The 46,886-nt window shown below is 46.0% G+C and carries 62 protein-coding genes, 1 tRNA gene and 2 pseudogenes (1 of these 65 running past the window's edge); 47 read left to right on the forward strand and 18 right to left on the reverse strand.

The window, feature by feature from the left end; translation table 11 throughout:
- The 5 genes from GACE_RS11475 to GACE_RS10775 form a co-directional block, all read right to left on the reverse strand.
- Positions 1-90: the beginning of a hypothetical protein gene (locus tag GACE_RS11475; RefSeq protein WP_084063734.1), read on the reverse strand. 225 nt of this gene lie to the left of the window's left edge; the window shows 90 of its 315 coding nt (coding positions 1-90); its start codon is at positions 88-90; the stop codon falls past the left edge of the window.
- 37 nt (positions 91-127) lie between these two features.
- Complete coding sequence (locus tag GACE_RS11480; protein WP_084063735.1) at positions 128-793, reverse strand: signal peptidase I; 666 nt, start codon at positions 791-793, stop codon at positions 128-130.
- A 26-nt stretch (positions 794-819) separates the two neighbouring features.
- On the reverse strand, positions 820-1,359 hold the full coding sequence (locus tag GACE_RS10765) for a DUF1102 domain-containing protein (protein ID WP_048093924.1): 540 nt from the start codon (positions 1,357-1,359) through the stop codon (positions 820-822).
- 15 nt (positions 1,360-1,374) lie between these two features.
- Positions 1,375-1,968: a DUF1102 domain-containing protein gene (locus tag GACE_RS10770; protein WP_048093349.1), complete on the reverse strand. Its 594-nt coding sequence runs from the start codon at positions 1,966-1,968 to the stop codon at positions 1,375-1,377.
- Positions 1,969-2,032: 64 nt separating this feature from the next.
- Entirely contained in the window at positions 2,033-2,338 is a 306-nt protein-coding gene (locus GACE_RS10775; protein ID WP_148305977.1) for a DUF7344 domain-containing protein, read from the reverse strand.
- A 114-nt stretch (positions 2,339-2,452) separates the two neighbouring features.
- On the opposite strand from GACE_RS10775, the gene GACE_RS10780 reads away from it, so the two are divergent.
- Together GACE_RS10780 and speE are read left to right on the forward strand one after the other, a co-directional pair.
- Positions 2,453-3,307 (forward strand): DMT family transporter, encoded by an 855-nt coding sequence (locus GACE_RS10780; protein ID WP_048093350.1) that lies wholly within the window; start codon positions 2,453-2,455, stop codon positions 3,305-3,307.
- A 58-nt stretch (positions 3,308-3,365) separates the two neighbouring features.
- On the forward strand, positions 3,366-4,184 hold the full coding sequence (speE, locus tag GACE_RS10785; RefSeq protein ID WP_048093351.1) for a polyamine aminopropyltransferase: 819 nt from the start codon (positions 3,366-3,368) through the stop codon (positions 4,182-4,184).
- Positions 4,185-4,187: 3 nt separating this feature from the next.
- On the opposite strand, the gene GACE_RS10790 is transcribed toward speE, so the two are convergent.
- Both GACE_RS10790 and GACE_RS10795 read right to left on the reverse strand, forming a co-directional pair.
- Positions 4,188-4,928, reverse strand: coding sequence for a methyltransferase domain-containing protein (locus GACE_RS10790; RefSeq protein ID WP_048093352.1), 741 nt, complete (start codon positions 4,926-4,928; stop codon positions 4,188-4,190).
- Entirely contained in the window at positions 4,925-5,254 is a 330-nt protein-coding gene (locus GACE_RS10795; protein ID WP_048093354.1) for a nascent polypeptide-associated complex protein, read from the reverse strand. Before GACE_RS10795 ends, GACE_RS10790 begins: the two co-directional genes overlap by 4 nt.
- A 138-nt stretch (positions 5,255-5,392) precedes the next feature.
- Between GACE_RS10795 and GACE_RS10800 the strand changes: the two genes are divergently transcribed.
- The 6 genes and pseudogenes from GACE_RS10800 (at position 5,393) to GACE_RS10825 (ending at position 12,768) form a co-directional block, all read left to right on the forward strand.
- Complete coding sequence (locus tag GACE_RS10800; RefSeq protein WP_148305978.1) at positions 5,393-7,735, forward strand: ABC transporter substrate-binding protein; 2,343 nt, start codon at positions 5,393-5,395, stop codon at positions 7,733-7,735.
- A gap of 99 nt (positions 7,736-7,834) precedes the next feature.
- Positions 7,835-8,878 (forward strand): ABC transporter permease, encoded by a 1,044-nt coding sequence (locus GACE_RS10805; protein ID WP_048093356.1) that lies wholly within the window; start codon positions 7,835-7,837, stop codon positions 8,876-8,878.
- A gap of 7 nt (positions 8,879-8,885) precedes the next feature.
- Positions 8,886-10,313 carry an ABC transporter permease gene (locus GACE_RS10810; RefSeq protein WP_048093929.1) on the forward strand — a complete coding sequence of 476 codons (1,428 nt, stop codon included), beginning with the start codon at positions 8,886-8,888 and terminating at the stop codon, positions 10,311-10,313.
- 1 nt (position 10,314) lies between these two features.
- Positions 10,315-11,279 (forward strand): annotated as a pseudogene (locus GACE_RS10815) (ABC transporter ATP-binding protein).
- A 5-nt stretch (positions 11,280-11,284) separates the two neighbouring features.
- Positions 11,285-12,295, forward strand: coding sequence for an ABC transporter ATP-binding protein (locus tag GACE_RS10820; RefSeq protein WP_048093358.1), 1,011 nt, complete (start codon positions 11,285-11,287; stop codon positions 12,293-12,295).
- Positions 12,292-12,768 carry a hypothetical protein gene (locus GACE_RS10825; RefSeq protein ID WP_048093361.1) on the forward strand — a complete coding sequence of 159 codons (477 nt, stop codon included), beginning with the start codon at positions 12,292-12,294 and terminating at the stop codon, positions 12,766-12,768. The genes GACE_RS10820 and GACE_RS10825 overlap by 4 nt, the downstream gene beginning before the upstream one ends.
- A gap of 18 nt (positions 12,769-12,786) precedes the next feature.
- On the opposite strand, the gene GACE_RS10830 is transcribed toward GACE_RS10825, so the two are convergent.
- A complete protein-coding gene (locus GACE_RS10830) occupies positions 12,787-14,187 on the reverse strand; it encodes an MATE family efflux transporter (protein ID WP_048093362.1) in 1,401 nt (466 codons plus the stop codon).
- A 184-nt stretch (positions 14,188-14,371) separates the two neighbouring features.
- On the opposite strand from GACE_RS10830, the gene GACE_RS10835 reads away from it, so the two are divergent.
- From GACE_RS10835 to GACE_RS10855, 5 genes and pseudogenes are all read left to right on the forward strand, one after another.
- A tRNA-Arg gene (locus GACE_RS10835) sits at positions 14,372-14,443 on the forward strand.
- Between the two features lie 470 nt (positions 14,444-14,913).
- Entirely contained in the window at positions 14,914-17,181 is a 2,268-nt protein-coding gene (locus GACE_RS10845) for a C13 family peptidase (RefSeq protein WP_048093366.1), read from the forward strand.
- A gap of 5 nt (positions 17,182-17,186) precedes the next feature.
- The gene (locus GACE_RS10850) at positions 17,187-18,482 is read left to right on the forward strand and encodes a transglutaminase-like domain-containing protein (RefSeq protein WP_158413843.1); all 1,296 of its coding nucleotides are present in this window, start codon (positions 17,187-17,189) and stop codon (positions 18,480-18,482) included.
- A gap of 156 nt (positions 18,483-18,638) precedes the next feature.
- Positions 18,639-18,722 (forward strand): annotated as a pseudogene (locus GACE_RS11980) (ATP-binding cassette domain-containing protein); the annotation flags it as partial.
- A gap of 12 nt (positions 18,723-18,734) precedes the next feature.
- Positions 18,735-18,962, forward strand: a complete 228-nt coding sequence (locus GACE_RS10855) for a hypothetical protein (RefSeq protein ID WP_052400305.1) — start codon at positions 18,735-18,737, stop codon at positions 18,960-18,962.
- Positions 18,963-19,017: 55 nt separating this feature from the next.
- On the opposite strand, the gene hisB is transcribed toward GACE_RS10855, so the two are convergent.
- The 3 genes from hisB to GACE_RS10870 all read right to left on the reverse strand — a co-directional run bounded on the left by hisB (position 19,018) and on the right by GACE_RS10870 (position 20,862).
- Positions 19,018-19,572: an imidazoleglycerol-phosphate dehydratase HisB gene (gene hisB, locus GACE_RS10860; RefSeq protein ID WP_048093933.1), complete on the reverse strand. Its 555-nt coding sequence runs from the start codon at positions 19,570-19,572 to the stop codon at positions 19,018-19,020.
- Between the two features lies 1 nt (position 19,573).
- The gene (gene hisA / locus GACE_RS10865; RefSeq protein ID WP_048093370.1) at positions 19,574-20,284 is read right to left on the reverse strand and encodes a 1-(5-phosphoribosyl)-5-[(5-phosphoribosylamino)methylideneamino]imidazole-4-carboxamide isomerase; all 711 of its coding nucleotides are present in this window, start codon (positions 20,282-20,284) and stop codon (positions 19,574-19,576) included.
- Between the two features lie 305 nt (positions 20,285-20,589).
- Positions 20,590-20,862, reverse strand: a complete 273-nt coding sequence (locus tag GACE_RS10870) for an amphi-Trp domain-containing protein (protein ID WP_048093372.1) — start codon at positions 20,860-20,862, stop codon at positions 20,590-20,592.
- Positions 20,863-20,926: 64 nt separating this feature from the next.
- Here GACE_RS10870 and GACE_RS10875 point away from each other — a divergent pair, with 64 nt between their 5' ends.
- From GACE_RS10875 to GACE_RS11030, 32 genes are read left to right on the forward strand one after another with little or no spacing between them, the layout of a single operon-like run.
- Positions 20,927-21,220 (forward strand): metalloregulator ArsR/SmtB family transcription factor, encoded by a 294-nt coding sequence (locus tag GACE_RS10875; protein WP_048093374.1) that lies wholly within the window; start codon positions 20,927-20,929, stop codon positions 21,218-21,220.
- Positions 21,221-21,243: 23 nt separating this feature from the next.
- Complete coding sequence (locus GACE_RS10880) at positions 21,244-22,005, forward strand: putative RNA uridine N3 methyltransferase (RefSeq protein WP_048093376.1); 762 nt, start codon at positions 21,244-21,246, stop codon at positions 22,003-22,005.
- Position 22,006: 1 nt separating this feature from the next.
- Positions 22,007-22,996 (forward strand): 50S ribosomal protein L3, encoded by a 990-nt coding sequence (locus GACE_RS10885; RefSeq protein WP_048093378.1) that lies wholly within the window; start codon positions 22,007-22,009, stop codon positions 22,994-22,996.
- A gap of 5 nt (positions 22,997-23,001) precedes the next feature.
- A complete protein-coding gene (gene rpl4p, locus GACE_RS10890; protein WP_048093935.1) occupies positions 23,002-23,757 on the forward strand; it encodes a 50S ribosomal protein L4 in 756 nt (251 codons plus the stop codon).
- The gene (locus GACE_RS10895) at positions 23,754-23,999 is read left to right on the forward strand and encodes a 50S ribosomal protein L23 (protein WP_048093380.1); all 246 of its coding nucleotides are present in this window, start codon (positions 23,754-23,756) and stop codon (positions 23,997-23,999) included. The genes rpl4p and GACE_RS10895 overlap by 4 nt, the downstream gene beginning before the upstream one ends.
- 10 nt (positions 24,000-24,009) lie before the next feature.
- Positions 24,010-24,723: a 50S ribosomal protein L2 gene (locus GACE_RS10900; protein ID WP_048093382.1), complete on the forward strand. Its 714-nt coding sequence runs from the start codon at positions 24,010-24,012 to the stop codon at positions 24,721-24,723.
- Between the two features lie 2 nt (positions 24,724-24,725).
- Positions 24,726-25,127 (forward strand): 30S ribosomal protein S19, encoded by a 402-nt coding sequence (gene rpsS / locus GACE_RS10905; protein ID WP_048093384.1) that lies wholly within the window; start codon positions 24,726-24,728, stop codon positions 25,125-25,127.
- A 6-nt stretch (positions 25,128-25,133) separates the two neighbouring features.
- Complete coding sequence (rplV, locus tag GACE_RS10910; protein ID WP_048093385.1) at positions 25,134-25,595, forward strand: 50S ribosomal protein L22; 462 nt, start codon at positions 25,134-25,136, stop codon at positions 25,593-25,595.
- The gene (locus GACE_RS10915; protein WP_048093386.1) at positions 25,595-26,275 is read left to right on the forward strand and encodes a 30S ribosomal protein S3; all 681 of its coding nucleotides are present in this window, start codon (positions 25,595-25,597) and stop codon (positions 26,273-26,275) included. Before rplV ends, GACE_RS10915 begins: the two co-directional genes overlap by 1 nt.
- A complete protein-coding gene (gene rpmC, locus GACE_RS10920) occupies positions 26,244-26,441 on the forward strand; it encodes a 50S ribosomal protein L29 (protein ID WP_048093387.1) in 198 nt (65 codons plus the stop codon). The genes GACE_RS10915 and rpmC overlap by 32 nt, the downstream gene beginning before the upstream one ends.
- Before the next feature lie 2 nt (positions 26,442-26,443).
- A complete protein-coding gene (locus GACE_RS10925) occupies positions 26,444-26,716 on the forward strand; it encodes a ribonuclease P protein component 1 (protein ID WP_052400306.1) in 273 nt (90 codons plus the stop codon).
- Positions 26,717-26,722: 6 nt separating this feature from the next.
- Positions 26,723-27,046, forward strand: coding sequence for a 30S ribosomal protein S17 (locus GACE_RS10930; RefSeq protein WP_048093388.1), 324 nt, complete (start codon positions 26,723-26,725; stop codon positions 27,044-27,046).
- A complete protein-coding gene (locus tag GACE_RS10935; RefSeq protein ID WP_048093389.1) occupies positions 27,043-27,441 on the forward strand; it encodes a 50S ribosomal protein L14 in 399 nt (132 codons plus the stop codon). Before GACE_RS10930 ends, GACE_RS10935 begins: the two co-directional genes overlap by 4 nt.
- 9 nt (positions 27,442-27,450) lie before the next feature.
- On the forward strand, positions 27,451-27,798 hold the full coding sequence (gene rplX, locus GACE_RS10940) for a 50S ribosomal protein L24 (protein WP_048093391.1): 348 nt from the start codon (positions 27,451-27,453) through the stop codon (positions 27,796-27,798).
- 5 nt (positions 27,799-27,803) lie between these two features.
- Entirely contained in the window at positions 27,804-28,502 is a 699-nt protein-coding gene (locus GACE_RS10945; RefSeq protein ID WP_048093940.1) for a 30S ribosomal protein S4e, read from the forward strand.
- Between the two features lie 4 nt (positions 28,503-28,506).
- Complete coding sequence (locus tag GACE_RS10950; protein WP_048093393.1) at positions 28,507-29,007, forward strand: 50S ribosomal protein L5; 501 nt, start codon at positions 28,507-28,509, stop codon at positions 29,005-29,007.
- A gap of 2 nt (positions 29,008-29,009) precedes the next feature.
- Positions 29,010-29,165: a 30S ribosomal protein S14 gene (locus GACE_RS10955; RefSeq protein WP_048093941.1), complete on the forward strand. Its 156-nt coding sequence runs from the start codon at positions 29,010-29,012 to the stop codon at positions 29,163-29,165.
- Between the two features lie 9 nt (positions 29,166-29,174).
- Positions 29,175-29,564 (forward strand): 30S ribosomal protein S8, encoded by a 390-nt coding sequence (locus GACE_RS10960; RefSeq protein ID WP_048093395.1) that lies wholly within the window; start codon positions 29,175-29,177, stop codon positions 29,562-29,564.
- 10 nt (positions 29,565-29,574) lie between these two features.
- Positions 29,575-30,111 (forward strand): 50S ribosomal protein L6, encoded by a 537-nt coding sequence (locus GACE_RS10965; RefSeq protein WP_048093943.1) that lies wholly within the window; start codon positions 29,575-29,577, stop codon positions 30,109-30,111.
- Between the two features lie 10 nt (positions 30,112-30,121).
- Positions 30,122-30,535, forward strand: coding sequence for a 50S ribosomal protein L32e (locus tag GACE_RS10970; protein ID WP_048093397.1), 414 nt, complete (start codon positions 30,122-30,124; stop codon positions 30,533-30,535).
- Between the two features lies 1 nt (position 30,536).
- Positions 30,537-30,983, forward strand: coding sequence for a 50S ribosomal protein L19e (locus GACE_RS10975; protein WP_048093399.1), 447 nt, complete (start codon positions 30,537-30,539; stop codon positions 30,981-30,983).
- 5 nt (positions 30,984-30,988) lie between these two features.
- Positions 30,989-31,546: a 50S ribosomal protein L18 gene (locus GACE_RS10980; protein WP_048093401.1), complete on the forward strand. Its 558-nt coding sequence runs from the start codon at positions 30,989-30,991 to the stop codon at positions 31,544-31,546.
- Between the two features lie 4 nt (positions 31,547-31,550).
- Positions 31,551-32,141, forward strand: coding sequence for a 30S ribosomal protein S5 (locus GACE_RS10985; RefSeq protein WP_048093402.1), 591 nt, complete (start codon positions 31,551-31,553; stop codon positions 32,139-32,141).
- Between the two features lie 5 nt (positions 32,142-32,146).
- On the forward strand, positions 32,147-32,608 hold the full coding sequence (locus tag GACE_RS10990; RefSeq protein ID WP_048093945.1) for a 50S ribosomal protein L30: 462 nt from the start codon (positions 32,147-32,149) through the stop codon (positions 32,606-32,608).
- A 5-nt stretch (positions 32,609-32,613) separates the two neighbouring features.
- On the forward strand, positions 32,614-33,147 hold the full coding sequence (locus GACE_RS10995) for an uL15 family ribosomal protein (protein ID WP_048093947.1): 534 nt from the start codon (positions 32,614-32,616) through the stop codon (positions 33,145-33,147).
- A gap of 25 nt (positions 33,148-33,172) precedes the next feature.
- Complete coding sequence (secY, locus tag GACE_RS11000; protein ID WP_048093404.1) at positions 33,173-34,654, forward strand: preprotein translocase subunit SecY; 1,482 nt, start codon at positions 33,173-33,175, stop codon at positions 34,652-34,654.
- Positions 34,651-35,232 carry a DUF106 domain-containing protein gene (locus tag GACE_RS11005; protein WP_048093406.1) on the forward strand — a complete coding sequence of 194 codons (582 nt, stop codon included), beginning with the start codon at positions 34,651-34,653 and terminating at the stop codon, positions 35,230-35,232. The genes secY and GACE_RS11005 overlap by 4 nt, the downstream gene beginning before the upstream one ends.
- A gap of 11 nt (positions 35,233-35,243) precedes the next feature.
- Complete coding sequence (cmk, locus tag GACE_RS11010; protein ID WP_048093407.1) at positions 35,244-35,783, forward strand: (d)CMP kinase; 540 nt, start codon at positions 35,244-35,246, stop codon at positions 35,781-35,783.
- Positions 35,761-36,765, forward strand: coding sequence for an RNA-guided pseudouridylation complex pseudouridine synthase subunit Cbf5 (locus GACE_RS11015; RefSeq protein ID WP_048093408.1), 1,005 nt, complete (start codon positions 35,761-35,763; stop codon positions 36,763-36,765). The genes cmk and GACE_RS11015 overlap by 23 nt, the downstream gene beginning before the upstream one ends.
- A 50-nt stretch (positions 36,766-36,815) precedes the next feature.
- On the forward strand, positions 36,816-37,553 hold the full coding sequence (locus GACE_RS11020; RefSeq protein WP_048093949.1) for a DNA polymerase sliding clamp: 738 nt from the start codon (positions 36,816-36,818) through the stop codon (positions 37,551-37,553).
- Entirely contained in the window at positions 37,550-38,713 is a 1,164-nt protein-coding gene (locus tag GACE_RS11315) for a DNA primase large subunit PriL (RefSeq protein ID WP_052400307.1), read from the forward strand. Before GACE_RS11020 ends, GACE_RS11315 begins: the two co-directional genes overlap by 4 nt.
- Complete coding sequence (locus tag GACE_RS11030) at positions 38,655-39,686, forward strand: mRNA surveillance protein pelota (protein WP_048093409.1); 1,032 nt, start codon at positions 38,655-38,657, stop codon at positions 39,684-39,686. Before GACE_RS11315 ends, GACE_RS11030 begins: the two co-directional genes overlap by 59 nt.
- Before the next feature lie 97 nt (positions 39,687-39,783).
- Here GACE_RS11030 and GACE_RS11035 read toward each other — a convergent pair whose 3' ends face one another.
- The 5 genes from GACE_RS11035 to fbp all read right to left on the reverse strand — a co-directional run bounded on the left by GACE_RS11035 (position 39,784) and on the right by fbp (position 43,784).
- Positions 39,784-40,095 carry a nucleotidyltransferase domain-containing protein gene (locus GACE_RS11035; RefSeq protein WP_052400308.1) on the reverse strand — a complete coding sequence of 104 codons (312 nt, stop codon included), beginning with the start codon at positions 40,093-40,095 and terminating at the stop codon, positions 39,784-39,786.
- Positions 40,083-40,454, reverse strand: coding sequence for a HEPN domain-containing protein (locus GACE_RS11040; protein WP_048093410.1), 372 nt, complete (start codon positions 40,452-40,454; stop codon positions 40,083-40,085). Before GACE_RS11040 ends, GACE_RS11035 begins: the two co-directional genes overlap by 13 nt.
- 61 nt (positions 40,455-40,515) lie before the next feature.
- The gene (locus GACE_RS11045; protein ID WP_048093411.1) at positions 40,516-41,043 is read right to left on the reverse strand and encodes a diacylglycerol/polyprenol kinase family protein; all 528 of its coding nucleotides are present in this window, start codon (positions 41,041-41,043) and stop codon (positions 40,516-40,518) included.
- Between the two features lie 380 nt (positions 41,044-41,423).
- A complete protein-coding gene (locus GACE_RS11050) occupies positions 41,424-42,569 on the reverse strand; it encodes a hypothetical protein (protein WP_048093413.1) in 1,146 nt (381 codons plus the stop codon).
- Positions 42,570-42,668: 99 nt separating this feature from the next.
- Positions 42,669-43,784, reverse strand: coding sequence for a fructose-1,6-bisphosphate aldolase/phosphatase (gene fbp / locus GACE_RS11055; protein WP_048093415.1), 1,116 nt, complete (start codon positions 43,782-43,784; stop codon positions 42,669-42,671).
- 109 nt (positions 43,785-43,893) lie between these two features.
- Between fbp and GACE_RS11060 the strand changes: the two genes are divergently transcribed.
- Positions 43,894-44,622 (forward strand): ATPase domain-containing protein, encoded by a 729-nt coding sequence (locus tag GACE_RS11060; RefSeq protein WP_084063773.1) that lies wholly within the window; start codon positions 43,894-43,896, stop codon positions 44,620-44,622.
- 192 nt (positions 44,623-44,814) lie between these two features.
- Here the strand turns inward: GACE_RS11060 and GACE_RS11065 are convergent, their stop codons facing one another.
- Both GACE_RS11065 and GACE_RS11070 read right to left on the reverse strand, forming a co-directional pair.
- Complete coding sequence (locus GACE_RS11065) at positions 44,815-45,126, reverse strand: hypothetical protein (protein ID WP_048093417.1); 312 nt, start codon at positions 45,124-45,126, stop codon at positions 44,815-44,817.
- Positions 45,127-45,867 carry a hypothetical protein gene (locus GACE_RS11070; RefSeq protein WP_048093420.1) on the reverse strand — a complete coding sequence of 247 codons (741 nt, stop codon included), beginning with the start codon at positions 45,865-45,867 and terminating at the stop codon, positions 45,127-45,129. It lies immediately after the preceding gene.
- A 98-nt stretch (positions 45,868-45,965) separates the two neighbouring features.
- On the opposite strand from GACE_RS11070, the gene GACE_RS11075 reads away from it, so the two are divergent.
- On the forward strand, positions 45,966-46,871 hold the full coding sequence (locus tag GACE_RS11075; protein WP_048090325.1) for an IS481 family transposase: 906 nt from the start codon (positions 45,966-45,968) through the stop codon (positions 46,869-46,871).
- The last annotated feature ends 15 nt before the right edge of the window (positions 46,872-46,886 follow it).

Consider the following 46,886-nt stretch of genomic DNA (forward strand, 5'->3'; position numbering starts at 1 on the left):
AGTCAGTGTGATGTCTCTGGCATCTCGTGGATTCAGGTATGCTGGACTGCTGCCAATCAGCTCTCCATCTTTTTCGAAGAAAAAGATCATTGGGTAATATGCTCTGTTCTCGAAATTCAGTGTTTTTTCAAATTCGGAACCGGGCAGATACCACCCCTCGTTCTGCCCTCCTGCTGAAGTAGAGGCATAGCTGAAGGAAAGTGTCCCCCATGAAAGCATCGTGGATGCTATGAGCGAGAGTATAAGGGCTGACGAGGCGATACCATAGAACAGCCCTGCAGAGATTTTGATTCTCTTTCTGTTCCTTTTTTGTTTTTTTATTTTTACCGAGAGACAGAAAACCGAGGCTTATGAGCAGAGCGGCCAGAAACAGGCTGTTTGAATGCAGTGCCTCAACGAGTTTGCCTGCACCGGGAACGAGAATCGGCCTTCCTCCAAAGCTTACGACCTCTCCTACCACCTTATCTGTGCTGATGGGGGGATTTTTTCCGTTTTGCTGGTCTGTGGCTATGTTGTTGTCACCTTTTGTAATGTATGCATCACCTTCTATGGCATACACTCTGTGGACGACATACATATCGCCCATCTGGAAGACTATTATGCTTCCTGCGTCTCCTTTTGACAGGGGATTGATCAGAAAGAGATCACCGACGCCTATTGTGGGTTCCATGCTCTCTGAAATTGCGTAGGAGAACAAAACTGGCTGGTTCAAAACCAGGCCAAAGATTGATGATATGAGGAATATGAATGAAATCGCAATAAAGACATTGCTAAGAACCTGAAAAATTCGCATTTAGACTCAACTCAAAAAATTAAAAATTATGTCTGGCATGTGCCAGCATCTGCGCTCAGGCTCATCTGTGCAGTGTGTGTTCCAAGACCCAGGCCATAGTTGTCGAATATCATTCCGATTTTAACCGGGCTTCCGTGTTCAACTGTGAACTCAAGCTGCGTGCCGTATGCAGCCGATTCGTTATAGTCTCCGGTAAAGAGCATTAGGTTACCGTCGTTGCTCGATATTTTCACACATATTGGATATGCGGTTTCGTTGTTTTCCCAGAGCTCGTTGCTCACTTCAAACACTTCTTCAAACACGTATGTTGTGTTTGGACTCAAACCCGTACCGAAGCCAAGACTTTCATTGTAGTTCTGGTTGTTTGTGCTGATTTCAACCGTTAGCTTACCGTTGTTCAGGTATGCGTAGGGCTGAAGAGGTGTGAGGTCAATGAATTCATTGTCGTCTGCAACTATTGCGACTGACATGCTCCTGTCTGCTTCATAATACTTGAAGTTTGCTCCGGCACTGATTGCCAGGATCAAACCTGCAAGAAGAAGCGCTATTCCGAATAATTTTTTCATTTCCATTCACCTCCATTATGTCTGCCCGCAATTGGCAAGCTCTGCAGGCTCTGTCCCAGCTCTGTATGCTTTAACTGTCATCGTCTCATCCCATACATCTCCCGGACTATCGCCGTTTGCACTCAGATCAATTCCTATCTTAACTGAATCTCCTGGCTGAACCACAAAGCACACGTCTTCTCTTGCGCTATCCGATGCTGTTGCAAGCTGTCCACCATCGACTGCGTAAACTCTACCTGGTATTTCATGTCCGTAAAACTCAATATTTGCATTTGACGAAGTAACTCTAACAACTATCGGGAACTGCTCCCACAAATCGTTACTAACTGCAAAAACCTCATCAAAATTGTATTCGCTTGACGGACTGATTCCATCACCATACCCTGGATAATTCGGGTTATTTGCCGAAAAATCGATTGCAAGCATACCATCCTCACCTATGTATGCGTAAGGCTGAATAGGCTCCAAATCTATAAGCTCTGTATCATCTGTTACTATTGTCCAGTGGGCACTTCTGTCAGCGTTGTAATCGCTGAAGTTTGCACCCACACCGAGAATGATCGCCAGGGTAGCGAAAATTCCCAGCAAGCCAATTCCTGTTTTTCTCATTTTTTCAACTCCTTTTTTATTTCTAAACTGTAGTATGGAGAAAGGTTATTCTGTTAATGGCGAGTTACTTTTCGAAAAAAAGCGGCTTAAAAGCCTGAAGAAGAGAAACAAAGTCGGAAAATAGCTTGGAATTCTCGATAATCACTCTGTCTCTCTCCATCCTCAGAAAACCCTCTCTTTCCAGCATTGGAATGTGTGTCTGCTTCAGACTGACGTAAACGCTTTTCCGGAATTTGTGCCCATCCTTTTTGTTTTTCTCCACAATGTAGTTTGTTATCTCCCTCACCGTCGCGTTTCCATCGTTTTCGAGAAGAAAGATTATCATGAGCATTCTCCGCTCATTTCCGATTATCTCCGATAAATTTGCCATTACCTTTATTCTTAAGGTCATTATATATAGTTAATTGTATTGAATTAATTGTATAGTTATTGTTATGAGATTTGAACAGCAATTTTTTATTCCATCCGTGGAAAACTACGCAGAGTGATTGCAGGAGTTGTTCTTGCTCTGATTTCGGCTGTATGCTGGGGAATCGGGGGGATAGTGTTCAAAATCGGTCTAAGAGGTGAGAGTGAACTTTCGGGGAATTTGATAAGGAGTATCTTTTCAGTACTTTTCCTCTTACCCCTCGTATTTGCATTTGGCATGCAACCTCTGAATGCCGAACTTGCAGCCCTTATTGTGCTCTCAACGATATTCTCTTTCTTTATCGGAGATATTCTTTATTTCAATGCCCTGAAAAACTCTCCGGTGAGCTATGCACTGCCTCTCGCCTCAACATATCCGGTTTTCGTTGCGATTCTTGATCTGGCAGTTTATGGTTATCCCATAACACTCAATGTTCTGCTGGCGTCTCTGCTCACGATATCTGCCATAATCGCCATACCAAAGGAGACAGGAAAATTTACTGCCAAAAGCTTCACAGCCGTTCTGGCGGCGATTTCCTGGTCGGTTTCCATTGTAACTCTCGACTATCTCACCGACTACCTGTCTCCGGTAACTCTGGCATTTCTGCGTCTAAGCCTGAATTCAGTTTTGCTCTTTGGATTTGTCAGAAAAATACCTTTGGGCAGAAATCTTTTGATCTTCATGGGATTTGCAGGCGGTCTCATATCGGTGGCAGGGATTCTGTCTTTTGTAACCTCCGTAAGTCTTATTGGCAGCAACCTTGTCACGCCTCTCTCTGCCACCTCTCCTGTCATCGGGAGCATAGCCGGCAAAATATTTTTGAAGGAGAAAATTGGAATCAGGCACGTAATCGCACTCATGCTTGTGTTTCTCTCAGTCATAACGATCTCTCAGCCCCCTGTGATGATTACTCCCGCCACTGATGGGTGATGAAAAGTCGCCAAACTGAGGGGGCTAAATTTATAAATCTGACAGATTTTTGGGGTTTATGGAATGGTTTGAGGAATATTATGGTGATGTGGCCTTAAAAATTAAGATTAAAAAGATCATTGCAGATTTTCACAGCAAATATCAGCATATTCAGCTTTTCGACACGTTTGAATTTGGCAAGATGCTTGTCCTTGACGGGAAAATACAGCTTACAGAGAAGGATGAAGCATTCTATCACGAGATGCTCGTTCATGTTCCCATGTTCACTCACAGAAATCCGGAAAAGGTTCTCATCATCGGTGGGGGTGATGGAGGTAGCTTGAGAGAGGTTTTGAAACACGATGTGAGTGAGGCTGTGCTGGTTGAGCTTGACGGGGATGTTGTGGAGCTTTCAAAGAAACACCTCGGTATAGACAATGGAGCTTTTGAAGACCCCAGAGCGACGGTTCTGATAGAAGATGGTATAGAATTCGTGAAAAACCTGGGGGAAAGGTTTGATGTGATTATTGTGGATGGCACTGACCCGAATCCTTACAGCGAACACATAATGAGCCGGGAGTTCTATGAAGCGTGTTCAAAAATAGCCGATGTTTTCGCAACACAGAGCCAGTCTCCCTTCGTTCAGCCTGATTATTTCAAAAAGATGTTCCTGAACATCTCCGGTGTGATGGATGTAAGAGTTTATCTCAACTTCGTTCCGACGTATCCTCTTGGGCTGTGGAGTTATCTCATTCACGCTGATGAATATCCCTCTCTGGAAGACATTGAAAAAAGATTTTCAGACAGAGGAATCCGAACCGAACATTATAATCCCGAAGTGCATGCTGCAAGTTTTGCACTGCCCGAATGGGTCAGAAGGATTGTGGTGGATGGTTAGATCTCACACTTTTCTGCCCATCACTATATATCCTGTGTGGAATATGTTTACAAAGGGACGGGTTCCAACTCTTTTAAACTCAAGATTTACTTTAATCGCTTCAAACGCCTCGACATCTTTAAAACCTGCATCAAGCATTTTTTCATATACTGCTCTTGTCTGCTCGATGTATGGATTGTAGATGGCGAGAAATCCTGCCTGTTTGAGCATGCTGTATGCCTTTGGCACCATTTCCACGTCGTTTTTCATGTCCAGGAAGACCAGGTCAAATTCCTTTTTGAAACCGTCTGCAATGCTGACTGCATCGCCAACAATCTGATGTATGTTTTTCAATCCGGCCATTCTGAAATTCTCTCTTGCAACTTTTGCGAATTCAGGTCTTCTCTCTACAGTCACAACTTCTCCGTATTTGTTGAAATATGCGAAATATGCGGCAGTAACACCGCTTCCCGTCCCGGCGTCAAAAATCAGCGAGTCTGGCTGAAGTCCAGCATGAGCGATGACCATGCCTATATCCTTGGGCATTACTGGAGTCGGTGCTTTTTTGAAGAGTCTGAAGAAATCCGAGGCCTTGAACGGAAGAATTCTGAACTCCACTCCGAGGTGTGTTCTGATGGTGTCTCCAAAACTCTTTTCTTTTAGCTCTTCGAGCCTGATTATTCCCTTATGAGTGTGAAGCTCACCGCTGAACTCGCTAACCAGATAGAAGTTCTTTCCGGATTTTAACACTACTGGTGCCTTCATTCTTCTGTCAGTTTCAGTAAAGCTTCGGCAATATCTCCTTTTGCCTCTTCAAGAGCTTTTCTCGCCTCTTCCTCGCTCACACCGGCCTGTTCCATGATGAGTTTTATGTCGTCTTCACTTATAACGATCCTCTCTCTGACCTCGTAATTCCCTGAAATCTGGAACGTTTCGACGCCTTTTGCAGTAATCCTGACAACGGATGGGTTTTTGAATATCCATTCCTCTCCCTTGGTTACTATGATGACTTCTTCAGCCTCAATCTCGTCCATTTCAATTCCCATCTGCTTCATCATCTTTTTCATCTGTTTGGGGTTCATGGGCATCATTGGAGACACTTTTCATGTTGTTGTATAAAAATTGTTCAGTATGCCTTCCAGGTTTTGGGAAGTTTTAAATATATGTTATTTAATAATTCAGAAACTAACCCTATCAAGTGAACCAACTTGAATGGAGAGGTGGAACGCATGAAAAAAGCTGGGTTTATAGTGTTGTTGGCGGCGTTGTTGTTAGCGACAATTCTTCCGGCTGTCGCAGAGGTACTGCCAAACGATGGATACGCAAATGATATTCAGGTATATGCAATGTCCAACGAGGAGACTGCCATAGTATCTGTAGCTAATGGAGAGTACGACATCTTCCTGTTTTCAAGGCCTTCAGGTGCTTACAAAGACCTCGATCCATCGATACTTGACAATCTTGAGCTGATAAGGTCTGCATCGGTTTACGCTGAACTTACACTCAACCCTGTGCACGATGAGGGGGACCTTCCTATAATTACAGTTGGAGACAAGGTGTATCTGAACCCATTTGCTATCAGAGAGGTACGATATGCGGTCAACTGGCTCATAAGCAGGGAACACATCGTCCAGAACATTTATCAGGGATCTGGAGCAGTTCAGTATGGTGCATTCAACACATTCTACCCGTTCAACGAGAAGATGAAGGATCTCTACAACGCACTTGGTCTCACACCTGAAGGCAATGAGGAGCTTGCAATTCAGATGATTGATGATGCAATGAACAAGGCAGCACAGAAGCTTGCTGAGGCAGGATACACACTTGAAAAGAAGGATGGAAAGTGGTACTTCAATGGCGAGCCTGTGGTCATAAAGGGTATCTCGAGAGTTGAGGATGAGAGAAAGGATGTTGGAACCTACTTTGCATCAGTCCTTGAGAAGGCAGGATTCACCGTCCAGAATAACATCTGGGACAGAAAGAAAGCCATTCAGGCCGTGTATCTGACCGATCCAAAGAACTATGAGTGGAACTACTACACGGGTGGTTGGGTTGCTGAGGCCGCAGAAGCATGGCCGGAAACCGAACTGCCGCAGTTCTATTCATCTTGGTACTGGGGCCTTCCGGGTATCGTCGGATGGCAGCACACGCCAACAGTTACAGTCAAAGACCTGATTGATACAATTGGTGGTGCTGATAAGATTCAGCTTAACTACTACAAGGGCGATAAGCTCAACGAAATCCTGGACTTCACAGTGGATGACATAACTATGCTGCTCGTGAATGGTAAACTGGAGAAGGACAACAAGACCTACACTCTCGAGAATGTTGATCAGTACTGGGATCTGCAGAAACTCGGGCTGGGACTCGGTATAATGGATTCCGTCAGGGTTTTCACGATCTCTCAGACAGAGTACTTCCCCGTGAACAAGGACAGAGTTAATGTCAACGCAATGATGGTCGATCCCGTCAGCGGCCTCTATACGAGAAACGCTCTGCTCACCGCACAGACATCCGATAGAATTCTCAAGGTCATCGAGTACTCCTCGACCGGTGCGCTCTTCATGAGCGCATTCAACCCGATTGGAAGCGACGACATCTATGCGATGCTCATCTGGAGGCTTATAACATCTCCTGCACTCTGGCTCGACCAGAACGGTGTCTATCAGCCTGTCAAGCTGGAGTACAAGGTTGAGAAAGGCGAGTTCCAGGTGCCAGCAGATGCTGTTGTTTACAACTCGACAACCGATCAGTGGGAACCTGCCAAGGGTGGCACTGCGAAGGTTAGAGTCACCTACAAGGTCCTCGACTGGGGCAAGTGGCACAATGGTGAGCCTGTAACGCCAGCAGATCTGAAGTACTACATAGCATTCATGAAGGAGTGGAGCACACAGGACGGCGAGAACGATACATATTATGATGAGAGCCTTGAGGCAAATGCAGAAGTCTTCAACAACATAGAGGGTATCGTCTTCACGGATGATGGCTACGTGGTCTACGGCAACTACGCGCATGTTGTTGCCGACGACCTCACGGCAAGCTACTATGCATTCTTCCCAGACCTGCCATGGGAACTCTGGTACGTCATGGGCGAGATGGTAGCAAACGGATATGCTGACCAGAAATGGTCATTCAGTGAAGCATCCGAGGGAGTTAACCAGATAGACATGCTGCTCAAAGACCATGTTGATCAGATAAAGAGCGCACTTGAGGAAATGAAGGGCAAGATTCCATCCGCACTTCAGGGAGTGGTTTCAGCAGACGAGGCGGCAAAGAGATATGATGCTGACATCAAGTTCATTGACACCTACGGACATGCGGTTATAAGCAACGGTCCGTACTTCATTGCAAAGTATGATCCAGAGTCCCTGTACATTGAGCTGAAGAGCATGAATCCAAAGCCTGTGGAGACACCGACTCCTGTTTCAACCCCAACAGAACAGCCAGCAAAGACTGAAACTCCTGCAACAACACCAACCAAGGAAGAAAAGTCAACACCAGGCTTTGAGGCAGTATTCGCACTGGCAGGGCTTCTGGCCGTAGCATACGTCGCCAGAAGAAGGGCCAGGTGATTAAAGAATTTTCAAAATTTTTTATTTTTATTAATAAATTTTTGCGAATGTCCGTACCGTCAAAAATTTTAAAAACAATCTACAAAAAAAGGTGGGGCAATGAGCTTTGCCAGATATCTTGGAATCAGAATTTTTAATGCTTTATTAGTGCTAATATTTGTCACATTTGTTGTATCGATTCTGTTTGTCAAAGTTGCAGAGGATGATGCGAAAACGAGGATTGCTGAAGTAATAAACAATGAGGCAAGGAACCCGGCAATTTTAAGGCTTAAGGCAAGTGATCCAGAGGCATTTGAAAAATGGAAAAGCAATAGAGAAGAACAGCTGAGGAGGGAATTTGAGCTGGATAAACCCTTCTGGGAGAGGGTGATATCCAAAACGAAAAATACTCTGCTGCTTAAGTTTGGAAACGCAAGAAGCCCGGTATTTGGTGAGATAAAGGTTTCAAAAATTATTGAAAAAGCAATTCCAAGAACGGTTCTACTTTTCACAACTGCCCAGATAATTATAACTTTTATTGGTCTGCTTCTTGGAATAAAGGCAGCTCAAAAGGCTGGCAAGTTTGTGGACAAGCTTTTATCGGTTCTTGCCATGCTCACCGCAAGCCTCCCGATGTGGTGGGTGGGTATGGTCTTCATTCTTGCATTTTCATTCCAGCTTGGGATATTCCCTGCTTCCAGCCTTCCAAATCCCAATTTGGAGGGCTTTGCATACTATAAAGATCTGCTATGGAGAATGGTTCTTCCTCTGATAACCGTTGTATTTGTCAGTTTTGGAGGATGGGCATATACAACGAGGAATATAATGATCAGCACCATGCATGAGGATTTTATAACTGTTGCAAGGGCCAAAGGTGTTCCGGAAAACAGAGTTATATACGGACATGCTCTCAAGGCGGCATCACCACCCATCGTTACCAACGTTATTATCGGTCTTCTCGGATCATTGGGTGGAGCCATAATCACCGAGGCAGTGTTCAACTGGCCCGGTATGGGAAGGCTGTACTGGGTGGCTTTGCAGCAGAGCGAGGTCAATCTGCTCATGGGCGTAACTTACGTCACGGTTGCGCTCTTCCTGGCTTCCATGATAATTGCCGATGTGATTTACGGCTATCTGGACCCGAGAGTGAGGGTTGGTAGGTGATCAGGCAATGAGGCTCGAAGACGTCGTTGACAGCGCAAAAGATTTCCTGCATGAATTCAGGTATCAAAAGGGAGGAATTCTGGGGTTTATTTTGCTTCTTCTCCTTATTCTGGCTGCGGTTTTTGCTCCAAACATCACTTCGCCTGATGTACCTGAGAGATGGTCAAAAGAGTTCTGGGTTGAAAACCCTCCGAATGTTCCGCCTACCTGGATAAACTATTTTTCGTCGAAGAAACTGGCCCCCCATGAGATTCTCTCTCTGGATGACATGCAGGTGGAGAAGCTTGATGGTGGGGGAGTGCTGCTCAGGATTGTGTACACAAACACGTATGATGTCCCTCCAAAGGACATAATTCTGCAGGGTTTTAATGTGTCCTCTTCCGATGCGAGAAATAAACCGCTGATGACGATCACTCTGAAAAGGCCGGATGGTAGCGAGGTCGTCCTCCTTGAAGACAGAAGGGTCTCCTCCAATACAGTGATTCAGATAGCGACGAATACCGAGGTGAGAAAAAACGTATTTGAGTGGGCAAAAAAAGTTTCTGGAGCAAAACTGTCTCCTTCGGAAGAAATAAAGCTTCAGGCATTGATGGACACAATGAAAATTCTGTTTGGTAAAGCGGATGAAAATATATTCGAAGGAACGTCTCCCCTGCACGGAGATTACGTATTTGAGGTGAAAATAACGTATCAGGATGGAGACAACTCTCTTGATCTCTCCAACTTAACAGCAATCTTTTCTGGAAGGACCTATGGGTTGATGGGGACTGATAGCAAGGGTAGAGATATCTGGGCCGGACTTGTGTGGGGTACGAGAGTGTCTCTGTCGGTTGGCATTGCGGTCGCTGTGCTGAGCGTCCTTATCGGGATTGTTTACGGTGTTGCAAGTGCATACTTCGGAGGGTGGAAAGACGAGGTCCTGCAGAGATTTAACGAGTTCATGTTCTCCATGCCGGTACTGCCAATACTGATTTTGCTGGGAGCCTATCTGGGCCATGTGGCTCTCTCCCAGATCGTTCTGCTTCTGGTGCTTTTTGGATGGGTCGGTGTTGCAAAGGTTGCGAGGAGTATGGCACTTCAGATAAAGGAACAGACCTTCGTTGAAGCTGCAAGGGCCTTGGGTGCTGGCTCAGGAAGAGTTGTCTTCAAGCACATAATGCCGCAGATAATGCCCTATGCGTTCTCTCAGATGGCTCTTTCTGTTCCGTATGCAGTTATGACTGAAGCTGCCCTGAGCTTCCTTGGCATTGGTGATCCGACGGCAGTAACTTGGGGACAGATGCTTTACGATGCTCAGAACGCTGGAGCCACAATAAATGGATACTGGTGGTGGGTGATTCCTCCGGGCCTGGCGATTGCACTGGTTGGACTGGCTTTCGTGCTGATTGGCGTTGCGCTGGACAGGATACTGAATCCGAGGATGAGGACACTGTGAGGTGTTGAAGATGCTGCTTGAGGTTAACAATCTACGAACTCACTTCTTCACAACGCGAGGTGTTGTCAGAGGAGTGGACGGTGTGAGTTTTACCCTTGAAAAGGGAAATGTTCTGGGTCTTGCCGGTGAAAGTGGGTGTGGAAAATCGACTCTCGGTTATTCGCTCATAAGGCTTGTTCCGCCTCCCGGAAAAATTGTGGGGGGAGAATTGAACTTGATGGTATTGAACTGGCTTCGATGAACGAAAATGAATTCAGGAAGGAGATCAGGTGGAAAAGGATATCCATGGTGTTTCAGGGAGCCATGAACGCTCTGAATCCCGTTTACACTATTGGTTATCAGATGATGGAACCTTTCAGGTATCACACCGATACTCCTGAAAACGAAGCCAAAGAAATCATTGCGAAATATCTCGAGTATGTTGGCCTTGACCCTGAAATCGTGAATAGATATCCCCATGAGCTTAGTGGCGGGATGAAGCAGAGAGTGATGATTGCAATGGCTCTCCTCCTCGAGCCCGATCTGGTCATCGCAGATGAACCCACAACGGCTCTCGACGTCATTGTTCAGGCTCAGATAATCAATCTTCTGAAGAAACTGAAAAAGGACCTTGGGATATCGCTCATTTTCATCACACATGATCTGAGCATTCTGGCAGAGGTTTCTGACAGAATTGCAATAATGTATGCCGGAAAGATTGTGGAGATTGGAGACAGTGACCGAATTTACAAGGATCCAAAACACCCTTACACTCAGAAACTGCTCGCAGCCATTCCGAGAGTCCACGAGAAAGTTGAAAAGCTGGAGTTCATTCCGGGTGCCCCGCCAAATCTGGCAAACCCTCCCTCTGGATGCCGGTTCCATCCCAGATGCCCATATGCGAGCAGGATATGCAGGGAAAAGGAACCGGAGAGGACGATTCTCAGTGATGGGCGGGAGGTTTACTGTCATAATGTTTCAGGGTGATCATTATGGGACAGAATGTGGAGCTGAAGGTCGAGGGACTGAAAAAGTACTTCCCTGTTAAAAGGGGGATAAAAAGTGTACTGAAAAGAGAACCTCCCAGATTTGTCAGGGCTGTGGATGGGATTTCGTTTGAAATAAGAAAGCAGCAAATTTTTGCCCTTGTTGGCGAATCGGGCTGCGGAAAAACAACAACAGGAAAGCTGATAATGAAACTTATCGAACCGACAGAAGGAAGGATTTTTCTCAGAGGGAAGGATGTATCTCATCTCAAATCGAAAGATGAGGTACTGAAATACAGAAAGACGGTTCAGATGATATATCAGGATCCTTTTTCATCCATCAATCCGAGATTCAGGGTATATGATGTTCTGGAAGAGCCCCTTATAATCCACGGAGTGGGCGGTAGCAGGTCAGAAAGGGAGGAACTCATACACAGAGCGCTTGAGCTGGTGAGGCTGACACCTCCAGATGAGTTCGTGAGCAGATTTCCTCACATGCTCAGCGGAGGACAGAGACAGAGAGTTGCGATTGCGAGAGCGATAATTCTGAATCCCGAGTTTGTGGTTGCAGATGAGCCGGTTTCCATGCTTGACGTTTCAATCAGGGCTGAAATTCTTGAGCTTATGAGGAAGCTGAGAAACGATCTCGGTCTGACCTATCTCTACATCACTCACGACCTCTCAACGGCAAGATACTTCTCAGACTGGATTGGGGTGATGTATCTCGGCAGGATAATCGAGATGGGAGAGGTTGACAGGGTGATAGACAATCCGCTACATCCGTATACAAAGGCGCTGCTTGAAGCAGTTCCGGAGCCTGACCCCGGAAGGAAGGATATTATCAAAATGCTCCCCATAAAGGGTGAGGTTCCAAGTGCCATCAATATTCCTCCAGGATGCAGATTCCACCCCAGGTGCATCCATGCAAAAGAAGGTCTGTGTGATGTTAAACACCCAGAAACTATTGAATTTGAGAAGAATCATTACGTTGAGTGCCATCTTGCCGGGAGCGTATGAGCCTCAAAACCGACATCAGGAAATTTTTGAAACTTTTAAGATTTAGAGAGGTAAAAGTCGGATTGCTGATGCTTGTCTTTGCTGCGGTACTGGCACTGATTTCGATGTATCCATCTTACGTGGGTTTTTCTCTTTCCGGGAGCCTGGAAAAGCATGATGTGATGAGTGTAAATGAAATGCTACCTTCTGGAGATCTGAGGAGTGGTAAGGTTGTGCTGAGGTCAAATTACTCAAAGATTGTTATCTCCTCCACCAATGCCACTATTGAAGAAACTTTTACCGGGGAAAAGATACTGGATCTCACCCAGTCCCGGCTCAAAATCTCTGTTGTTGAGGGTGCTGTAGACTATACCCTCACAGGAAGTGTTGTTAGGTATCCATATTCTCTCCTGGGATATCTGGCTTTAGTTCTGATGGTTTCAGGCTCGATAATCGCCAACATCGGGCTGATGAAAATATTTTCAGAGCTTTAATCTGGTATTTGGGCTAAATTACTGACTTTTAGCATGGTTTCCGACCACAGGTCTCGTCCAGTTGCCAAAAAGTATCCACCAGAGTGCTACTGCTCCAGTTATGTAATTGCTTATGGCCATTCCAATCCACAAACCCTTAACGCCCAATCCTGCTGTAATCGCAAACAGATATGCCAGACTGTTCCTCAGAACCCAGAGCCTCAACAGCCCGAACAGCATAACTGGCTTGGTATGTCCCGAGCCCCTCGCGATGGCTCTTGATGTGAGGTAAACTGTGAAGAAGATGACTGACGGACCCATTATCAATATAAAATCTGCAACCTGGTTTATAAGCTCCTCATCTCCCGGCGAAAATAGGGTTGCAACCTGATATCTGAACGGTATCAGCACGAGTATGCCGACAGCCATTATGGCTGAACCGTAAACAGAAGTTCTCTTTGCGATGCTCCTGGCTCTCGTGTACATTCCGGCTCCGAGACTCTGCCCTATCATTGTGGATGTTGCTCCAAGCATTCCCGCTATGAATACATGGAACAGGCTCAGTAACCTGTCCGCAATTCCCCATGCTGCGAGAGGTGCGGATCCGAGGATGCTTATGATGTGAACAAGAATGACAAAACCACTCGCCTCTCCTGCGGTCAGAGCAGAGATGGGATATCCTATTCTGGCAATCTGAACGATGAAGTCCCTGTCCGGTATGAGTGCACTGAGGGTCAGGTAATGGCCCTCAACGCCTTTCAGTGCAATATATGATATCGATACGGCGGCCACAATCAACTCACTGATCACAGTTGCTATTGCAGCACCCACTACCCCGAGAGCCTCAATCCCAAAATATCCGAATATGAATACCGGATCCAGTACGACGTTGATAATAACTCCAAGACTTCTGATCTTCAGTGGAGTCATCGTGTTTCCCGCGGCGGCATAAATTGCAGAAAAGCTCTCATAAATTGCGATGAAAGGTATGCCAAGCGAGATTATTCTGGCATAACCCGCAGCGTATTCGAGTGTGGTTTCCGGTACACCCACAACCGACAGAAATGTCCTAACAGCGAGGAAACTCACGGCAGCTATTGGTATGCCAAACATTATGGAGAGTGTAAGCACCTGACCTCCTGCCTTGGTTGCTCTGCTGTAATCGCCCATGCCCCAGTACTGCGATACAAGTGCAAGCCCCGCAGAGAACACACCTGCTGCAACAGAGACTATCAGCCAGATAACTGGCCAGGATGCACTTACAGATGCCAGAGCGTCTCTACCCACTCTTCCAAGCCAGTATATGTCTGCCATTGAATACATTATGTTCAGCGCTTCACTCACTGCTATTGGCATTCCGAGCTTCACCATCACTTTCAGAATGCTGTCCTCGAGAACCCAGTTGTTTTTGCGTTCGCCGTCCGGTACGAATTCTCCCACGAAAATTGAAAGTTGTCTGGTTAATAAATATAATTGTTCTTCTATAATCAATTGAATTTTTGCAAACTGGCATATATCAAAATCTTCTCTTCTGTGCTGCATGCCGGGGTGTCGTTTCACGCCGGATGGTTGGGATAATCATTCTGACGAAACACTTTTCAAACTCTCGCGTGATTTCACTTCAGCCCCCGTAGGGTAGTGGATATCCTGAGGGTCTCCGGAACCCTCGACCCGGGTTCAATTCCCGGCGGGGGCGTTGCTCAATAAATTATGGGTGCTCCTGACTACTTTGTTGGTTTGTGGAGCATCATCTCCGCCATTGTTCTGAAATTCATCCAGCCTTTTAGCTGATGGTTTGTTTTTTTTTGGTTTGATTCCCGAGCTGGTGTTCAAATTCCTCTTTAGTTACGGCTGTCCAAGCAATGTAATCCGAGGTTTGTTTTTTCGATTTGTTGTACGCATATTTTTCCCGCAGAAAATGAATAATGATTGCTTTGGCCAGGTGTGTGCTGGACATCTGGCAACTGTTTATTTTGAACCAGTTGGGTAGCATGTTTGAATTTTCTGGTTTTTTGTTATGCCATTATAATTATAATTTTATTCCCGTTAATTTTTTAACAAGTATTTATTTTATTAAATTCTCCAACCATATTCTTCACCATATCGAACTAATTAGAAACGTTTAAATATGATGAATTTCACACTTTGAAAAATCGGGTGAAGATGATGCGAAAATCGATACTTTCTGGCATTCTGGTATTTTTTATTTTCAGCCTTACGGGTGTTGTCAGTGCAGAATACGATCCTCCGGGGCCTCCAGCAGTTGAAGTGAGGGTGTTGCTGCTCAGCTTCACCCCGCTCGACAACTTCGACGACGGGTGGAATGGGAAGTCTGACATTCGTTTCGAAGCCTCCGGCAGCGCGAGGGATGGGAAAGGATACAGCACCTACTTTGAGTACGATCACGACTCAGTGAAAGGAAAAGTCGTTCCCAAGAACAAGGAAGGTAAGAATGTGATGTACGTTCTGTATACGGTGAGGGAGTGCTGGCCTGTGGATCTTGAAGTGGAGATTAAGGCCACTGACATAGACAACCCACCAGTTGATCCTGACGATGTTCTTGGCAGTGCCAAGTTCACAGTTGACAAGATGGTTAAAAAGAAGTACTATAACGTCGTAATTCCTGGAAAGTTCGTTGTCAATGTTTATGTTGAGGCAGTTCCGGTTAAGGAGGATTCTGATAAATGTGCTTATTTCTTCGACCAGCCTGAAGCGAAGTCGAGCAGCATAGTCACGAAGAGCGGAGCAAACATTTACGATTTTGAGTTTGCCAACATGCTCAAGATGTGGATAGCTGACAGGGGCTTTGCGAACATGCTCATTTTCTTCCAGCAATGCTTCGGAGGTGGGATGACGGACGACATCCTGAGGAAGATTGATGGCGATATTGCGATTACTTCGGCTGCGAAACACGATGAGGTGGCTTATGGCTACAATGAAACAAGTGTCGGGGTGAAGGTCGATCCGTTTTCGAGGGAGGTAATGGAGGGACTCAAGAGCGGAAAATCTGCCAAAGAGATTGGCAGAGATGTTGAGAGGAATGACGATTATGGTGTGTATGCCAAGGGGAGATACAGCGGAGATGTGCAGAAAAGCAGAGAGCATGTTCAATACGCTTCCGAGGGCGATGGGGACAAAGTTAGGCTTGGAAAGAAGGCTGACGGGAGCGATGTGAGAAGCAAGCATGCGATAGTGTTTGCTGGCGATCCTGACGACACCTACGACTGGACTGAGGTAAAGGGATTTGTGGACATGCTCAAAAGCAAAGGCTTTTCTGACGAAGATATTGTGGTGCTGGCAGGTTCCGGAAGAAGCTCTGTAAATTCTTATGTGGATGGACCGGGAACAAAGCAGGCTTTATGGAATGCGATAAGGGAACTTTCGGGAAAAATGAATAAAGATGAACAGCTCGTAATATTCGTCACAGATCATGGAAATCTTGAAACAACAGATAGGGCTCTGGATAGGCTCATAAATGACCCGGTTAAACAGCCGATCCCTCCAAGGAATGAGGAGCTGGGTGACGGAAGATGGGTTCTTGACGAGGAATTTCTTGAAATCCTTAATGAAACCGACGGCAACATCCCGTACATCAGCCTTATGGTCACTCCCCTTCCGGAAGTTGTTGCAGAGAATCTGACTTCTGAATTTCTTGGACATCTGACTCTATACCTGAACGGATTCGAGCTTGAACCCGAAATAATTGAGCCAGTGTATGCACTTGACGAAATTCCAGATCTTGATGCATTTGAGGTTGTTTTTCCAGTTTACGATGAAGAGCTTTTGGGCAGTGAGAACATCATAGAACTGTCTTTCGATAATTCTGATCTGTTTCAGCCTTTTACGGTGGAAATGCTCATAATATCCACCGGGGGCATTCCAAGGGTCATCGATGTTGAAGAGATACCGGCCGAAAAGACGCCACCAGCCCTGATGCTCGAACTCACCCCGGTTTTTGATGTGGTAAATGAAACTCTGATTCTCTCTGACAGCTCCATCCTGACTGAAGATGAGATTTCCGGGTTGATCTCCCGAGATAGTCTCTTCGCCCTGATGGTGGAGAAGAAAGACTGGTACAACAACAACACGCATCTGGCTCCGGGGTTCATAAAGGACTGGCTCGGCAACACGAGGGTGAATGTGGAGATTCTGATGGATGACGGCAGCGTGATGGACATTTACGTGGTTACAGAAAATGCCTACATAAATGAGTTCGAGAGGGGGAAGCTTGACGACGCGAATGCAAAAGCGAGCCTGAGTGAAGAGACGGTCAGAAGGGTGATAAGTTCAGACGACCCTGTGGCTGAGGTTCAGAAAGCTTACAGAGGTGGTGATATTCAGTATTCGGGAGTGGGTTTTGTCGAAAGCGTGAAGGTTGAGGTGGTGAAGATAATCGTGAAAATTTACTTTGCCATAAGTGACATACTGGGATGATCTGGATGAACATAACAGCTGCCCTCCTTATTTTCGCGCTCCTGCCTCTAAGCTTCTTCATCTCCGGGTGCAGCGAGGATGGAACTGGCCAGGAAAAAATTCAGGATAGTGCTGACAAGATTTCCGGGATGATAAATGCTGCAGATGCAAGTGTTGAGGAAAGCATGGAGGCTATTGTAAATGGCGCCTACGATGAAGCGAGAGTTTCTGCAATTAAAGCAAAAGAGTATGTTGGGGAAGCGAGGAAGATTTACGGAGACGTAAAGCCTTATCTGAGCAAAGAAAATTCGAAGCTCTTCGAAACGCTCATCGAGTACGAGGACAGGTGGGCGACACTCACATATAAAACCGCAAACGTCAGGGAGCTTGGCAGCACACTCTCTAACCAGCTGCTTGAGGAAAATGTTGAGCTTGCCCTTCCAAAGGTCGAGCTTCTTGAAAGGGCTTACAGGGAGAATGCGGATGACTGGAAAGAACTTGCCGACTTTCTTAACGCCAACATCAATACTCTGCAGAATGTTGGCATAGACAAAGGTGAGGTGGAGGCGATTTATGCACTGTCCACATCGACCTATGAGCTTGCCGACTCTCTTTCCGAGTACAAAATCTTGCTGAAGGCTCAGGTGGAGAGTTACACGCCTGTTGCGGAGAGGGAGATTCTGGGGAAGGAGAATACGGGCTTTGAGCTTATCCCTGTGGGTGTTGCAAGCTTTTTCGAGAGTTTTGATTCTGACAAAAATGGGAAGCTTAGCATCGGAGAGGCTCAGGAGTTCTTTTACTGGGTGGAAAACAATGTGGCTTACAGATATGACGATGAAGATGCTGGGAACACGGTTGTTGGTTTTGAGGTGGGTGATGGCAGGGAAGGTGGAGACTACCGGCAGACCCCTGCTGAAACCCTCACCGAAAAAGCTGGAGACTGTGAGGACATGGCGACGCTTGAGGTAGCGTTTTACAGATACTTCGGCATAGATGCATATGTGGTTGGAGTAGATGCATCCACTCCGGGTTGGGTGGATCACGCAGCAGCAATCGTCAGGATAGGAGATAATGCTGAAAGCTTTGAGGAGACACTTGGAAACCTGCTCTACTACAAGCTTGAAAACGTCAAGGACGTTTACGGGAATGAGGTCTCTCCGGGAGTATACATGATAGTGGACAACTCCTATTCCGGGGCTTTCGGATACATAAGTGGTGGAGTTGAGGAAGGGACCTTCACCTTGTACTGCGTCATACCTCTTGACAGGGGTTATGGAGATGAGTGGAACGGGATAGTTGAGAAGTGCGTGAGCATGGATTAGTATCGCAATTGAAATTTAATACAAAATTTAAGCTTCTTCCCAAATCGCACCTCCGCCAATCAAAAGTACATTAACAGCTACGAATTTGTAAACAGACCTCCTCGTATAGCGATGCGAATTCCTCAATCCGAGTGATTTGGCAATCTTGACAGATACCCTCACGAGCTTAGCGGAGGAGAGCTGCAGAGAGCTGCCATTGCGAGAGCTATATCTCTGAAGCCGGAATTTATTGTATGCGACGAACCAACCTCAATGCTCGATGTATCCACGCAGGCCTCAATAATCCACCTTCTAATGGAACTGCAGAGGAAATTCAAAGTGGCGTATCTTTTCATAACTCATGATGTCGAGCTTGCAAAGTTAATTGCGGACAGAATAGCGATTATGCATGACGGCAGGGTGGTGAAGGTAGTTGAGAATAATGGGGGCATTAAAAACGCTGACCTGCTTTCGGAAACACATACTCTTTCGACTTTTTAGATTTATGGGTCTCTGAGCCTGTGTTTGCTTGCCTTTAACCACAGGCAGGGATTGGCTAATCAATCCTGCCCTTCGTGCTCCTTACGTCTTCAGCTTCCTTCAAAGCCTGTCTTAACGCCAGAGCGAGAGCCTTGAATGCGCTCTCCATCTTGTGGTGTTCGTTCCTGCCCTTCACCTGAATGTAAACATTAACGCCGGCATTCCTGCAGAATGTGTCGAGGAAATGAACGGCGTTCTCTCCCCTTATTCCAGCATCTCCAAACTCTCCTTCAAGGACGAAATAGCCCCTCCCGCTTATATCAACTCCGCAAATGGCCACGCTTTCGTCCATCGGCACGATTGCCGAGCCGAACCTGGATAACCTCTTCCCCTCGATTGCCTTTTTGAATGCCCTTCCGAGGGTTATTGCGACATCCTCCACCGTGTGGTGCTCGTCAACGTGCAGATCCCCTCTGGCTTTGATCTCAAGCCCGATTCCCGAGTGAAAGGCGAAGCTTGTGAGCATGTGGTCAAGGAAGCCTATTCCCGTATCTATTTCAATCTCCCCACCTTCGAGAGACAGCTTCACGACAACTTCAACCTCTCTCGTCTTCCTCTCAACCCTGGTCATTTCAATCCTCCTCCAGGGGCAGCACATCTTCCAGCCTGAGTTTCCCGGTGTACAAAGCGCTGCCGATAACCACTCCGGCCGCACCGGCATTTTTAACCTTTTTGACGTCCTCTATGCCTGTTATCCCTCCTGACACTATTACTGGCCTGTTTGCAGCATCTACGACCAGCTTTATGGCATTCTCATCTATCCCCTTCATCAGACCCTCAACGTCCACATTGGTGAAGAGGAAGCTGACGTCAAAGTCTGAGTACATCCTCATGACCTCTAAAGGGCTCAGGCAGGTATTTTCCTTCCAGCCTTTCACGACAACCTTTCCATTCCTTGAATCTATCGCCACCATAACTCTTTCCGGATATTCGTCCGCAAGACTTTTCACGTCGTCCGACATCTCTATTGCCATTGTTCCAACGATAACTCTCTCAACTCCGAGGTCGAGCAGTCTTTTTGCCACTTCAATGCTTCTAATTCCTCCCCCGACCTGAACCTCTGCGAGCTCCGAAATTTTCAGTATCAGGTCTTCGTGAACGAGCCTCCCCTTAAAGCTTCCGCTCAAGTCCACCACATGGAGGATTTTCGCCCCTCTTTCAACCCAGGCTTCCGCGACATTTACCGGATCATCGCTTTCGAAAATAATGTCGTCCTCTTTTCCCTGTCTGAGCTGAACGCACTTTCCATCTTTGATATCTACGGCCGGAATGATTCTGAACATTCTTTCAACTAAGTGCTATAATAAAATAAAAAAGTTTCGAGGAAAAACCTTAGTATTTTATTTTTGGCTTTCTGTAATTTTTTCTGGGAGTGTCCAGCAATTCTTCGAACTCCTCATCGCTTAAAGGCCTGAAATCGTCAAATCCATTGTACCTTTTCCTGCCTTTCAAGCCCGATCTGCCCCTCGTTCAGTTTTTACTGAGCTATTGGCAAACAACACATATATATTTCTTTTGCTGATTTGGACATCTATGCAATCTCTTTTAAAGTAGCTAAAAATTATAAAATATTAGTATACTATATTTCTTATTTTAGTTTTATCTTGTGTTTCTTCTTGAATTCGAGTTTTATCTTGAGTTTTTTGCTGCTCTCATGTTCGACCTCCACCTCTACAGGGAAACCATAGTCGAACTTCACTTCAATGTTGTCAACAAGCATGTGTATTGCATTTTCCTTTTCGATCTGTTCTGCGAGCGATTTCAGGAAGGACAGGAGTTCCTCCTTTGACATGTGTGTTTCGAATTCAACTTCTGCAGTATCGGCCTCTCTCTTTGCGTCTTTACCGCTTATTTCGATCATGCTGTCACCCGTACTGAATTACGATACGAAAGATATAAATTTTCTTAGGAATTTTATACTTAATATGAGTGATTTGCTGGATGCCCTTGGTTCCAAAAAGAGATTGATGATTCTTAGGAGTCTTAGCAGAGGGAATAGGTGTGTTAGCGAACTTATGGATGAGCTGAAAATGGATGGAAAGACAGCAAAATATCATCTGGACAAACTTGAAAGACTGGGAATTGTGTCGAGCTATTTTGAAGGTAAGAGAAGGTATTACCAGCTTGTGAAAGAGGTTGTTATCATGATTTCGCCGCCACCGAACAGGAAATTCGTTGTTGCAGCTTTGGAAAAACACTCATCAGAAATAAGTTTATAATTCCAGAACATTACTTGTCTGGGATGGAAATAGCGATACCCTCAAGTTCTTTAATAAATGAAAGGGATGAAAAAATAAAAATCTACAAAATCGGGCAGATTGCGAGAGCCTGCTCGATCTTCCATGTTAAAAGAATTTATATCTATCCTGATCCCGACTTTGATGAATCTGGTCTCATTAAGGAGGTTCTGGAATACCTTGAAACTCCTCAATATCTTCGGAAATACCTTTTCCCTTTAAAAAAAGAACTCAAATTTGTTGGAACACTACCTCCTTTAAAAATACCATCTCATAAGCCAAAAGATTTAAAAATCGGTGAGGTGAGGGAAGGCATAATCGTCAGGGTTGCTCCTGACGGCACTGCGTGGGCTGATATAGGTACAAAAGCCCTGGCCCTCTACCAAGGAAATGCAGAAAAGGGGGCCCGCGTGACCGTCAGGATCTGTTCGAAGAAGCCGTTGGTGGTAGAAGAGGCGAAGCCGGAAGAGTACTGGGGATATGAGGTTAGGAAAATTCGGCTTGAAAAGCTGGTGAGAAGGGAGGATGCAGTAATCACCTCCCGCAAAGGTATGCTTCCTCGGCCTGAGGAAGTAAAGACCAAAAGGCTCCTGATTTTCGGGAGCCCGGCAGAGGGAGTACACGAAATAGCCGAAAAACTCGGAATACTCCTGGAAAATGTGGATGTGTGGAATATGTTTCCAAATCAGGCTACGCAAACTGTAAGATTGGAAGAGGCAATATTGGGAAGCCTTGCGATTGCAAACTATCTGAAGTGGGTGGTATGAAATGAAGGAACACAGGCCAAGAAGAGGTTCGCTGGGATTTTCTCCCAGAAAGAGAGCGTCCAGTATCATTCCAAGGATAAGGGCTTGGCCCGTAACCAATGATGTCAAACCGCTTGGTTTTGCCGGATATAAGGCCGGAATGACTCATGTTGTGATGGTAGATGATAGAAAGAACTCCCCAACCTATGGAGAGGAAATAGTGGTGCCTGTAACTGTGATAGAGGCTCCACCCATGAAAGTGATGGGTGTGAGGGTGTACAGAGAGACGCAGTACGGCCTGCAAATAGCCGGAGAGGTGTGGGCCACCAACCTCGACGAGCACCTTGCAAGAAGGCTCAACCTTCCAAAGAACGGTAAAAGTGCAGAAGAGCTGAAGAACATCGAAGACATTGCAGAAGTCAGGCTCATAACTTACACCCAGCCGTACAAGGTTACGGGAGTACCCAAGAAAGTTCCGGATGTGATGGAGCAGAAGGTTGGGGGAGATGTGAACTCTGCTCTCGATTATGCAGTTTCAAAACTTGGGAGCGAGATTAGGGTCTCTGAGGTGTTTGGTGAGGGTGCGTTCATAGATGTTCTCAGCATAACCAAGGGCAAGGGCTTTCAGGGTCCAGTTAAGAGATGGGGCGTCATAACTCTCAATGCGAAGCATGCAAGAAGCAGCAAGCACAGGAGGGTCGGAACCCTTGGTCCATGGAACCCGCATCACGTCAGGTGGACGGTTCCACAGGCCGGACAGATGGGTTTCCATCAGAGAACCGAGTACAACAAGAGAGTGCTGAAGATTGGCGAAAATGGTGATGAAGTCACACCTGCTGGAGGATTCCCCCACTACGGTGTGGTTAAGAATGACTATGTGCTTGTTTCGGGCAGTGTACCGGGACCTGTCAAGAGACTCGTCAGGATGAGAGATGCAATAAGACCTCCGCGCAATGTGTATGAGGGTATAAACCTGGTTTACGTAAGCACGTCATCCAAACAGGGTAGGTGAAGAGCATGAAGGCCAAGGTTTTTGATCTTAATGGAGAAGTGGTTGAGGAAATCGAACTGCCGTCAGCATTCAATGAGGACTTCAGACCGGATCTAATCAGAAAGGCAGTTCATGCAATTCAGAGTCATAGAAGGCAGCCTTATGGTCCAAATCCGCTTTCAGGTACAAACTATGCTGCTGAAAACTGGGGCCCAGGCCATGGATATGCAAGGGTGCCAAGATGGAAAAATGGTAGCAGGGCTGTGAAGGTCCCGCAGGCTGTTGGTGGTAGAAGGGCGCATCCACCGAAAGTGCAGAAGAAATGGGATGAAAAGATTAACAGGAAGGAAATGAGGAAAGCCCTGAAATCTGCACTATCTGCGACACTTGATCCAGAAATCGTCAGTGCGAGGAATCACGTTTTTGAAGGTGACCTGCCAAAAATCGTTGTTGATGATTTTGAAACTCTTGAGAAGACCAAGGATGTTGCGAACGCTCTCAAAGCTCTTGGAGTATTCGGAGATGTGGAGAGGGCAAGAGCAACAAAGAGAGTCAGGGCTGGAAAAGGCAAGATGAGAGGCAGGAGATACAAGATGAAGAAGAGCGTGCTCATTGTAACTGGAAATAACTCCAAGGTTCTGAGGGCAGCGAGAAACCTCCCGGGTGTTGATGCTGTTGAGGTCAGAAACCTCAACGTTGAACTCCTGGCTCCGGGTGGACATGCCGGGAGGCTGGTTGTTTATACGAAATCTGCTGTAAACTATCTGGGGGAGTGGTTATGATACTCAAGGCATTCCTGATTACGGAAAAGACGACAATGCTCCTCGAGAAAAACGTTCTTACTGCGATAGTGGACATCAGAGCCGGCAAAAAGGAGATTGCGAAAGAAGTGGAAAGAAGATTTGAGGTTGAAGTAGAGAAGGTCAACACCCTTATAACGCCCAAGGGTGAGAAGAAGGCATACATAAAACTGAAACCCGAGTATTCTGCTGAAGAGCTGCTTTCAAAACTGGGTGTATTCTGAGGTGATATAAATGGGTAAGCGTATAATATCACAGAATAGGGGAAAAGGAACTCCCACTTACAGGGCTCCATCTCACAGATACAAGGCTGATGTAAGGCATCTCAAATTCACGGGGGACGTTGTTGAGGCAAAAATAGAAGACGTTGTCCATGACTCAGCCAGAAACGGTCCTCTGTTCCTTGTAAGGCTTCCGGATGGAAGAAAGGAATACGTTCTTGCTGTGGAAGGCAAGGGTGTTGGGGACAGAATTCAGGCCGGAGAAAAGGCTGAGATTGATCTTGGCAATGTTACCTATCTCAAAAACATCCCCGAGGGAACACCGATATGCAACATTGAGCACATTCCGGGTGATGGTGGCAAATTTGCAAGGGCAAGCGGAACGTATGCATTCGTTGTGGCTCATGAGGAAGACAGAGTGCTGGTTCAGCTTCCGTCAGGCACGATGAAGTGGTTCAACCCGATGTGCAGGGCAATGGTCGGTGTGGTGGCTGGAGCAGGAAGAGCAGACAAACCGTTTGTCAAGGCAGGAAAGAAGTATCACAAGATGAAGAGCAAGGCAGCAAAATGGCCTCGTGTGAGAGGTGTGGCAATGAATGCTGTGGATCACCCATTTGGTGGTGGTAAGCATCAGCATGTTGGTAAGCCCAAGACAATCAGCAGAAACGCTCCTCCAGGAAGGAAGGTAGGTAGTATTGCTGCAAGAAGAACGGGTGTGAGGCGATAATTATGGCGCTGAAGAGTAAGGTAGTCAGGCCGAAGGAATTCAGATATCGCGGTTACACGCTTGAAGAGCTGCAGAAGATGTCACTTGAGCAGATTGCTGAGCTTCTACCAGCGAGAGAGAGGAGAAAAATAAAGAGAGGCTTCACGGAACAGGAAGAAAAATTCCTGAGGAGGCTCAGGAAGAAAGGAACGGCAAGGACACACTGCAGGGATATGATTGTGTTGCCCGAAATGGTTGGCAAGGTCATTTTCGTCTATAATGGCAAGGAGTTCGTCAGGGTTGAGGTGAAACCAGAGATGATCGGACACAGACTCGGTGAGTTCGCGCACACAAGGAGATTCGAGAAGCATTCTGGACCTGGTGTTGGTGCTACCAGAAGCAGTAAATTTGTGCCACTGAAGTGATGACCTATGGCGAGGGTTAATTACGCTTACAGGCCAAAGGATGAGCTGAACGCAGCAAAAGCGATGGGCTACGAGATGCCAATATGCTTCAAACATGCTGTGGAAATCTGCAGAGCAATTAAAGGAAAGAAAATAGACGACGCAATCGAATACCTTGAGGACGTTGTTGCAATGGAGAGAGCAGTTCCCTTCAAGAATCACAAGAAAAAGGTAGCTCACAAGAAAGGCCTTGAGAAGTGGTATGCTGGCAGATATCCTGTCAAAGCATCCACCTACATTCTCAAGGTTCTTGAGAACCTGAAAGCGAATGCTGAATACAAGGGACTTGAACTTAACAGGCTTGTTATAACGCATGCACAGGCTAAGAAAGGCAGAGTGATCAAGAGGTACATGCCGAGAGCGTATGGTAGGGCTACTCCGAAGTTTAAGATTCTCACGACAGTAGAAATTGTGGCCGAGGTGCGATAATGGCGGTGGAAAGAAAATTTGTTGAGGAAAGGGTTAGGAAGCTCAGGGTCAAGGAATGGATAGTCGATGAGGTCAGGAACGCAGGGTTTGGTGGAATAGATATTGTTAGAACACCACTTGGAACTCAGGTAACCCTCTTCGTCGAGAGACCAGGTCTCGTGATTGGCAGGGGTGGAAGAAGAATAAAGAAGCTCACTGACAGACTCAAGGATTTCGGCCTCGACAATCCTCAGGTTGCGGTTGATGAGATTAAGAAGCCAGAGTTTAATGCCCAGCTCATGGCATCTCTCCTTGCAAGAGCTCTTGAGAGAGGATGGTATTTCAGGAAGGCAGGATACAGGTTCCTTTACAGAATAATGGACGCCGGTGCAAAAGGGTGCGAGATCGAGATAAGCGGAAAGCTCACGAGTGAGAGAGCAAGAACTGAGAAGTTTGTGGCAGGGACGGTCATTCATACCGGTGAACCGGCTGAGAGCATGGTTGACGAGGGCTTCGATATTGCGATCAAAAAACTGGGTGTTTATGGCATCAGAGTCAGAATAATCCCGCCAGATGTTGAACTGCCGGACGAAATCTATGTCAGGGATGTAGAGGTACAGGAAGAAGAGCCGGAACCTGTTTCTGAGCAGAAGGAAGAGGTGAGTGCGAATGAGGATGCAGGAGATCAGGGAAATGAGTAAAGAGGAAAAACTAAAAAAATTGAACGAACTGGAGAACGAACTTTTGAGGCTGAGGACTCTCGTAAGGAGCGGTGGAGCGCTGGAGAATCCGGGTCAGCTAAGGGCTGTAAGAAAAGACATCGCAAGAGTAAAGCTCGCTCTGAGAGAAGAAGGCTACAGGGTATAAAGGTGCTGGCGAGGGACTGGATTGGACTGAGTGTTGAGGTGATGGAGAGTCCTAACAAATTTGAAACGGGTCTGAAGGGCATGGTGGTTGATGAGACGATGAAGACGTTGAAGCTGAAGACTGAAAATGGCCTCAAGGTTGTTGCCAAGGAAGGGCGGAAGTTTGCAGTAACGGTTGAAGGACGCAGATATCTTGTCGATGGCAGTCTGATCACCTTCAGACCCGAAGAAAGAATAATGAGAGGTATGATGCTCGTAAGCAGAATGAAAGGGTGATGGTGGATGAGAGATATTGGAATTAATGTTAATCCTCCTGAAAAGGAATGTAACGACAAAAACTGTCCGTTTCACGGGAGTCTTTCTGTGAGGGGTCAGATATTCAGAGGACGGGTTGTAAAGACCTACGAGAAATCTGCCGTGATTGAAAGGGAGCTGATCAGGTACGTGCCAAAATATGAAAGATACCTGAAAAAGAGGAGCAAAATGCATGCGCACAACCCTCCATGCATAGATGCCAAGCCAGGAGATATTGTAACGATTGCTGAATGCAGGCCGATAAGCAAGACAAAAAGCTTTGTGATAGTTGAGAGGGTGGTGGAGGAATGAAGGCGAAGAAAGCGGTCGTTCCAAGGGCGTTACCAACAGGGGCAAGACTGGTCTGTGCAGACAATACAGGTGCAAGGGAGCTTGAGATAATTGCTGTTAAGACTTACAAGGGTGTGAGGAGGAGATATCCTGCTGCAGGGGTTGGTGACATCGTTGTTGTCAGTGTTAAGAAGGGCAGTCCCGACATCCGAAAGCAGGTTCACTACGCGGTTATTGTTAGACAGAGGAAGGAATATCGCAGGCCTGATGGAACAAGGGTCAAGTTTGAAGATAATGCTGCGGTGATCACAGATCCAAGTGGCAATCCCAAGGGTACTGAGATAAGAGGGCCTGTTGCAAGAGAAGCAGCTGAAAGATTCAGCAAAATTGGCTCAATAGCCACGATAATTGTGTGAGGTGGTACCATGTCAAAACAGCCCAGAAAGCAGAGAAAGAAGATATATGAGGCAAAACTCCATCAGAGGCACAGATTCCTTCATGCGACCCTCTCCAAGGAATTGAGGCAGAAATATGGCAAGAGGGCTATCAGGATAAGGAAAGGGGACAAGGTTAAGGTGATGAGAGGCAACTTTGCGGGACATACCGGCAAGGTTCTCGAAGTTGACATGAAAAGACTCAGGATTCTCATCGAGGGTGTTGTGGTCAAGAAAGCGAACGGAGAGGAGGTTTCCCTGCCTGTCCATCCATCCAACGTTATGATTGTCGAGCTTGGAGAGGGAGATGAGGTTAGAGAAAAAATCCTTAAGAGGTGATTTTCATGCATCAGAAAAGATTAAGCGCACCGAAGACCTATAAAGTTCCAAGAAAGGTTAAAAAATGGTTGGTGAGACCGTCACCGGGTCCTCATGATAGGAATGCTCTTCCGCTCTTAGTGGTCGTGAGGGATTTCCTCGAACTTGCCGATACGGCAAGAGAAGCGAGGAGAGTGATTGCCAGTGGCGAGATTCTGGTTGACGGCATTCCCCGGAGGGACTACAAATTCCCGGTAGGCCTTTTCGATATAGTTTCTGTTCCAAAAATGGACGTAAATTACAGGATCGTCTTTGATGAAAAGGGCAGGTATGTTCCAATAGTAGTGGATGACCACGATAAGAAACTTTACAGAATCAGCAATAAAACCACGCTTAAGGGTGGAGTGGTCCAGCTTAACCTCTTTGATGGGACGAACATAATCGGTTCAAACGAATTTAAAACAAAAGACAGTGTTCTGGTTAAGATTCCCGAAAAGGAAATCCTGCAGCATCTCAAATTCGAAGAGGGCGCTCTTGTAGTTGTTACCGGAGGCACACATGCTGGTGAACTTGCAAGGCTCAAGTCTTACAAGGTGGTCAGAGGTTCTGCACCAAATCTCGTGACAATTGAGATCGGGGGCAGTGAGTACACAACGGTTGAACAGTATATCTTCGTTGTTGGTTCAAAGGATGATGAAAAACCAGTGATCGATCTGGGGGTGTAGCTGAATGAATCCGATGAGAGAAGTGATAATTGACAAGGTCGTTATAAATATCGGAGTTGGAGAGAGCGGAGAAAGACAGAAGAGGGCTCTTCAGCTCCTTGAGGAACTCACCGGAAAGCAGCCAACCTCAACATATTCAAAGAAGACGATCAGAAACTTTGGAATCCGAAAAGGTGAAGCAATAGGTGCTAAAGTAACGCTTAGAGGCGAAGATGCTCTTGAATTCCTGAAGAGGGCTCTGACTGTAAAGGAGTTCAGGCTGAGCAGAAGACAGATTAGCGATGGAAACTTTTCATTCGGCATTCAGGAACATATTGACCTTCCAGGTGTGGATTACGATCCGGATATGGGTATATATGGAATGGATGTTGTGGTGTCTCTCAAGAGAAGAGGCTACAGGGTTGCGAGAAGAAAAATTGCGAAGAGCAAGATTGGTAAGTCTCATAGGGTAACTAAGGAAGATACGATAGAATTTCTCAAATCACTCGGTGTGGAGGTTGAATGATTATGGCGAAGGAAAGAACCAAGAGGTTTGGTAGAAACGCTAATCCCTGCAGAAGATGTGGGAGAAAAAGAGGCGTAGTGAGGAAATATGGACTTTACCTCTGCAGGCAGTGCTTCAGAGAGGTTGCTAAGGAGCTTGGTTTTAAGAAATACTGGTGAGGTGATATAATGCAGCTTGATGCAGTATCAAACGCAATGTCTGCAATAAAAAATGCAGAGGTCATCGGAAAATCAAAGGTGGAAATAAGGCCAGCTTCAAAGCTTGTCGGTAAGATACTTGCGGTCATGAAGGATTATGGATACATTAATGGCTTTGAAGTCAAAGATGACCCCAAAGGTGGTGCAATTGTGGTTGAACTCAGTGGGAGAATCAATGACTGTGGAGCAGTGCGGCCGAGGTTTTCGGTAAAGAGAACGGAATACGAGAAGTTCGAAAAGAGATATCTGCCTGCGAGAGATTTTGGAATCCTCATTGTCTCGACGACCGAAGGTGTGATGTCCCAGAAAGATGCCATAGAAAGAGGACTGGGCGGGGTTTTGCTTGCTTACGTCTACTGAGGTGGTTGCAATGGAAGAAAGGTTTGTAGAGGTACCAGAAAATGTCACCCTCGAAATTCAGGGAGATGGAATTAATGGATATACTATCAAGGTTAGCGGACCAAAGGGGAGCAATGAGCGATTTCTGAAGTACAGGGGCATTTTCATTGAAAAACTCGACGGAAAGGTCAGAGTGTACACCGAGGATAGAAAGTCGAAGGTCAAGGCAATGGTGGGTACTTTTGCGGCTCACATCAATAATCTGATCAGAGGCGTTACGGAAGGATTTGAATACAGGCTCAGAATACTCTATTCTCACTTCCCCATGAAGGTGAGGGTTGAGGGCAGGGAAGTAATTATCGAGAACTTTCTTGGGGAAAAACATCCAAGAAGGGCAAGAATATTTGGCAGAGCTGAGGTAAAGGTGCAGGGTAATGAAATTATCGTAACCGGTGTGGACAAGGAGGAATGCGGTCAGACAGCAGCAAACATTGAGCAGGCTACAAAGAAAAAGAATCTGGATATTAGAGTGTTCCAGGATGGAATTTACATTGTTGAAAAGCCGTGAGGTGGTTTGAATGAATCCAAATCTGCCAAAGGAAAAAGTTAAGCTTCTAAGGCTCAGGAGAAGGATGAAATCGAGAAAGCCCGAATTCAGACACTTTGAGGCTCATAAAAAACTCAAGCTTAGGGATCTTGGATGGAGGAGGCCGAGGGGCAGACACAGCAAGTGGAGAGAAAGATATGGTGGGAAGTGGAGTGGCAGAGTACTCCCGAATCCGGGTTTTTCATCACCTGCTGGAGTAAGAGGGTTGCATCCCTCGGGATATGAGGAGGTATTGGTTCACAACCCCAAGGAGCTTGAGAATGTAAACCCTGAGTTTCAGGCCGTGAGGATTGCATCAAGGGTTGGGCTTAAAAAGAGGCTGTTGATTGAAGAAAAGGCCAAGGAATTGGGGATAAAGGTGCTCAATCCGGTTAAGGGTGATTGAAATGAATCTGAAATTCCAGAGGAAGTTGGCAGCGGAGATACTTGATTGTGGCGTTCACAGGGTCTGGATGGATCCCGATGCTCTTGACGAGATTGCGGGCGCAGCAACAAAAGAGGACGTGAGAGAATTAATTGAGAGAGGTCTGATAAAGAGAAAGCCAGTTAACGGTATAAGCAGGGCGAGAATAAACAAGAGAAAAGCCCAGAGGAAGAAAGGAAGACGGAGAGGTCATGGAAGGAGGAAGGGAAGAGCCACTGCAAGAATGCCCAGGAAGAGGGCATGGATCATCAGGATCAGAGCGCTGAGAAAGAGGCTCAGGCAGCTTAAAAAGGAGGGGGCTCTTGATGCTAAGACTTACCGGATGCTTTACAGGAAGGCAAAGGGTGGCGAGTTCAGGAGCATAGCACACCTTAATCAGTATCTTGAAACACATGGTTTGCTGAGGTGATTTAAATGGCAAAAGGTCCAGCATATAAGGTTCCGTACAGGAGAAGGAGAGAGGGCAAAACAAATTATCGAAAGAGGTTGAAACTCCTCCTTTCAAGAAAACCAAGACTGGTTGTCAGAATTACGAATAAGAGAGTCATTGCTCAGATTGTGGATTACCATCCAGATGGAGACCGGACTCTCGTTTATGCGGATTCAAAGGAGCTCGAAAAATATGGATGGAAAGGGGATCTGAATAACACTCCTGCTGCGTATCTCACCGGCTTGCTCATTGGTAAGAAGGCGCTTGATGCGGGGATCGAGGAAGCAATCCTTGATATTGGTCTGAAGACTCCATCAAAAGGCGCGAGAATCTTCGCTGTGCTTAAGGGTGCAGTTGAAGCAGGCCTCGATGTTCCGCATAGCGACGGGATACTGCCTGATGATTCCAGGACCAGGGGTGAGCACATTGCGCAGTATTACGAACAGAACCCAGAGAAATTCTCAGAATACGAAAAGAGAGGGTTGAAGCCTACAGAACTTCCCGGACATGTTGATGATGTAAAATCAAAGATTATGGGGTGATTGAATGGAATGGAAACCAAGAACCAGACTGGGGAGGCTTGTAGCAGAAGGAAAGATAAAAACGATTGATGAAGCAATAGCCAGCGGTCTTCCATTAAAAGAGCCGGAAATAGTTGATGTTCTCCTTCCCGACCTTGAGGATGAAGTTCTCGAGATCAATCTCGTTCAGAGAATGACTGACAGCGGCAGGAGGCTGAAGTTCAGAGTTACTGCTGTTGTGGGTAACAAGAACGGTTACGTTGGCATTGGTGTGGGGAAAGCATCTCAGGTAGCTCCCGCAATTCAGAAGGCAATCAGAAATGCAAAAATAAATCTTTTCAGGGTCCAGCTTGGATGCGGTTCCTGGGAATGTGGCTGCGGGGGAGAACACAGTGTTCCTGCGAAGGTCAGAGGCACGGCAGGAAGTGTTGAGGTTACGCTCATTCCCGGGCCAAAAGGACTTGGACTTGTTGCAGGAGATGTTGCAAAGAAGGTGCTTGAGCTTGCGGGTGTCAAGGATGTCTGGACTTTCACAAGGGGTCAGACCAAAACAACAATAAACTTTGCAAAAGCTACTTTTGAAGCGCTCAGGCAGACGGTATATCTCAAGAGGTGATTGTGATGCTGGCAGTAATCAGACTCAGAGGTCAGATAGATGTCCACAGGAAAATTAAGGACACCCTCAGGTTGTTGAGGCTCCATAAGAGGTATCACTGCGTTATTGTGCCGGACACTCCATCCTATCGTGGGATGCTTCAGATCGTGAAGGATTATGTGGCTTATGGTGAAATAGATGCAGAAACACTTGCATTGCTCTTGAGGAATAGGGGTAGGCTTGTTGGCAACAGAAGACTCACGGATGAATACGTTAAGGAAAAAACGGGATACGAGAACATCGATGAGTTTGCAAAAGCTGTCGTTGAGGGCAAAGCAAGTCTGAAGGATTTGCCAGAGCTTAAGCCTGTGTTCAGATTGCACCCTCCCAGAGGTGGACTGAAGAGCATCAAGTGGCATTACGGATACGGCGGGGATCTGGGATACCACGGCGAGGATATCTCCAAACTGATTTACAGGATGAGGTGAGCACGATGGCAAAAAAGAAGGTCAAGAAGTTTAGAGGATCGAGAACGTGTGGCAAAGGCAGGGAGAACAGGAACAGGGGCGGAGGAAATAGAGGCGGAAGAGGTAACGCGGGTGCTTTGAAGCATAAATACATAAGAACAGTCAAGCTTGCAAAGGCAGGCCTTTATGAAATTGGCAAAAGCGGGTTCACAAGACCAAAGGTCGTAAGAAGGGAGTATGTCCTTCAGAAGGAGCTTAAGGAACGGCTTATGGAACTTAAAGCAGTCGGCGCAATCGATGACTATCTTTATGCTTACCTGAAGTCAAGGCCGGATCTGAACGTGGGCGATCTGGACGCAATTGCCGACAGGCTTGTCGAGAACGGGCTTGCGGAGAAGGATGGAGATGTCTACAGGATCAATCTTGCGGATCTCGGATACTACAGACTGCTCGGTTCAGGGAGAGTCAGTAAAAAGCTTGTAATCTCTGTTGAGTATGCCACACCGAAGGCCATTGAGAAGGTTGAAAGCGCAGGAGGAAAGATTGAGACTGAGTCCTAATCTTTATTTTTATCGGGGGGTTTAGATGGTCGACTACGTTCTTAGGGCCTTACAGCCTTATTTTGAGAGGATTCCAAGTGTTGCGAGACCTACAGAGCACGTTCCATTTAACCAGAAGTTGATGTGGACGCTTACGATACTCTTGCTGTATTTCGTTCTATCGAATGTACCGGTTTTTGGACTGGATCCAAGCTCCATTGATATTTTTGAGCAGTACAGAGCATTATTTGCTGGTGCCACTGGGTCCATAATCGCTCTCGGTATTGGGCCTATCGTTACTGCCAGCATCATACTGCAGCTCCTTGTTGGTGCAGGCATAATCAAGCTCGATTTAACAAATCCCGATGACAGGGCAGCATATCAGGATTTTCAGCGATTTCTTGTATTTGTCATGATCGCTGTCGAGGCACTGCCTCAGATTCTGGGTGGCTTTCTCAAACCCAACCCTCTAATTGCCCAGCAGCTTGGCGTCTCTCTTGGTGTAGTTTCGCTTCTCATATTCATTCAGCTCTTCATAGGTGGCACTCTAATTGTTTACATGGATGAAGTGGTCTCTAAGTGGGGCATCGGAAGCGGTGTCTCGCTGTTCATTCTCGCTGGTGTTGCCCAGAGCATAATCACGGGACTTTTCAACTGGGTGGTACCACCGAATTCAGCAATGCCTGCAGGTATTATTCCGAGATGGTTCTGGATAGCGCAGAACTATGGTGGCGAGACCTTGCTGACTGCAGATGGCCTCAGATTTCTGCTTGTAGATGGCGGGATTCTCGCGCTGATAACAACCGCAATCATCATAATCTTGGTAGTTTATGCGGAGGGAACCAGGGTTGAGATACCTCTTGCTCATGCGGCTGTAAGGGGTGCAAGGGGCAGATTTCCGATAAAGCTGATTTATGCCAGTGTTCTGCCAATGATTTTCGTGAGAGCCTTGCAGGCCAACATACAGATCTTCGGAATGCTTATGTACAACAGAGGGATAACCATCTTTGGCGAATATGTCGGCAGTAAGCCAATAAGCGGTTTAATGTATGTGATATCTCCCGTAAGAGGTCCGCAGGACTGGATTCCATCTCTCGTTAAGGCAAGTCCGTACTTTGCAGATCTGCCTGAATGGATGATCATCCTCAGACTTCTGGTTGACGCTTCGATACTTGTTGCTGGAGGCATTCTCTTCGCCATCTTCTGGGTTGAGACGAGCGGTATGGATGCCAGAACAGTGGCAAATCAGATTGCAAGGAGCGGAATGCAGGTACCTGGGTTCAGAAGAACACCACAATCGCTTGAAAGGCTTCTTGAGAGATATATCCCCAAGGTAACAGTGCTCGGTGGTGCGGCAATTGGTCTGCTCACGCTTGTTGCCAACATGCTCGGAACAATTGGTGGTGTTGGTGGAACAAGCCTGCTCCTTGCAGTGAGCATTGCGTACAAGCTCTATCAGGACCTTGCAAAAGAACAGCTGACTGAGATGCATCCACTCGTTAGAAGAATGCTTGGTGAAGAGATATGAAGGATATCCTCAAAAATTTTTTACGAGCCCTCGGCATAACAATTTTTATTGGAATATTTATCAGCCATGACTTTCGAGTAGCTCTTGGCAGTGTTCTTGCTCCGTTTCTTGACCCCATGTACGAACAGCTTGGGGTTCTTTATACTGTGATGATTCTTGCAGTGTTTACTGCGTTTTACAGCACGCTGATTCAAAAGCTTACTGTGGATTACAGCAAGATGAAAGAAATTCAGCAGAAAGTGATGGAGTTTCAGAAGGAGTACAGTGAGGCAGTAAAGAAAAACAATCAGGAGAAGCTCAAAAGGCTTGAAAAAGATAGGGACGAGGTTATGAGACTGCAGTCCCAGCTGATGAGCATGCAATTTGACCCCATGTTCTATACTGTGATTGTTACGATACCGATTTTCATGTGGATGTACAAGATATCCACTCTGAACCCGATTGTCAATGTACCCTTTGCAGGAGAAATCCATGTGGGGCAGTTCTATCTGATATTCCCGTGGTGGATCTGGTGGTACATGTTCAACTCAATCGTCTTTGGCCAGGTGGTAAGAAAGGTTCTTAAAGTGGGAGTGTAAATTCAGGGGAAATGAGGATAACTATTTCAGGCCCTCCCGGAAGTGGAACGACCACCGTGGCAAGGAAGCTTTCAGAGAAACTCGGTTATCCTGTCATATCTGCCGGAGAGGTCTTCAGAAAGCTTGCCAGAGAACACGGGATGAGTCTTGAGGAATTCAGCAAGTATGCTGAAAACAATCCGGATATCGACAATTTGATCGATAAACGCCAGAGAGAAGAGGCTCTCAGGTATGAAAATGTTGTTGTAGAGGGAAGGCTGTCTGGCTGGATGGTGCCTGCAGATTTGAAGGTCTGGATTTACTGTGACAAGGAAATAAGGATTCAGAGGATCGCAAGGAGGGAAAAAAAGCCTGTGGAGGTTGTCAGGAATGAAACTGAAATCAGGGAAGAGCTTGAGAAACGGAGATATCTGAAAATCTACGGGATTGACATTGAAGACCGAAGTCTGTATCATATCATGATTAACTCGGCAAGGTTTACGGCAGACCAGATAGCTGAAATGATTTTCAGGGCGGTGGAGCTGATATATGATGAAAAGAATGGTTCCTGATTTTGAAGATAGATTTTACATCAGGGAAGAGGGAGAACCGGGAGAGCATGGGACTTATCCTTATAACCGGCCAATGAGGGAATACATAACGAAGGGACTCGTCTGTATTGACAAGCCAATGGGTCCGAGCAGCCACGAAGTAGTAGTCTGGATAAGGAAAATACTTGATGTTGAGAAAACGGGGCATACGGGTACACTGGATCCAAGGGTTACGGGAGTTCTGCCAGTACTGATTGAAAACGGTACGAAGCTCGTCAAATACCTGCAGGAATCTGATAAAGAATATATCACCCTGATGCATTTGCATGCTGATGCAAGAAAAGAAGACATTGAGAGGGTAATGAAGCTTTTTGTCGGAAAAATCTATCAGAGACCTCCTCTGAAATCTGCTGTTAAAAAAAGGTTGAGGATTAGAGAAATTAAAGATATTGAAATTCTCGAAATTGATGGGAGGGATGTACTTTTCAGGGTGTTGTGTGAGGCGGGGACGTATATTAGAAAGCTCTGTATCGATATTGGTGAGGTTCTCGGAACCGGGGCGCACATGCAGGAATTGAGAAGAACCAGGACAGGGATATTTGATGAAAGCAGGGCATACACTCTTCATGATCTGCTTGACGCATACATGTTCTGGAAAGAGGACGGCGAGGAGAAATACCTCCGGGAAATCATAATGCCCATGGAAGAGGCAGCAAAAACAATGAAGAAGGTTGTGATAAAGGATACTGCTGTGGATGCGGTCTGCCATGGAGCAGATCTGACTGCGAGAGGTATACACTACATCGAGAAGTCAATCAAGGCAGGCGATGTTGTCGCCCTCTTCACCCTGAAAAATGAGCTTGTGTCAATAGCAAAAGCAATCGTTTCAGCTGAAGAAATGTTCAGGATGAAAAAAGGTGTGGTGGCGAAAACGCTCAGAGTAATCATGGAACGGGGTACGTATCCCCCATACTGGAAAGGAAAGGGAGCAGGAGAAATTTAAAGTAAAATATAAATAATATTCGACTAAATCGTAAAGAGAAGGTGGTAACGATGATTGATGTAATTATGGACGGTGAAGTTCTCAGGGCTGTTACAAGGGCAATGGTGGCTCTTGTCAGTGAGGCGAGATTCCACTTTCAGGAGCAGGGGCTGCATTCACGGGCTGTAGACCCGGCAAACGTTGCGATGGTGATTGTGGACGTTTCAAGGGACAATCTTGAGGCATATTCAATCGACGAAGAAAAGACAGTTGGTGTTGATGTTAACAGGATATATGACATTGCAAAGGGCATAAAGAAGAATGAACTGGTTGAGCTCAAGGTGGAGGATGAGGCAACACTAAAGGTCAAGTTCGGAAGTGTTGTTTACAGCGTGGCACTCATTGATCCATCGGCAATAAGAAAAGAACCCAAGATACCAAATCTCGATCTGCCGGCCAAGATCGTACTTGATGCCGGAGAGTTCAAAAAAGCGATTGCGTCAGCTGACAAGATAAGCGACCACGTGGTTTTCAGGAGCGACTCCACGGGCTTTTACATTGAGGCTGAAGGCGATGTGGACAGGATTGTCTTCCACATGAGTGAAGCTGAGCTCATCGAGTTCAACAGGGCTGAGGCAAGGAGCATGTTCAGTGTGGAATATCTTAAGGAATTCATAAAAGTTGCTGGCACGGGAGATTTGCTTACGGTCCACCTTGGAACGAACTATCCAGTCAGACTCGTCTTTGAGGTTGCTGGAGGAAAGGCGAAGGTCGAGTACATACTCGCACCGAGAATAGAGGCAGAATGAAGCTGCTTCCGATTTTACCCTATATTTCTGACTATCCTTTTTTAAAGCCGTCTAAGTTTCTGGTTGAAGAGATCAGAAAAGGTGTTCTTTTTGACTATGCTCTTGAACAGGCAGAGGAAATGCTTGCTGAACTTTTAAACTCGGGAAAGTATGATTTCTCTCCTGAAGAGAAGTCCTTTTCGTGTCTTACCTGCGAAAAACCGTGCAGAGATGTGTGTACTAAAGAAGCCTTGGGTGAAGGGATAAAGTGGAATAGGTGTGACTTATGTGGTGAGTGCTTCAGGAAATGTGCTTTTTCATCAGATCCTCAGATTTACAGAGAATATGAAGCAAAAGCCAAGTTGTCTGTACTTTCATATCTCATGATGCGGTCTGCAGTATCGGGATTCGGTGAAGCAACGAGGAGAAGGTTTTCCACGTCTCTTGCGAGGGCTTTCAGAAATGCCATGGAACAGGACGTAAGCGAAGTCCTGCCGGAGATGGTTGCCTCGAATTTTGGCATAAAAATGAAACGGGACAACAGTTTTCTTGTTCATGTATCTGATTTTTTAAAAGCGAGTTCGAGAATTAAAAGCCTTGAGTGGAAACTCATTTCGAGAAACCTCTCTTCTGGGTATGTGGATGTAAAGAAAAGTGAACTCTACAGAATAGTGGAAGAGCATCTCAGAGATTTGCTTTTTGAGCCGTTTCCTTATGATATTGAAGGTATCGAGTCCCTGAAAAGAATTGTTAGTGAATATGAGCTGAGCAGAAAGGGAGATGACATAAAGGGTGTGCGAGACTTTGAAAGCTTTCCACCATGCATGAAGAAAATTCTCGCCGATCTCAAGGCTTCAGCCAACGTTGCGCATACAGCGAGGTTTGCTCTAACCACATTTATGCTTCAGGTCGGGTTTTCGGTGGACGAGATACTTGAAATATTTAAAAACGCTCCTGACTTTGATGAAGAAAAGGCGCGGTATCAGATCGAGCATATCGCCGGAGTGAGGGGGGCAGGAAAGTCATATGATGTGCCTTCCTGCTCGACGATGAAGACTTACCTGAACTGCGTTGCCGAATGCAGGGTGAACCATCCCGTGGAGTATTACAGGAGGCGTATCTATGAAGGTCGTGGAAGAAAGTCTGAAGGGCGATCAGGGAGAAATAAAACTAATTCCTGAATCTGTTGAGGATCTCTGGCATCTGAAATACATAATTGAACCTGGAGATGTGGTTTTTTCTCTCACCAAACGTGCGAGTGAAAGTTCAGACAAGCTAAGGAGCGATAAGCAGATGGTTACAGTGAGGCTGGGTATAAGAGTGGAAAAGGTGGAATTTCACAAGTTCGCCAACAGGCTGAGAATTTCTGGCGTGATAGTAGCGGGAATTGATGAATCGGGACATCACACCCTGAATATAGTTCCGGGCAAGGAGCTGAGCATAATTAAGGAGAGATGGAAAGATGAACAGATTGAGAGAATAAAAGCAGCTGTTGAAAGCTCGAACAGGCCGGATATTGCCATACTGACAATAGAAGAAGGGGATGCTGTACTGGGTGTCTTGAGGCAGTGGGGCGTCGAGGAGGTTGCGGGTATTTCAAGGAGCTATGGCAAGGACAGGGGAGATTCCAGAAAGGAGTTTTTTGGAGATGTGCATGCCATGCTTAAAAACGTTGATTTCAACTACCTGGTTATTGCGGGGCCGGGATTTGCCAAGGAGGACTTCTACAGGTTTTTGAAGGATAGAGATCCAACAATGGCTGAAAAAGCGATACTCTCAGATGCTTCGGCCATAGGAATGAGGGGCTTTGTTGAGGTTATCAGGAGAGGAGTTGTGGAGAGAATTGCTGGAGAACTCAGAATTGCAAGAGATGCAGAATATCTGGAAAAGCTGCTTGAGGAAATTTCAAAGGATGGAAAGGCCGTGTACGGTATTGAAGACGTCAGGAAGGCATACGAATATGGAGCGCTGGAAATTCTGCTTGTTGCGGACGAGTACCTCAGAAAGGAAAGGGAAAAGTGGGACATTGACAGCTTTCTGAGAGGTGTGGAGAACATGAACGGAAGGGTTGTTATAATGAGCAGCGAATTTGAGCCGGGGAAGCAGCTGATGGCGCTGGGCGGGATCGCCGGGCTGCTGAGGTTCAAAATTTAGCATTTCTGTCGCCTAACTCCTAATTTGTACGGCACTGCTTCCAGTATTTATCAGCTTGGAGGAAATTCCATCTGACCATCCTTCATTTATCAGGTCTTCACACCTTTACGAGGTCATCACCTATGAATCTCCGGTAGAACTCCCACTGTCTTTTCGTCAGAATGTGGAACTCGAAGGGTGTGTGGAAGTATTTCTCAAAAAGCAGGTCGTAGACTTGGAGCTTTTTGTCTCTATCCTTGAACTCATCAGAAACGATTGCTACATCTATGTCACTCAGTCCCGGCGAATAGTCACCCCTTACAGCGGAACCAAATATGTAAATTTCGAACTCCTTAACTACTTTGTATATGTGTTCCTTCATCTCCCTTACAAACCTTTCGGGGCTTTTGAAATATGCTATTCTCTCCACAGGATCTCCTCCAGCTCGCTTAATGCTTTGAAAGCCTCTTCTACTTCATCTTCGAAGAACTCTTCAAAATAGTATCTGGATGTTATGTACGCTCTTTCCAGATTTCTCAGGACAACTCTGTACTTTTTCATAAAGTCATTCACACCTTCAACGTCTTCAAGCTCAGAGAGCAGTTTTCTGAGACTGTACGTTTTCTCGAAGTATCCCTTGAGGTGGAGCAGCTTTGCTTTAATCAGGAGTTGCATGGCCATTTCTATGTGAAACATCGCCAGATCATAGTCGTTGTTCCTGAAATTAAACTCAGCATTTCTCCTGAACTTTTTTGCCCTGTCAAGGTACAGCAGTATCTCCTCTCTCATTTGAGTCATTGTAATTTCTGAACCCTTAATAATGTTACTCTTCTTTTCTTCAAAGGATGTGTTAACACAGGAATCTGAGCAATTCGTAGCTCAGCGCTGCTGAGAGAGGTATCGTGAGGTTATCCTCCCATTTCCTTCCATCAAGAAATGATGAAATGATTGCTGAAATGATGGCATATACTGGATTCACAGGCAGGAGAGGGATGAGGACAAGGCATGGCAGGATGAATGCCGGAAGTGCAAGCTCAGGCTTTACCCTTTTCACGATTCCGGCAGTTCCATCTCCTGCAAACGCTGTAACTGCTGAAATTATGCATGCTCCCGTGCTGAAAAATGGGGTTATGGTTGAAAAGGCAACACCCGTGTATATGTAGCCCGGGACCCTTTTCCTTTCGTAGTCCCTCAGCAGAACTTCAACGACCGTTCTCTTTCTCTTTCTCGCGATCTCGAAGATGATTGCAGCAACGGTGATGGCTGCAACGAGAAGGGCCGTGATGTCCTTCCCGAGGTAGATGATGGATGGTATGTACAGCAGGCCGGAAATGTGGATGGACTTTCTCAGCAGTTCGTTTCTGAGCTTTTCGTCCATCTGAAATCACCACTGTAGTGGCCTCCCGCACACTGCTCTGTTTCGCCCTGCATTTCAGAGTTGCTGGCTGACAGCCCTTGCGTTCTGAGTGATTTAGAGCACTCTTTTCAGGTTTTCTGAGCGCCCAAGTGATGTTCTCGACTTTGAGTTTTTCTTTCAGGTAGGTGCTATTTTTCGTGACTCACGAATTTACTGACGGTACTTGGTAAAAGTAGTTGTTGCTATTGGTCTTCGAGACTTTTCTTTTAAACAATCAAATATCTATCTGGGGATTAAGCTCTGCTATCTGCATCATAAAAATTGGAAAAAAGTTTGTAATTTGGGGGGTTCCGTTTCGGCAAATTTCCAAATTCCTGACGTTTTCTGGGTGTCTCAAACAGCTAATCATCCCTTTCATGGCCTTTATTTTTGAACACGAAATTGATGGTGTAATCAGTTGTGCTTCCATCTGGAAACGTCAGCCGTATGTTTGCGATTGTATTGGAGTTGGCTTCATGCGCTGTTGGTGGCACGATAGGAAGCTGGAACACTCCGTTTGAATCGGAATACCATGTGAAGCTCTGGCTTATTGTTCCTTCACCGGTGTCATATGTGATGTTCACTTTTATTGCTGCGTTCGGTACTGTGGTCCCGGTTATGTAAAACGATGGCGAAGACTTCAGGTCTCCTGTTGAAGTAAGATCTACAGTTACTGCGGATCCGTCTGAAAGTGTGGTAGACGACCCGTCGGAATCTGTGAGGTTAAAACTGCCGAGTGTATACTTTACTGGAGCCGGTTCATTACTGTTGTTCAGCTCACTTCCGGCAAAGTACATCAGAATCTCTGTGTCAGGGCTTACTGTGAAATTTATCCATTTATCGCCAACTGTGGGAGATAATCCCTTCTCAGATAGAACACTGGCGAGATGTTCTATGTACCATTCGTATCCTTCCTTCACCGAGATGTTGAACCATGCATCACTTTTAACCCTGTACTCTCCAAATCCGTCGAGGACAAGTTTGGCGTTTCCGGATATTGTTTTCTCGTCACTCTCAAAAATGAGTAGTGTCATCTTGCCGTTCTGGTAAAGGTCCATTCCACCGATGTCGCTACCTCCGGAGAAATATTCTCCGAGAATCATTGTCTCTGGAGGAACATTCATGTAGTGGTAGCGAGGTTCAAGGACAAACGCCGTTATATTGATCTTTCTGGACAGGAGGGACGATTCCATTTCTCCGATTCTCTCAATCTTTATGCTTGAAGATGCCTTGCTTGGCGTAATCAGGAAGGGGTATTTCGGGTAGTTGGTATCGAGATACACGTTCAGAACTGAGGAGCCATAATTTGCAGCCTCAATTATTTTTTCGTCCAGCTTTTCGAATTCTTTCTTTACTTCGAAGTAGTGCATGCTCTCTTCATTCTTAAGCCACACAGGAACGAAAAACTGCTGCACCACGCCGATACCACCAACGATAATCGCGAAGGCCAGCACTAACCCGAGGACAGGTGAAACCGCATGGTTGTTGATACTCCTAATTATTCTCATCAAATAGATATTTTAAAAGTCAAAATTAAAAAACTTACCGCATCTCATAATGAGTTTCTGTCCGGGATGGAGATTCGGGAAAAAGAAAAATGAGTTTTGCTATTCTATGCTTTCAAATCTATCCTTCAGCCTGTCCATAACCTTCGGCAGAGTGGTGTACTCCATGTCTTCCATAGGCAGTCTGTGTGGCTCGAACGGGCCGTGCCTCCTCATGTACTCTGCTATCTCAACGGCCTTCTGTCTGGTGTAGTCGTAAGCCGGGTCGTCGAACAGGTCTACAGGACCTACAAGCTTCCCGTTGGCGAGCTGGAAGCCTGCGGCTATGACCCTCGGAGGACCGTCAAACCTGGTGCACTTGGAGTAGTGGAACGGCACCGGCATTAACGGGCCGTTGTGGGAGCCGCGCATCCACCCGCTGACCAGGTGCGGGAAGGCAAATGGCTCCAGCACTTCTCCTACTGCAGGCAATCCACTTTGAGCTCTGACAAGTGCAACGGGGTCATCCTTGCCCACGTACTCTCCGGCAATCTGGTACAGCTTCTCCGTGCTTATCACGGCTACAGGCTCATCTGCTGGAAGTTTTCCACCTTCCTTTGGAAATACTCTTTTGATGACGAACCTTGATTTTGCTCCTATGAGCGCGAGAATGTCGTACATCTCTTCTGGCGAGCTCATCAAAACCCTCTTGTGCTCGTAGATGTCCCATATTTCGAAAACAAAGCCATTGTGGAGGTTTGGATCGATGACCAGACCGGCGGTGTTGAAAGGATCGGCAAACATCCTGAAGATTGGCAGGTTGAATGCTCCGGGCTCGGTTTTGTCCATCATGAACGCAATTACCGGCTCCGCCCCCCTTTCCGTGAACTCCATCTCAGCAACTCCAGGCCCCATTCCTCTCACGTTGCCTGAAAAAGCGTCGCTCAGCAAATCCTGACCTGCGCCATAGAGCTTGAGCTCCTTTGCTATTGCCGTTGCCTTCTCAAAGGTCTCCCAGGCGAGCTTGTGGATTTCTTCGCTGTCCACGCCCTTTCTGTGAGTCATCACAAGTTCGAGATCGTCTCCCGCTCTGAAGACCCTGAAGTCTATTATCAGCCCGCTATCTTTTGCGATGGACAGGGTTTCCTGGGCTTTTTCGATAAGCTCGTCGGCTACAGTAACATGTCCGGGCAGTCCACCGACATCTGCTTTGATTAGACTCACTGTAGTTTTGCTCATGGGCAGAAATGGGTATCAAAGCTATAAAAGGTTTCAGGTTAATTTTATATACCACATACTCATAATTAGGTGCGAGGATATAATCACGTTAATGATGAGGGGGAATTTCATGCTGAGAAGATGCCCAACTGGCATACCTGGATTTGATGAACTGTGTGAGGGAGGCCTTGTAAGGGACAGAAGTTATCTGATTTCAGGGCCTTCGGGTACAGGAAAGACAATATTTGCAATGCAGTTTCTGGTTAACGGTGCGAAGGAGTTTAATGAGCCTGGAATTTTCATTGCCACGGAGGAAAGGCCCCAGAATCTTAGAGAGAACTTTTCAGTTTTTGGCTGGGACCTTGAAAAGCTGGAAGACGAGAACATGCTTGCGATAATCGACGCAACGTCAGCAAAAATTGGCCTGCCAACCGATGAGAAATACATTGATGTCAGGCCATTTGATATAAGGAGCCTTATTGATAATATAATCACGATCCAGGATGAAATCGGTGCTTTGAGGGCAGCTCTGGACTCAACAACGGCACTCGGTTTTTCGATTGCAGATCCTTCCAAGTTCAGGGTGGAGCTGCTCAAGATATCAACAACGCTGGAGGTTCTCGGTCTGACAACCGTGATGACAGCGGAGGTAATCGAGAGCGGAATGATTTCCAGGTTTGGTGTGGAGAACTTCGTTACAGAGGGTACAATAGTGCTTTATTATACGAGAAGCGAGAATGTTAGAGTAAGAAGCCTTGAAATTTACAAGATGAGGGGAACGAATCACAGCCAGAAGATACACCCGTACGATATAACCTCTGGCGGTATTGTCGTTCATTCAAAGGAAGAACTGTTCTGAGAATGTGTAATTTTGTCCACAATTTTTTATTGGTGTGTGGGTAAAATTGGCAGCCACACCATGAGCGTTCTTTGATGACATCTCATATTAATCCGAAAATCACTCCTTTTACAGCCCTTTCGCAGCTTCCACCGTTTTTCAGAGGTTTGAGGTTAATGAACTCTCCCGCCCACTCTGTGTATTGTCCTGCTTTCACCTGTCACTGTTTTTCTGCTTTTTAATAGAATACCTCTTGAATCCAGGGGATGACAGAGCTACGCACCAGTTTTCGATCTCTGTCTTTGCCTCGTCTATTATTATCATCAAACCCTTTTCATCAAGAATCCCGGCAAGTTCTCCATGAAGGTAAAACCGAACATCTTTCGTGCGGATTTCTATATCCAGCGGTCCATCAGGAATGAGGATCACTGAACCTTTCTCTATGCATCTATCCTTCATCAGTAATTTCAGGGCAGGTTTAATGGTCTGAACCCTTCTGTAGATTTCCTCCCAGCTCTGTGCCATTTATCTCATTCCCAAGGTTCTTTTTATGGATCTTCCAAGCTCCGAAATTGTGTGGTTCATGATGATTGCGTGGCCAGCAATCAGCGTGTTGCATATGACTAATTCACATCCCTGCGTCTCTCTGGAGAGCATGGCAAATGAGAAAAGCGTTATGGCGAGTGTGAGTTTCAGGAAATGTGAGTAGAAGTCCATATGTTCGAGGATCATCCCCTTCACCAGCATGCTGTAGTACTTGGAGAGCAGGTAGATGATGTATACTGACATAACTGCAGATATTATAAAAAGGCCGTTGAGCGATATGGCGATGTGGTTGGCAATAGTGCTGAAGTGCTGGTTGAGCGTGTTGAGGTACATCCAGATCACTGCCAATCCCATCACAAGAATGATATTGGTCTGATTGAACTGGGGCGTCAGGAATTTTATTGAATTTTTATGCAGGCTGAAGACGATTTTCAGAAACAGGTAGAGAATTATGGCTGCGTAGCCTGCGAGCACAAGACTGAAGTACGTTTTGGGTACGAATTTGGAAGACCCCGAAATGTACTGGGCAAGGTTGACAATCTGAAGGATTGAGAGGATTGCGTAAACGACCATAAGTGCTATAAGAACCAGAATGGTCTTATCTGCGTGGAGCTGTAGCGACTGGGCTATCATGTTTTTTCTTCCATCTGTTGAGTTGAATATTGAGGCTATGTAAAGTCCTCCCAGTGATGTGAGAAGCGCGAGATAGACCTCAAGCATTGGGACTCATTCTCTCGTCACCAAAATATATATCTTTTGCAATCTTGCTGTTTGGGTGTCTTTTCCCGAAATTATTTCCCACTTCAACAAACCCCCATGTGAAACTTGACGAGAAAGCGATAAAATGGATTATCAGAGAGAAAGGGAAGGGTACACCGACAAAGGAGATAGCAGAGATCGAAAACATAACACCAAGAAGAGTAAATCAGATCTACAAGCAATACAAAGATACTGGAGAAATACCAAAGCCAAAGAAACCAGGTAGACCTAAAAAAGAACTATCAGAAGAAGAAATAGAAGCCATAAAAGAAGCCTATGAAGAGTACAGGTGTAATGCAGTAGTTCTCCAAACAATCTTAAAGGAAAGAGGTTACAGAATAAGCAAGAACAAAATACACGAAGTGTTGAGAATGAACGGCTATGCTAAGGAGGAGAAGAACAAGAAAAAGCGTAAAAAGTGGATAAGGTATGAGAGAAAGCACTCTATGGAATTATGGCATGCAGACTGGTTTTTCTATAACGGGAAGTGGATAATTGCTTATCTGGACGATGCTTCCCGTCTGATTACTGGTTACGGAGTATTTGATAAAGCAACATCTGAGAATGCCATAAAAGTGCTAAAAGAAGCCATGGATGATTATGGCAGGCCGGAATCAATCCTGACGGATAGAGGTACTCAGTTCTACGCATCTGCAGGGGAGAAGAAGGCTAAAGGAGTATCTAAATTTGAGAAATTCCTTGCAGAGAATGAAATTAAGCATATTGTGGGTAGGGTGAATCACCCACAAACGAATGGAAAGATAGAGAGGTTCTATGGAACGCTGGAAGCTAAAATCAAGTATTTCGATACAGTAGATGAATTCATGGAGTGGTACAATCACAAAAGACCCCACATGAGTCTCAACTTAGATGAACTGGAGACTCCCTATAAAGCATTTTTGAGAAAGTTGACTCCTGAGAGAATATTGAGTTATTCGTGGAGGTGGTTTGATGGTGGGAAATGATTTTAGGAAACTACA

This window comes from Geoglobus acetivorans, from assembly GCF_000789255.1.
Lineage (GTDB): Archaea > Halobacteriota > Archaeoglobi > Archaeoglobales > Archaeoglobaceae > Geoglobus > Geoglobus acetivorans_B.

Excerpts from the sequence above, each read along its gene's own strand:
- GACE_RS10825 (WP_048093361.1), top strand. The coding sequence starts at position 12,292 with ATGAGCCTCAAAACCGACATCAGGAAATTTTTGAAACTTTTAAGATTT.
- GACE_RS10960 (WP_048093395.1), top strand. The coding sequence starts at position 29,175 with ATGCAGCTTGATGCAGTATCAAACGCAATGTCTGCAATAAAAAATGCA.
- GACE_RS10800 (WP_148305978.1), top strand. The coding sequence starts at position 5,393 with ATGAAAAAAGCTGGGTTTATAGTGTTGTTGGCGGCGTTGTTGTTAGCG.
- GACE_RS10765 (WP_048093924.1), bottom strand. The coding sequence starts at position 1,359 with ATGAAAAAATTATTCGGAATAGCGCTTCTTCTTGCAGGTTTGATCCTG.
- GACE_RS10880 (WP_048093376.1), top strand. The coding sequence starts at position 21,244 with ATGGAAATAGCGATACCCTCAAGTTCTTTAATAAATGAAAGGGATGAA.
- GACE_RS11480 (WP_084063735.1), bottom strand. The coding sequence starts at position 793 with ATGCGAATTTTTCAGGTTCTTAGCAATGTCTTTATTGCGATTTCATTC.
- GACE_RS11315 (WP_052400307.1), top strand. The coding sequence starts at position 37,550 with ATGAAGCTGCTTCCGATTTTACCCTATATTTCTGACTATCCTTTTTTA.
- hisB (WP_048093933.1), bottom strand. The coding sequence starts at position 19,572 with ATGACCAGGGTTGAGAGGAAGACGAGAGAGGTTGAAGTTGTCGTGAAG.
- GACE_RS10935 (WP_048093389.1), top strand. The coding sequence starts at position 27,043 with ATGAAGGCGAAGAAAGCGGTCGTTCCAAGGGCGTTACCAACAGGGGCA.
- GACE_RS10980 (WP_048093401.1), top strand. The coding sequence starts at position 30,989 with ATGGCAAAAGGTCCAGCATATAAGGTTCCGTACAGGAGAAGGAGAGAG.
- GACE_RS10805 (WP_048093356.1), top strand. The coding sequence starts at position 7,835 with ATGAGCTTTGCCAGATATCTTGGAATCAGAATTTTTAATGCTTTATTA.
- GACE_RS10875 (WP_048093374.1), top strand. The coding sequence starts at position 20,927 with ATGAGTGATTTGCTGGATGCCCTTGGTTCCAAAAAGAGATTGATGATT.
- hisA (WP_048093370.1), bottom strand. The coding sequence starts at position 20,284 with ATGTTCAGAATCATTCCGGCCGTAGATATCAAAGATGGAAAGTGCGTT.
- rplV (WP_048093385.1), top strand. The coding sequence starts at position 25,134 with ATGGCGAGGGTTAATTACGCTTACAGGCCAAAGGATGAGCTGAACGCA.
- speE (WP_048093351.1), top strand. The coding sequence starts at position 3,366 with ATGGAATGGTTTGAGGAATATTATGGTGATGTGGCCTTAAAAATTAAG.
- GACE_RS11005 (WP_048093406.1), top strand. The coding sequence starts at position 34,651 with ATGAAGGATATCCTCAAAAATTTTTTACGAGCCCTCGGCATAACAATT.
- GACE_RS10930 (WP_048093388.1), top strand. The coding sequence starts at position 26,723 with ATGAGAGATATTGGAATTAATGTTAATCCTCCTGAAAAGGAATGTAAC.
- GACE_RS10955 (WP_048093941.1), top strand. The coding sequence starts at position 29,010 with ATGGCGAAGGAAAGAACCAAGAGGTTTGGTAGAAACGCTAATCCCTGC.
- rpsS (WP_048093384.1), top strand. The coding sequence starts at position 24,726 with ATGGCGCTGAAGAGTAAGGTAGTCAGGCCGAAGGAATTCAGATATCGC.
- GACE_RS10970 (WP_048093397.1), top strand. The coding sequence starts at position 30,122 with ATGAATCCAAATCTGCCAAAGGAAAAAGTTAAGCTTCTAAGGCTCAGG.
- GACE_RS11070 (WP_048093420.1), bottom strand. The coding sequence starts at position 45,867 with ATGCTTGAGGTCTATCTCGCGCTTCTCACATCACTGGGAGGACTTTAC.
- GACE_RS10775 (WP_148305977.1), bottom strand. The coding sequence starts at position 2,338 with ATGGCAAATTTATCGGAGATAATCGGAAATGAGCGGAGAATGCTCATG.
- GACE_RS10895 (WP_048093380.1), top strand. The coding sequence starts at position 23,754 with ATGATACTCAAGGCATTCCTGATTACGGAAAAGACGACAATGCTCCTC.
- GACE_RS10990 (WP_048093945.1), top strand. The coding sequence starts at position 32,147 with ATGCTGGCAGTAATCAGACTCAGAGGTCAGATAGATGTCCACAGGAAA.
- GACE_RS10945 (WP_048093940.1), top strand. The coding sequence starts at position 27,804 with ATGCATCAGAAAAGATTAAGCGCACCGAAGACCTATAAAGTTCCAAGA.
- GACE_RS10870 (WP_048093372.1), bottom strand. The coding sequence starts at position 20,862 with ATGATCGAAATAAGCGGTAAAGACGCAAAGAGAGAGGCCGATACTGCA.
- secY (WP_048093404.1), top strand. The coding sequence starts at position 33,173 with ATGGTCGACTACGTTCTTAGGGCCTTACAGCCTTATTTTGAGAGGATT.
- GACE_RS11060 (WP_084063773.1), top strand. The coding sequence starts at position 43,894 with ATGCTGAGAAGATGCCCAACTGGCATACCTGGATTTGATGAACTGTGT.
- rplX (WP_048093391.1), top strand. The coding sequence starts at position 27,451 with ATGTCAAAACAGCCCAGAAAGCAGAGAAAGAAGATATATGAGGCAAAA.
- GACE_RS11040 (WP_048093410.1), bottom strand. The coding sequence starts at position 40,454 with ATGAGAGAGGAGATACTGCTGTACCTTGACAGGGCAAAAAAGTTCAGG.
- GACE_RS10810 (WP_048093929.1), top strand. The coding sequence starts at position 8,886 with ATGAGGCTCGAAGACGTCGTTGACAGCGCAAAAGATTTCCTGCATGAA.
- GACE_RS11020 (WP_048093949.1), top strand. The coding sequence starts at position 36,816 with ATGATTGATGTAATTATGGACGGTGAAGTTCTCAGGGCTGTTACAAGG.
- rpmC (WP_048093387.1), top strand. The coding sequence starts at position 26,244 with ATGAGGATGCAGGAGATCAGGGAAATGAGTAAAGAGGAAAAACTAAAA.
- GACE_RS10975 (WP_048093399.1), top strand. The coding sequence starts at position 30,537 with ATGAATCTGAAATTCCAGAGGAAGTTGGCAGCGGAGATACTTGATTGT.
- GACE_RS10885 (WP_048093378.1), top strand. The coding sequence starts at position 22,007 with ATGAAGGAACACAGGCCAAGAAGAGGTTCGCTGGGATTTTCTCCCAGA.
- GACE_RS11030 (WP_048093409.1), top strand. The coding sequence starts at position 38,655 with ATGAAGGTCGTGGAAGAAAGTCTGAAGGGCGATCAGGGAGAAATAAAA.
- GACE_RS10790 (WP_048093352.1), bottom strand. The coding sequence starts at position 4,928 with ATGAAGGCACCAGTAGTGTTAAAATCCGGAAAGAACTTCTATCTGGTT.
- GACE_RS10855 (WP_052400305.1), top strand. The coding sequence starts at position 18,735 with ATGCTCGATGTATCCACGCAGGCCTCAATAATCCACCTTCTAATGGAA.
- GACE_RS11045 (WP_048093411.1), bottom strand. The coding sequence starts at position 41,043 with ATGGACGAAAAGCTCAGAAACGAACTGCTGAGAAAGTCCATCCACATT.
- fbp (WP_048093415.1), bottom strand. The coding sequence starts at position 43,784 with ATGAGCAAAACTACAGTGAGTCTAATCAAAGCAGATGTCGGTGGACTG.
- GACE_RS10845 (WP_048093366.1), top strand. The coding sequence starts at position 14,914 with ATGCGAAAATCGATACTTTCTGGCATTCTGGTATTTTTTATTTTCAGC.
- cmk (WP_048093407.1), top strand. The coding sequence starts at position 35,244 with ATGAGGATAACTATTTCAGGCCCTCCCGGAAGTGGAACGACCACCGTG.
- GACE_RS11050 (WP_048093413.1), bottom strand. The coding sequence starts at position 42,569 with ATGAGAATAATTAGGAGTATCAACAACCATGCGGTTTCACCTGTCCTC.
- GACE_RS10850 (WP_158413843.1), top strand. The coding sequence starts at position 17,187 with ATGAACATAACAGCTGCCCTCCTTATTTTCGCGCTCCTGCCTCTAAGC.
- GACE_RS10995 (WP_048093947.1), top strand. The coding sequence starts at position 32,614 with ATGGCAAAAAAGAAGGTCAAGAAGTTTAGAGGATCGAGAACGTGTGGC.
- rpl4p (WP_048093935.1), top strand. The coding sequence starts at position 23,002 with ATGAAGGCCAAGGTTTTTGATCTTAATGGAGAAGTGGTTGAGGAAATC.
- GACE_RS10915 (WP_048093386.1), top strand. The coding sequence starts at position 25,595 with ATGGCGGTGGAAAGAAAATTTGTTGAGGAAAGGGTTAGGAAGCTCAGG.
- GACE_RS10770 (WP_048093349.1), bottom strand. The coding sequence starts at position 1,968 with ATGAGAAAAACAGGAATTGGCTTGCTGGGAATTTTCGCTACCCTGGCG.
- GACE_RS10900 (WP_048093382.1), top strand. The coding sequence starts at position 24,010 with ATGGGTAAGCGTATAATATCACAGAATAGGGGAAAAGGAACTCCCACT.
- GACE_RS11065 (WP_048093417.1), bottom strand. The coding sequence starts at position 45,126 with ATGGCACAGAGCTGGGAGGAAATCTACAGAAGGGTTCAGACCATTAAA.
- GACE_RS10965 (WP_048093943.1), top strand. The coding sequence starts at position 29,575 with ATGGAAGAAAGGTTTGTAGAGGTACCAGAAAATGTCACCCTCGAAATT.
- GACE_RS10950 (WP_048093393.1), top strand. The coding sequence starts at position 28,507 with ATGAATCCGATGAGAGAAGTGATAATTGACAAGGTCGTTATAAATATC.
- GACE_RS10820 (WP_048093358.1), top strand. The coding sequence starts at position 11,285 with ATGGGACAGAATGTGGAGCTGAAGGTCGAGGGACTGAAAAAGTACTTC.
- GACE_RS10985 (WP_048093402.1), top strand. The coding sequence starts at position 31,551 with ATGGAATGGAAACCAAGAACCAGACTGGGGAGGCTTGTAGCAGAAGGA.
- GACE_RS10795 (WP_048093354.1), bottom strand. The coding sequence starts at position 5,254 with ATGATGCCCATGAACCCCAAACAGATGAAAAAGATGATGAAGCAGATG.
- GACE_RS11015 (WP_048093408.1), top strand. The coding sequence starts at position 35,761 with ATGATGAAAAGAATGGTTCCTGATTTTGAAGATAGATTTTACATCAGG.